This is a genomic window from Sphingomonas kyeonggiensis (assembly GCF_030812785.1).
Lineage (GTDB): Bacteria > Pseudomonadota > Alphaproteobacteria > Sphingomonadales > Sphingomonadaceae > Sphingomonas > Sphingomonas kyeonggiensis_B.
On the sequence record NZ_JAUSTJ010000001.1, the window covers coordinates 1,775,296 to 1,830,993 of the forward strand.

Consider the following 55,698-nt stretch of genomic DNA (forward strand, 5'->3'; position numbering starts at 1 on the left):
CGCCTGAGATCCCGACTTTCGTCGGGATGACGGTTTGAGGCGCGGGTGACGATTTTGTGGGCGGTGCCGAATGACAGTTGAAGTTGAGCCCGGCCCCCTCCGCCGCTAGCCTCTCCCACGCGCCAGCGGAGACCGCTCCATGAAGCTAGACGACACCGCCGCCAGCCGCATCCGCGACCGAGTGCTGGAGATCGTCGATCTCGCCGCGACCTTCGTGCTCGCCGTCGAATGCGCGCTGACCGCTGTGCAGGCGGATTTCGACCTGTTCGGCATCCTGGTGCTCGCCTTTGTCGGCTCGGTCGGCGGCGCGGTGCTGCGCGATCTGCTGCTCGGCGAGCATCCGCCCGCGCCGTTCCGCGACTGGCGCTATGCCGCGCTGGCGCTGACCGCCACGCTGGTCGTGTTGCTGGCCTCGCTCGCGACCGGCGATGTCGGCAGCTACACCCCGCCGCTGGCGATCGACATCTTCGAGGGTGGTGGCCTCGCGCTCGCCGCGATCGCCGGTGCGCGCAAATGTCTCGACTATCGGCTCAACAGCGCCTCGGTGGTGATCATCGCCACCGTCAATGGCTGTGGCGGCGGCATGCTGCGGGACGTGCTGCTGGCCCGGGTGCCGAAGGTGCTGCACGAGGATTTCTACGCCACCGCCGCGATCGCCGGCGCGACGCTGATCGTCCTGCTGGTCCGCCGCTTCCAGGTCCGTCAGGACGTGGCGGGCGCGGCCGGCGGCGTGGCGATCTTCGCGCTACGTGCCGCGGCGCTCCTCGGCGCATGGCGGCTGCCGCATCTGCACTAGCCTCGCACCACCTGCCATTCGCCGCTCGGCAGGCCGTCGAGCGTCCAGTCCCCGATGCTCCACCGCACCAGCCGCAGGGTCGGGTGGCCCACCGCCGCGGTCATCCGGCGCACCTGGCGGTTGCGCCCTTCGCGGATGGTCAGCCGGATCCAGCAATCGGGGATGTTCGCGCGGTAGCGGATCGGCGGATCGCGCGGCCACAACGCGGGTGCCTCGATCCGCTCGGCCAGCGCCGGCAGCGTCGGGCCGTCCTTCAGCATCACCCCGGTGCGCAGCCGGTGCAGCGCCGCGTCGCCGGCCTCGCCCTCGACCTGGACGAGATAGGTCTTGGGCAGCTTGAACTTCGGGTCGGCGATCCGCGCCTGCAGCCTGCCGTCATCGGTGAGCAGCAGCAGCCCCTCGCTGTCCCGGTCGAGCCGGCCGGCGGGATAGACGCCGGGCAGGTCGATCAGGCCGGACAGGGTGGCGCGCGCCGTTTCCGTGCCGCGATCGGTGAACTGGCTGAGCACGCCGAACGGCTTGTTGAGCCGGACGAGCGTCACGCCGCGCCTGCCGCGGAAGAGGTGCGCAAGATGCCGGCATCGATCATGACCGCCCGCCTAGCGCGGAACCGCCAGGGTCGCCAAGCTCGGTGGGCCCGGCTCAGACGTTTTGCCTTCTGCCGTCACCCCGGCCTTGTGCCGGGGTCCACGGTGCCGCCCGCATTGAACTGGAGCCTCGAAACCTGTCCTCGCCGCCCGGTGGACCCCGGCACAAGGCCGGGGTGACGCGCTATTTACCGGCAACCCGAACCTGAAACCGCAACCTAAAGCGCCCGGAAGCGGAAGTCCCTGAACTTCGCCGCGCCCGCACCCGCCGAATACAGCCCCGGCCGCAGCATCAGGAAGCCGCCGCGGACATTATGGTGGTAGCCCGACACTTCCATCCCCCGGTCGAACCGCTTCCACGTCTTCCCGCCGTCACCCGACAGGTGGAACGCCACGATATGCTCCCGGTTCGACACCCGCATCCGCAGCCGCCGGCCATAGGGATTGGCCGGCCGCCCGCGCTCCATGCCGTACTGGTGGGTGACGAACTTCTTCTCGTCGAAGCCGAGCCCGCAATAGAGCTTCTCGTCATAGAAGAGCACCAGCCCCGCGGTGCCGCCCGGCGCGATCTCGATGTCGCATTCGAATTCATATCCCGTGTCGCCGGCGATCAGCAGCAGCGGCGACGAGTCCACCGGCGCCTTGCCCGAGGCTTTCAGCACCAGCGTGCCAGCTTCCACGGACACTCTGTCCGCTTCGTCCGGACCCGGCTTGAAGAAGTTCCACTTCCGCCCGAGCGCGAGCGGCCCCGAGAAGTCGTCCGACAGCGCCTGGCCATGCGGCACCCGCGCGCCGCCCTTCGGCTTGCGGATCGGCTTGGACAGGTCGCCGCCGGTCATCCGGAACCAGCCGTCCGCCGTCCATTCGATCGGATCGAGCAGCGCCTGACGGCCCAGTGTCCAATAGCCGTTCTCGAAGCCGTGATAGACCGACCACCAGCTCCCGTCGGGCGCCTCGACCAGCGAGGCGTGCCCCCGTGACCACCAGGCCTCGTCGTTGCGGACGGTGCGGACCAGTGGGTTGGCGGGGCATTGCTCCCAGGGCCCGTGGATCGAGCGCGCGCGCGCCGCGATCACCATGTGCCCGGTCGGCGGGCCCGCCGTGCCGCCCACCGCGGTGATCATGTAGAACCAGCCGCCATGACGGTGGATCTTCGGTCCCTCCGGGGAAAAGCCCTCGACGTCCCAATCCTCGGGATAGTGCCAGGGATCGTAGACATGCTCGACCGGGCCCGCAGTGGACAGTCCGTCCTCGGAAAGTCGCACCCGGTCTCCGCCGGAGAGGAACAGCCAGCGCGAGCCGTCCTCGCCCACCGCGTGGCAGGGGTCGATATGGGCATGCAGCCCCAGGTCGATCGGCTCGCTCCACGGCCCGTCGATATGGTCCGCCCAGATCACGAAGATCGAGTTCGGGCTGGCCTTGACCGGTATGTAGAGGAAATAGCGCCCGTTGTGCTTCTCCAGGCTGACGGCCCAGACCGCGCCGATATTCTTGGTCAGCGCCGCCCCCCGCGGCTGCCAGTTCACCAGGTCGCGGCTGTGCCAGATCGTCAGCCCCGGATAGGAATCGAAGCTGGAGAAGGTTATGTAATAGTCCGCGCCGTCCTTCAGGATGGCCGGATCGGGGTGGTCGCCGGCGAGCAGCGGGTTGAGGAACCGCCCGTCGCCCAGGTCGCAGATCCGCTGGTTGTCGAAGCCGCGCTTCCAGTCGGGGACCGGAGCGTCCGCAGCGGCTCCGCCCGGGGAGGCGGCGGCCTCGCCCGGCGGGAGCAGCGTGGCGCCCCCTGCCAACAAAAACGCTCCGAACGTTCCGCGCCGACTGATGTCCATTCCGGATCCTCTCCTGTTTGGACCTTTATGCCACCGGTGTCATTTCAAGGGAAGGGATGTTCGCCGTCGCCAACTTAGGACCTTTCTGTGTCCGTTGCGTCCACTTCGGCGCGATGTCGAATATTTGCTATTAATGTAGGGAATCCCGTGCCTAAAACGCTCCGACGTTTGAGGGGGCGTATGGGGATGCGGCAAACCACACTGTCGGTTGCACTCGAGGTGAAGCCCGAGAGCTTCGACCATTTGTCGGGCCTGCTGGACGCCCTGCGCGACCGGCGCAGCCAGAACCCGTCGGGGGGCACCGGCCCCTTCGCCGACTTCCTGACCACGGTGCCGGCGGTGCACTTCATGTCGCTCACCGCCTTTCCGGGGTTCGACTATGATCCGCTCTTCGTGATCGAGGCGAATTTCGACGGCGCGCCCGGCCCCTTCTGGGCGCAGCTCGAAGCCGCCATCGGCCCGGACCTGCGCGCCTTCCTGCGCTGCTGCAAGCGCCCGCTCGATCATACGGGCCCGCTGTTCGACGCCGTCACCGCGCCCGACAGCCGTGCCCCGATCGCCCCCTATCTCGAGGCGCGGACGCTCACCCCGACCGTCTATCACCACGGTAATCGCGGCATGACTCGCGACCGCATCCTCGACGAATCCAAGCTGTTCCTCGGCACCCGCACCGAGCTGGCGCAGAGCAATGACGGCGGGCCCAGCCCCTATCGCAAGCTCACGCCCGTAGAGATCCACGCCAAGCTCCGCGCGGCCCTGCTCCCGCAGTTCGGCTGGCTCGACCAGAAGGCGCCGGCGCGCATCCCCTTCACCCAGAGCGTCGGCGACTATCTCCGCCTCGCCTGGTTCGTGCTGCTGGTGGTATTCGCGCTGTCGATCCCCGGGCTGGTGCTCAAGAGCCAGCTCAGCTGGCAATGGTATGTCGCGCTCTGCGTCGGCCTGTTCGCGCTGTTCACCGGCATCCTCTACCGGATGGGCAAGCCGCTGCCCGGCACGGCGACGCCGACACGGTTCAGCTTCCTCACCTTCTTCCTCCGGCATCTGCTCGTCCCCGTCGCGATCGCAGTCGCCGCCTATGTCGCGATCGCCGCCACGCTCAGCGCGCCGGTCTGGTCGTGGATCGGGCACAAGGCCTTCTGGCCGGCATGGAAGGACATGGCGATCTGGGCCGCCTGGAGCGGCGCCAGCATCGCGGTGACGGTCGCCGGCATCCTCGTCTGGCTGCGCTGGCTCGAGCGGCGCGATGCTTCGCAGGACGCGCCGCCGGTCGATCCCAAGATGCTGCGCGAGATGGCGCGGCGCGAGGACTGGATTCCGCAGAACCACATGGGCTCGGTCGTGCTGATCAAGCCGGGCGTGCTGCGCGCGATCCTGATCCGCGTCGGCCATCACGGCCTGCACCTGCTGCTCCGCGCCCAGAAGGCGGCGCGCAACGGCTATCTCGGCTCGATGCGCACGATCCATTTCGCGCATTGGGCCCGGGTCAACAACGACAGCCGGCTGATGTTCTTCTCGAATTTCGACCAGACTTGGGAGAGCTATCTCGATGACTTCATCGAGAAGGCGCATGCCGGCCTCACCCTCGCCTGGAGCAGCGGGGTGGGCTTCCCGCCGACGCGCTTCCTGGTGAAGGACGGCGCCAGCCATGGCCGCCAGTTCAAGGAATGGGCGCGCCATTCGATGGCGGTCAGCCGCTTCTGGTACTCGGCCTACAAGGATCTCACCGCGGAGCAGGTCGAACGGAATTACCGCATCGCCTGCGGCCTCAGGAAAAAACAGCTCAGCGAGAAGGAGGCTGCGGCGTGGATCAACGACCTGTGAGCGAGGGCGGCGGCACGCCGAACTGGCATCTTTCCGCGCCGACCAACACCAAGGCCCAGGGCCTGGTGGTAAGCGGCTTCGCCAACCTGCCCACGGGCCGCGCGCTGTTCCTCGAATTCAGCTGGAAGGGCGTGAAGAAGAAGGGCGGCGGCGCCTGGGTGGAGGCGCTGCGCAAGGTGGCGCAGGTGACCGACGCCGATGGCCGCGATCCGCGCGCCGTGGCGATGGGCTTCACCTGGTCCGGGCTCCAGAAGATGGGGCTCAACCAGAACGCGCTCGCCTCGTTCGACCGGCCCTTCAAGGAAGGCATGTTCCAGGAGGACCGCCTCCGCCGCCTGGGCGACCGGCGCGGCGAGGAATGGCAGGGCACAGTGATCCCCGGCGGGCCGAAGTGGAGCGGCAACACCCCGCTCGACGATGCCGCGGTGGACGACGAGGCACGTGCCTTCGACGACCGCGAGGAAATCCGCGAGCAGCGGATCAAGACGCCGGTGACGGTCCATGCCCTCGTCCTGCTCTATTGCGAGCATGACGAGGCGGCCGAGGCCTGGTGCGCCGAGGTCAGCGCGGCGCTCGCGCCCTTCGAGGTGACCGTCTCGCACCACCTCCCGCTCGACCTGCGCCTCGACAAGCAGGGCATCGCCCGCGAGCATTTCGGCTTTGCCGACGGCATCTCGCAACCGATCCCGTTCGAAGAGGGCACCGTCGTCTACAAGGACGGCACCGAGGTGCCCAAGGACTATTGGAACGGCGTGCCGCTCGGCGAGATCCTGATGGGCCATATGAACGGCCATAACGAGATCGCGCAGGGCCCGGTGGTCGCCGACGGCATCGGCGATACCAGCGGCCTGCCCGAGCACCCCAGGGGCGTCGGCTTCAAGGACCTGGGCCTCAACGGCAGCTACATGGTCGTCCGTGAGCTCAAGCAGGACGTCTATGCCTTCTGGCAGTCGATGCGGGCAGGCGCGGCCTATATCCGCGAGCGTGACCCCGAGGGCTCGGCCCATGTCACCACCACCTGGCTCGCCGAGCGCGTGGTCGGACGCGACACGCATGGCAATCTGCTCTGCCCGCTCGGTGGTACGATCCCGGTCGAGAACAATGATTTCGGCTTCTGGGACCGCGATCGTCACGGTCATGGCTGCCCGATGGGCAGTCACGTTCGCCGCGCGAATCCCCGGGATGGTCTGGCGCCAACGCCGGCGGACAAGCAGACCCTGCTCGATGCGGCGAATAACCACCGCATCCTCCGCCGCGGGCGGAAGTACGGCAAGACGATCAGCGTGCCGCCGACGCCCGACGACGTCGATCGCGGGCTGCTGTTCATCTGCCTCAACACCGACATCACGCGCCAGTTCGAGTTCGTCCAGCAGACCTGGATCCTCAACCCGAACTTCGCCTTCCTCTATGACGAGACCGATCCGCTGATCGGCCCCAAGGGCACGATGACGATCCCCGAGAATCCGCTGCGCCGGATCATCGACGTCGAGACCTTCGTGCAGATGGCGGGCGGCGAATATTTCTTCCTGCCGAGCATGCCGGCGCTCGATTATCTGGGGTCGCTATGAACGCGCTCACCTCGCGCGACGTGCTGCGCCCCGGCAAGAAGGGGATCGCCCGCTGGATCGGGGGGCGGGTGTTCGCGCTGATGCCCTATGCCTTCGCCTTTTTCCGGCGCTGGAAGCCGGTGGTGAAGTTCGGCGGCATGACGCTCACCTCGCGCTATGACGACGTCAAGGAAGTGTTCGGCACCGATCCGGTGTTCGGCACGCCCTACAAGGCCAAGCTCGACGTGATCATGGGCGGCGAGCCCTTCTTCCTCGGTATGGGCGACACGCCGCTCTACCACCGCGACACCGATGCAATGCGCATGGTCGTGCTGCCGAAGGACCTGCCCGAACTGGGCCGGAAGGTCGAGGCGATGGCTGAGGCGATCGTTGCCGCCGCGCCCGGGCGGGTCGAGGTGGTGGATACGCTGGTGCGCCGCGTGACCTTCTCGGTGCTCGCCGATTACTTTGGCGTGCCCGAGCCCAAGGGCGGCGACCTGCGCGTATGGGGCACGCGGCTGTTCGAGTTCCAGTTCGCCGATCCCAAGGGCGATCCCGCGCTGCGCGCCGATGTCGACCAGATCGCGCCGGCACTCCGCGCGCATATCGATGCGGAGATCGCCGCGCGGAAGGCCACGCCCGGCCGCGACGACGTCCTGACGCGCTGTCTCGCCCTGCAGAAGAAGGGCGTGCCCGGCTTCTCGGATGTCGAGATCCGCACCAATCTGATGGGCTTCATCGTCGGCGGGCCGCCCCAGCCGCCGATGGTCGTGCCCCAGGCGATGGAGCAGCTGCTCCGCCGGCCGAAGGAACTGGCTGCGGCCCAGGCGGCGGCGCGGGCAGGGGATGACGATCTGCTCTGGGGCTATGTGGTCGAGGCGATGCGCTTCGACCCGTTGGCGCCGGGCCTGCCGCGCAACGTGCTGGTCGATGGCGTGATCGCGCGCGGCACCGCGCACCAGGCCGAGGTCAAGGCCGGCGACACGGTGCTGGCCGCCTTCGCCTCGGCGATGATGGACCCGCGCCGGGTGACCGATCCCGCCCGCTTCGATCCGCACCGCCCGGCGAGCGATTACATCCATTTCGGATATAGTTTGCACCAGTGCTTCGGCCGCCACATCAACCGCGCGACGCTGCACCTGATGCTCAAGCCCTTGTTAAAGCGCGTAAATCTCCGCCGCGCGCCGGGTGGAGCCGGGCGGCTGGTCAAGAACGGCCCCTTCGCGGAGTCGCTGACAGTGGTGTTCGACTGATCCGCAGTCCCTCTCCCGCTTTCGCGGGAGAGGGAGGGAGCCGCCAAAGGCGGCGGAAGGGTGAGGGCGCTTACCGGCGCTCGCTCGGCCCGCCGCGATAGCCGTTCTGGCGCTCGATCATCCAGCCGGGATATTCGGCCGGCAGCTTGCTGACTTCGTCGAGCCGGGCCAGCTCCTCGGGGGTGAACGCTACGTCCACCGCACCCAGATTGTCCGCCAGCTGGTCGGGGCGCTTGGCGCCCAGGATCACCGTGGAGACGCTCTTCTGATGCAGCAGCCAGGCCAGCGCGAGCTGCGCGACCGAGCGGCCCTTGGCCTCGGCCAGCGCGCGCAGCACGTCGATCACGGCATAGCCGCGGTCCTTGTTGACCGGCGGGAAGTCGAACGCGGCGCGGCGGCCCTCGCCTTCGCCCTCGCGGGTGTACTTGCCCGACAGGAAGCCGCCGGCGAGCGGGCTCCATACCATCAGGCCCACGCCTTCGCTGTCGAGCATCGGGATCACCTCCCGCTCCAGGTCGCGCCCGGCGAGGGTGTAATAGGCCTGGAGCGAGGCGATCGGGGCATAGTCCTTCGCGGCGGCGATGCCGACCGCCTTCATCACCTGCCACGCCGCCCAGTTGGACAGGCCGACATAGCGCACCACGCCCTTCCGGACGAGGCTGTCGAGCGCGTAGAGCGTCTCCTCGAACGGCGTCGCACTGTCGAAGCCGTGGATCTGGTACAGGTCGATAAAGTCGGTGCCGAGCCGCTCCAGGCTCTTCTCCACCTGCGCCAGGATATGCCCGCGCGATGCGCCGGCGCCGTTCGGGCCGGCGTGCATCCGGCCGAGCACCTTGGTCGCCACCACCACTTCGTCACGCGCCACGCCCAGATTCTTGAGCGACTGGCCGATGATCTGTTCCGACCGGCCCTCCGAATACATGTTCGCGGTGTCGAAGAAATTGATCCCGGCATCGAGCGCGGCCTTCACGAGTGCATCGGCCTCTTCCTGCTGGAGCTGGCCGATCTTTCCCCAAAGCTCGCCTTCGCCGCCAAAGGTCATGGTGCCGAGGCAAAGTTCGGAGACGATCAGGCCGGTGCGGCCGAGCTGGTTGTAGCGCATGGGTACCTCTGGGAAGGGAGGGAGGAGAGGCCCGGCAAATGTGGTCCCCAGTGCGCCGCCGCAATGGCAACGGAGCGCGAAATTTGCGCGGCGGTCGCCTGAGTCGAGCACCGGCAACGGTGTCAGCAAACTCATACAATAAGTTGCGGAGCCGCAATGTTCTAACACCGCGTGGTTAAGGCATTGCAATCACGTCGAACTTATTGAGTGCAAATGTATGAGTTGACAGCCGCGCCTGTCAGGCATAGCCAAATGTGACCGCTAACATCGTGCTGTGCGATGCGAGCTATGGCCCGGAAGAGGCCCTTACAGGAGGGGATTTATGCACGCCCGAGTTGCATCTCGTTCGGCTGCGCGCCGCATGGCAATCATGGGGGCAGCGCTGCTTGCCGGCTCGGCCTGGCCCGCGCTTGCCCAGACGTCGACCACCGCTTCGGACACGCCCGCCCCGCAGGCGCAGAATGTGCCCGAGGAAGAGCAGTCGATCGTTGTCACCGGCTATCGCGCCTCGCTCGCCAGCTCGACCAATGCGAAGAAGAACTCGGTCGGCTTCACCGACTCGATCTTCGCCGAGGACATCGGCAAGTTCCCGGACACCAACATCGCGGAGAGCTTCAACCGCATTCCGGGCGTGACCATCGCCCGCGAAGTGACCGGCGAGGGCCTCAACGTCACCATCCGCGGCCTCGGCACCAACTTCACCCGCGTGCTGCTGAACGGCGCACCGGTGGCGGTCGCCTCGACCGGCCGTACCGACTCGCAGAACACCAACCGCGAAGTCGATCTCGACATGTTCCCGACCGAGCTGTTCACCTCGCTGGTGGTGAACAAGAGCGGCATCGCCGACCAGGTCGAGGGCGGCGCCGCCGGCACGGTCAACATGCGCAGCGCCCGGCCGTTCGATCGCGCGGGCACGCGCCTCACCTATGGCGCGCAACTGACCAAGAACACCAATTCGAAGGACTGGGGCTATCGCGGCTCGCTGCTCGGCAGCACCACGATGGGCGATTTCGGCATCCTGCTCGGCGTCGCCGGCGTCCACAACAAGGTGCGCAGCACCGGCTTCGAGACGATCGGCTGGACCAACCCGAACCTGTCCGCGGCGCAGTGCGGCGCCGCCAGCGGCTGCAACCCCACCGGGGGCGGCAACTGGACGATCCCGGGCACCGTGCCGGCCAATGCCGGCAACGGCCTCGTCACCGGCACGACGATCGACCAGGCCTTTCTGCTCGCCCGCAATCCGGGTGCCTCGATCTCGCAGCTCGACAATGGCATCATCCCGCGTCTCGGCCGCCCGATGTTCGAGCAGGGCACCAAGGACCGCATCAACGCGATCGCCAGCCTCGAATACAAGGGCGACAGCTTCCACGCCTATGTCGACGGCATGTTCGGGTGGAAGGACAACCAGCTCGAGCGTGTCGACATGAACTGGGTCGGCCGCAACGGCGCGGCGATTCCGCTCAACACCCAATATGACCGCTCGGACTGCACCGCCGGCTGCGTGGTGACCAAGGGCACCTATGCCAACGCCCAGTGGTTCCTCGAATATCGCCCGTTCATCGAGAAGACCAAGTTCTGGGGCGTCAATCCCGGCTTCGACTGGCAGCTTGCCGACAAGCTGAAGGTCGATGTCGCGGCCAACTACACCTGGTCGAGCTTCCACCGCGAATCGCCGAGCGTCGTGGTGCTGACCGCGCCCAATTCGGGCGTGACGGTGAACTATGACAACACCGGCGGCGACGTCCCGTCGATCACCACCAATATCGACCTCAACAACCCCGCCAACTTCGCCTGGCCGGGTGGGCGCGTGAACATCCAGGACGAGAAGCGCGAGACCGAGACCAAGGGCATCCGCGGCAACCTGACCTGGGGCGACAACAGCTTCAACATCAAGGTCGGCGCTGCCTGGGACGACACGTCGCGGCGGATCAACGCGTACGACAATAGCCAGGCCTGGCAGAATGCGGTTTGCGGCAACGCGCCGAGCGTGTTCCTGCCTTCGCCGAACACCCAGCCGCCGTGCAACGGCCTGGTCCAGCCCGGCGCGGCACCGGCAGGCTATCCGAGCTACCCGGCCTATGGCACCGGCTATTCGAGCGGTGCGACCGGCCCCGTCACCTATGGCGGCTCGCTGATCTCCAACGCCCAGCTCGCCAGCCTGCTGCGCCCGACCTCGGCCGGCTTCGTCACGGTCGACTGGAACGCGTTCAAGGCGGCCTCTAACTATGACGCGTTCCACAACGCCGCGCCCGAGGCCGGCTCGTCGAACACCGGCGCCAGCGGCGGCTATGTCCGCGAGAAGGTGATCGGCGCCTATGCCGAGGTGAATGGCGACCTGCAGATCGGCGACAACAACCACCTGAACTACAATGCCGGCGTCCGCTATGTCCGCACCGACCAGACGATCGGCGGTCGCGTCTCGATCAGCGACCCGCGCAATTCGCAGGATCCGGACGGCGCGGGCCCGCTGCCCAATGCCTGCCCGGGCACCGGCAATCCGCGCGACGGCAGCTGCTATCCGAACATCACCAACTTCGTTTACACCGACTCGCGCTACGAGAACTGGCTGCCGTCGGTGAGCGGCGCCTTCCATATCGGGGATGCGGCGGTGGTCCGCGCCGCGGTCTCGCGGACGATGACCCGGCCCAATCCGAACACGATGCTGCCGGGCCTCAACTTCTCGACGCCCTCGGCCGATGTCGGCTCGGTCGGCAACCCGTCGCTCGATCCCTATCTGTCGACCAATATCGACCTTGGCTTCGAATATTATACCGGCAAGGAAGGCTATGTCGGCTTCACTGCCTTCCGCAAGGCGGTGACCGGCTTCACCACCACCGGTACGGTGACGGTGCCATTTACGGCACTGGCCGCCTACGGCGTCACCTATGATACGCTGACGCCCACCCAGCAGATCGCGATCAATTCGCGTGGCGGCCCGAACAGCGCCACTGTCGTGCTCAACCAGCAAGTCAACGCGACTGGCACGCTCAAGGTCAACGGCCTCGAAGTGAACTGGGTGCAGCCGCTCGACTTCCTGCTCGGCAAGATCGGCCTCAACGGCTTCGGCTTCAACGCCAACCTGACGCTGATCGACCAGACCGGTTCGGGCGCTGCCCCGGCGGTCGCCGTGGGCGTGTCGCCGGTGACTTACAACATCAGCGGCTATTACGAGAAGGGTGGCATCAATGTCCGCCTGTCGACCACCTTCCAGCGTGGCTCGGTCTCGTCGGATGCGAACCAGAACGGCATCGCACTCGCCCGGCTCTATTCGAACGACTATCAGCAGTTCGACATGTCGGCGAGCGTCGACTTCGCCGAGGTGTTCGACCTGAAATGGGCGCCGGAACTCACCCTCGACGTGATCAACCTCACCAAGGAAAAGCAGCGCAGCTACTTCCAGTTCGATAATGCCGCCTTCACGCTCTACGATCCGGGCCGCCAGGTCATGATCGGGCTGCGGGGCCGCTTCTGATCGGGTCGCAAAGGGGGAGTGGCGGCCGGGCCTTTCAACCGGCCGCCGCTGCCCAACCCATCCTCCATGGTGATCTGGCCGCCTTCGGGCGGCCTCTTTTTTCTCCGGCGCTTTCTTGCCGGCCTTAACCACGCTAGCGAAACCGCATGACGCAGGAAAAACTGATCGCCGGGCTCGAACTCGGTGGCACGAAATGCGTGGCGCTCCTTGCCACAGGACCCGATGATGTGCGCGATCGGGTGACGGTGCCGACCACGGACCCGGGCGCCACGCTGGCGGGGATCGAGGCGGTGCTCGATCGCTGGGGATTCGACGCGATCGGCGTGGCGAGCTTCGGTCCGGTCGGCCTCGATCCTGCGCGCAGCGACTATGGTTCGATCACCGCGACGACCAAGCCGGGCTGGACCGGCACCGATCTCGTCCATCGGCTCGAGGTGCGCTACGGCAAGCCGATCGGCTTCCAGACCGACGTCAATGGCGCTGCGCTTGCCGAAGGGCGCTGGGGCGCCGCGCAGGGCATGTCGTCGCATGCCTATATCACGATCGGCACTGGCGTCGGCGTCGGGTTGGTCACCGGTGGCAGGCCGGTGATGGGCTGGGCGCATGGCGAGGCGGGGCATATGCGCCTGCCGCGTGCGCCGGGCGACAGCTATGCCGGCTGGTGCCGCTTCCACGGCGATTGCCTGGAAGGGCTGATCTCCGGCCCCGCGCTCGCCCAGCGCTTCGGCGTGCCGGGCGACCAGTTGCCCGATGACGGGCCCGAATGGGACCTGTTCGTCCATGATCTCGTGGGCATGCTCCACAATCTCGTCGTCACCGCGGCGCCTGAACGCATCGCCATCGGCGGCGGCGTGGTGGCGGCCCGCGACACGCTCTTCCCGCGCATCCGCACCCGGCTGGTTAAGAGCCTGGGCGGCTATGGTGCGCTTGCCGAATGGGCGGAGGCCATCGACATGCGGGTCGGCGCGCCCGGGCTGGGGACGATGGCCGGGCCACTCGGCGGGATCGCGGTGGGGCTGGGGGCGTAACCCCCCAATATAATCCGTCATCCCCGCGCAGGCGGGGATCCAGGGTTTCTCTGCCGCATCGCTTCTTGGCTCTGGATCCCCGCCTGCGCGGGGATGACGATGATTTGAATCAGCGTGGCTGGCCTCAAATCACGTCCATCTCGGAATTATAGTGGTGCCACGCGAACACCGCCGCCGCGCCGCGGTGGGGGCGCCAGGCCTCGGCGATCTCGCGGGTCAGCTTCTCGCTGGGCCGCTCGGCATGGCCCATGATCCGGCCAACCTCGATCTGCACCGCCAGGTCGCCCGCCGGCCAGATATCGGGGCGCCCCTCGGCGAACAGCAGATAGACCTCGGCGGACCAGCGGCCGATGCCCTTGATCCGCACCAGCTGGGCGATCGCTGCCTCGTCGTCCTGGGGCAGGGCAGCCAGGTCGAGCCTGCCGCTGGTCACTTCCTCGGCCAGGCTATGGGCATAGGCGGCCTTCTGGCGCGACAGCCCGGCGGCGCGCAGCTCGTCTAGAGTGGCCCGCGCGACATTGCCCGGATCGGTCAGCGCGCCCAGTTGCGCGGCCATCTTGTTCCAGATCGACTGCGCCGCGGCGACGCTCACCTGCTGCCCGACGATGGTGCGCAGCAGCGTCTCATAGCCGCGGTCGCGGATGCGGGGCGGGGGATAGCCGACGCGCCCGATCGCTGCCGCGATCAGCGGCTCGCGCGCTGCGAGTGCGTCGAGCGACGCCCGGAGCTGCTCCGCGCTCAGGCCCATGGGGCACCGCCTTGCGAAGCGCCGCGTTCGGCGGCATGGACGGGGCCATAGAAGGAGAACGTCATGCCCAAGCTTATCGTCGTGACCAGGAGTGGTGAAGAGCGCGAGGTCATGGGCGAGGCGGGCCTTAGCGTGATGGAAGTGATCCGCGAGAGCGGCTTCGACGAGCTGCTCGCGCTGTGTGGCGGCTGCTGCTCGTGCGCGACCTGCCACGTCCATGTCGATCCGGAATTTGCGGCCAAACTGCCGAAGATGAGCATGGACGAGGACGATCTGCTCGACAGCGCCGGAGACCGCGACGAATATTCGCGCCTGTCGTGCCAGATCCCGTTCGGCCCGGACCTCGACGGCCTGCGGGTAAGGATCGCGGAAGAGGATTGATTGAATAACCCTCTCCCGCTTTTGCGGGAGAGGGTGGCCGCGCGAAGCGCAGGCCGGGTGAGGGGCTGAGCGAGAGGCAAGCGCTCCGGTCGCCTTGCGTGCCCTCACCCTTCCGCCGCTTCGCGGCTCCCTCCCTCACCCTTCCGCCGCTTCGCGGCTCCCTCCCTCTCCCGCAAAAGCGGGAGAGGGATAGAAGTTACTGCACCGCCCGCACCCGGATCGAGGCCATCGGCGCATCGTCGGTGTTGGTGTCGGTCTTCCAGGTGACGACCTTATCCTTGCCAACGGTCACCGCGCCGGCCTCGTTGTTCTGGCTCACCAGCTCGGCATCGGTGGTCAGCACGAAGGTGCCTTCCAGCCGGGAAAAGGCCTGGCCCATGTCGCCCAGGCCCGCGCCCAGCGCGCTCATGTCGCCCATGCCATTGCCCTTGCCGCCTTCGCGGACATAGCCCGGCGCCTTGATGCGGATCAGGTCCTTGCCGCGCAGCTCCACCGCGATCCACGGCATCACCATCTGGTTGTCGAGATTGTACGGATAGACGAAGCCGTGATCGAGCGTGCCGGAGATCTGGTAGTCGACCCAGAACAGCCCGTCGCCGCGATATTCGACGCTGCGATAGCCGGCCTCCTTGGCGATCTCGACCGCGAGCTTGCGGAAATTCTCGTCCTGCTTGGCCTTTTCCTCGGGCGTCAGGGTGAAGTCCGGCTCCTTCTCGGGCGTCTTGCCCTTCTTGCCGGACTTCTCCTTGGCCGCGTCCGCCATGCCCTCCTGCATCGCCTTGCCCATGAAGCCCTGCAGGTCGACTGCCATCACCTCGCCCTTGTAGGAGAAGGTGAAGGTGCGGTCGGCATGGATGGTCAGCGCCGATTCGAACTTGCCCGGCACGAACAGGCAGCTGGCCAGCACCAGCGGTGCGGCCAGCGCGAACAGGGCGGCCTTCAGACGATGCAGCATGGAATCCCCCTTGGCGTTCAGCTGCGGGTGGTCACCGCATAGAGGGCGATCGCCGCGGCATTGGACACGTTCAGGCTCTCGACCTTATCCGAGATCGGAAGCTTCGCAAGTTCGTCGCAATGCGCCTCGGTGTTCTGGCGCATGCCCTCGCCCTCGGCGCCGAGCACCAGCGCGACCTTGCGCTGCTCGCCCATCACCTCGGCCAGCGTGCCCTTGGCATGGCCGGTCAGGCCGATCCGCCAGAAGCCCGCCTCGGCGATCTCCTCCAGCGCGCGGGCCAGGTTGACCACGCGGCACCACGGCACCTGCTCCAGCGTCCCCGCCGCGGCGCGGGCGAGCGTGCCCGTCTCGCTCGGCGCGTGCCGGTCCTGGGTGACGATGCCGAGCGCGTCGAACGCCGCCGCCGAGCGCAGGATCGCGCCGACATTGTGCGGATCGGTCACCTGGTCGAGCACGATGAGCGGGCGATTGTCGCCCGCCCCCTGTGCCAGCAGGTCGCCCAGCCACATCTCCTCGAGCGGATCGACTTCGGCGACCAGCCCCTGGTGCGGCGCGTCGCTGGGCACCAGCCGGCCTAGATCGGCGGCATTGGCGAAGGTGATCGGGATCGTCGCCGGGATGTCGAGATTGGCGAGCGCGTCGTGCGTCCCCCAGATCTTGCGCACCACCCGCTCGGGATTGTCCAGCGCCGCCAGCACCGCGTGCCGCCCGTAGAAACGCGGGCGGTTCGACGATGCCTGGCTCGGCCGATGTCCACGCTTTGCCATCAATGCGCTCCCGGTGCGGCGTAGAATTCGTCCGATGCCTTGGGCTCGCTCGCCAGCGGCAGGCGCGGCAGCGGCTCGGGGGCATTGGCGGCGTTGACCAGGAAGGCGGCGAGGATGATCGCGCCCTGGCGCATGTCGTCGGCCTTCAGGTGGTCGAAGGTATCGACATCGGTGTGGTGGACGTTCGAGCCATAGTCGAGCGGATCCTGGATGAACTGGAAGGCCGGGATGCCGACGGCGTCGAAGAAGACGTGGTCGGTGCTGCCGGTGCGGCCGGTCGCCACCTTGGTCGCGCCCATCGAGTTGAACGGCGCCATCCACTCGCGGAAGATCGGCACCACCGCGGTGTTGCCCTGGGTGTAGATGCCGCGGATCTTGCCCGAGCCATTGTCGAGGTTGAAATAGGCGGCGAGCTTGCCGTGATCGGCGCCCGGCTTGATCGGGAAGGCCTTGCTCCAGTTCATGTATCGCGCGGTGCCGGTCAGCGCCGGATCGACCGGGCGGCTGGCGACATGGTTCTCGACATAGGCCATCGAGCCAAGCAGGCCCTGCTCCTCGCCCGACCACAGCGCGAAGCGGATCGCGCGCTTCGTCTTGATGCCCGAAGCCTTGATGATGCGCGCGGCTTCCATGACCATCGAGACGCCGGCGGCATTGTCCGCCGCGCCATCGCCCATCGCCCAGCTGTCCATATGGGCGCCGGCCATCACATAGCCGGCCTTGGCGTCGGTGCCGGGGATGTCGGCCAGGATGTTGTAGGCCTTGGTGTCGCTGTCGTCATAGCTGACGTCGCTGCTGAGCTCGAGGCTTGGCGCCGCGCCCATCTTGGCGAGGCGGGCGAGGCGGCGATAATCTTCGGCGGCGATCTCGAAGCCCGGCAGGGGCGGGGTGGCGCCGACCTGGAACTGGCTGTTCTGGCCGTGCACCAGCTTGCCGTTGCGCGACGACATCGTCGCGTACGCAATCGCGCCCTCGGCCTTCAGGAAGGCGTCGCGTTTGGCCGCGAAGGCCATGCGGCTGGCGCTGCTCGGGCGGCGATTCGCGCTGCCGCCGCCATTCTGCAGCTGGAAGGTGTCGGCCTTGTCGAGATCGGCGTCCTCATAGCGGCGGAAATCGGGGGTGGTCGCGTCGGTGATGTCGGCCGGCTCGGTGAGCAGCACGATCTTGCCCTTGAGCTTGCCCTTGTACTGGTCGAGCGCGGCCTCGTCGGCCATCGGCGCGAGCACGATCTGGCCGGTGATCGAGCCGTTGGTTCCCGGCGTCCAGGCGAGCGGCGCGGCGATCAGGGTGAGCGGACGCGGCGCGACCATCTTCACGCTGGCGTTCTTCGCCGACCAGCCCCTGCCGAACTCGAAGCCTTCCTTGTGGACGTTGACCAGGCCCCATTCGCGGAACTTGGCCTGGGTCCACTCCTCGGCCTGGCGCATGCCCGGCGAATTGGTGAGTCGCGCGCCGATCACGTCGGTCAGATACTGGGCGACGCGCATCACTTCGCTGCGGTTGGTGCCTTCGTCGACGATCTTGTCGACGGGTGCGCTCGACGCGGCGGGGCCGTCCGGGCCCTTGGCGATGGCGAGCGGCGCCATGGCAGTGGCTGCGAGCAGCGTGGCGATGGCGAAGGAAAGTCGGCGCATTGGGCCCCCGGGGAGTATAGTATCAGGAAGCGGCGGACGCTATGCCGCGCAAAGACTGCGCGCAAGGCGTTGACAGGGGGCTTCTGCTTCGGCAATGGCCCCCCTCTCGCCGAACGGCGCCATGGACAGGTGGCCGAGTGGTTAAAGGCAGCAGACTGTAAATCTGCCCGTGCAAGCGTACGCTGGTTCGAATCCAGCCCTGTCCACCACCTTCCCGCCAGCGCGAATCGGGAAGGTCACTCGCCCGGGGCGAGCGGAACCGGCAGGTCCTTCACGAAATTGATGTTCCGCAGACCCAGATGCGCATCGTCGATAAGCCGCGCTTCGCTCGCCTGCAGCCAGCTGCGGATCGACAGCGCACCGCTCGCCAGGTGCAGGTCGAGTGCCGGGCCCAGCGCGGCAGGCCAATGCCCGACGGCCCATTGCGTCCGCAGCACCGCGGGCGATTCGCCTAACAGGAGCGCTAGCGCGCCAGGCAAGGGATATACGTCGATCGGCGCGCACAGCACCATGTCGAAGCCGTTCTCCGCCGCGTGACGTAGCGCGGCATTCAGGCCGGCCAGGGGGCCGTGGCCGCCGGCGGGATTGTCGGGAAGCGAAGCGAGGCCCGGCCAGTCGCGCCCGCAGCTGACGACCGTATTGGCATGCGCGGCGAGCGCCTCGATCGCGTGCGCGATCAGCGGCCTGCCCTCCAGCACCGCCAGCACCTTGTCGCTGCCGAAGCGGCGCGACCGGCCGCCGGCAAGGACCGCGCCGAGGATCCGCATCAGAAGCGCAGCGTCTCGGCGCGCGTGCCGGCGGACAGCGTGCCGGCACCGGCGGGAAGGCGGACCAGCGTGTCGGCCAGGGCGAGCATGCACTGCGCCGATGCCGACTGGCGGGCGAGAACACGAGCGCCTTCGTCCAGCCGCTCGGCACAGAGGAACGCCTCGCGGTCGCCCGCGGTGACGTTCTCGAGAAGCGGGATGCGCTCCCAGCGCAGCGCCGGGCCCACGCCGCGCCCACCCAGCGCCGTCAACAGCGGCGCGAGGAATAGCCGGGCGACCGTCATCGCCGCGGTGGGATTGCCCGGCAGGCCGAGCACCAGCTTCGGGCCGACCCGGCCGAGCCAGATCGGCTTGCCTGGCTTGATCGCGATATCGGCGAAAACCAGCTCCAGGCCGAGCGGCACCAGCGCGACCTTGGCGAAGTCGCGATCCCCGCGCGAGGCACCGCCGCACAGGACCAGCACGTCGCTGTCTGCCAGCGCCGCCTCGGCCGCTGCAGTGAGTAGCGCCGGGTCGTCGCGCACCTGCGCGGCACCAAGCGGTCTGGCGCCCCATTGCCTGGCCATCAGCAGCACCGCTTCGGACAGGCTGTCGGGCACGCCGCCGCTCGCCTGTGCCTCGCCGGCCCGCACCAACTCGTCACCGGTCGCGATCACGCGGACCCGCGGCGTGCGCCACACGGTCAGCACTGCTGCGTCGGCGGCTGCGGCGACGACGACGAGCGCGCGCGGATCGAGGAGTCTCCCCGCCGGCAGTACGATCGTTCCGGCCGCCGTGTCCGATCCTCGCATCCGTACATGCGGCTTGGCGGGGACCGGACTGTCGAGCGTGATGGTAGAATCCGCAGCGGTGACCAGCTCGCGCATCAACACCCGGTCGGCGCCTGCGGGCATCGGCGCGCCGGTCATGATCCTCGCTGCCTCGCCTTGCCCGACCGTCCCATCGAACGGCGCGCCCGGATAGGCGGTGCCGACCACCGCGAACCGGCGCAGCCCAGCGGCAAGATCGGCCTCGCGCACTGCAAAGCCGTCCATCGCCGCCAGATCGCGTGACGGAATGTCCATCGCCGCGCAGACCGGCTCCGCCAGCACGCGCCTGCCTGCCTTGGCGAGCGGCACGCGCTCCGTCCCAAGCGGCTGGGCAAGCGCGGCGAGGATCGCCTGGGCGGCATCGAACCGCAGCGAAGCACCGCAGGGCACGCGCTCCTCCTCGGCAATCCGGACATGCTTCATGCGCAGCGCTCCGCCAGTTCCGCGGCGATTCCCGCGCCACCGCTCGCCACCGCCTCGCCGACCAGCAGGAGCGTGGGCTTGTCCCCGGCGATCGCACTGGTCGCGATCGGCAGCAGGTCGAGCCTTGTATGGAGCAGCCGCTCGCCCCGCAGGCTGATGTCGCAGGCGACCAGCACCGGGGTGGCGCCGTCCAGCCCGGCGGCGATCAACTGGCGGCTGATCTCGCCGGCGGCGCCCCGGCCCATATAGAAAGCGGTGGTGCTGTGCGGATCGGCGAGCGCCGCCCAATCGAGTGCCAGCGGCTCGCCCGCCCGCACATGCGCGGTGACGAACTGGACACGGCGCGCAAGGCCCCGCAACGACAGCGAGATGCCGGCCGAAGCCGCCGCCGCGCTCGCCGCGGTGATGCCTGGGCAGATGCGTGCCTTGATCCCGACCGCGGCCAGTGCAGCGATCTCCTCGGTCGAGCGGCCGAACACCGAGGGGTCGCCGCCCTTCAGCCGGACCACGCGTTCGCCATCGAGCGCAGCCTCGACCAGCAGCGCGTCGATCGTGCCCTGGTCCTTCGAATGCCGGCCCGATCGCTTGCCGACCGGCACCAGCCGCACATGCTCGGGGATCAGCGCCAGCACGCCAAGACCGACCAGCGCGTCGTAGAACACCACGCTCGCCGTGCGCAGCAGCCGTTCGGCCTTGCGGGTGAGCAGGTCGGGATCGCCCGGTCCGGCGCCGACCAGCCAGACTTCGCCCGGAAGCATCTCATCCATTGGCGGCACTCCTGTTCTCTTCGAGGATCCGGCGGATCGACGGGCGGCACGAGCCGCAATTGGTTCCCGCGGACAGTGCCGCGCCCACCGCCTCGACCGTGGTGAGCTGCTGGCTGCCGATCGCCGCGACGATGGTCTTCAGGCCGATATCGAAGCACAGGCAGATGATCGGCCCGCGATCCTCGCGCGCGCCCGGCGGGGCGCCGGCGAGCAGCGCGGCGGTAGCGGCCTGGCCCAGCTGCTCGACCAGCCATTCGCGCTTGGGCAATATCCCGCGCTCGGTGCGGAACAGCGCCGCGACCAGCCGGCCCTCACGCATCACGGCGATGCGGTGCGATCCGCGCGCGCGGTCGAAGCTCTCGATCCGCTCTCCGCGCGGCAGCTTCGCTTCGATCGCCTGCGCATCGCCGTCGCCGGCGAGCTCGAACAGCGTGCCGCCCGGCACGGTGACGCGGGTTGCCCACAGGCAATCGGGCCGCTCCATCGCCTCGGTGGTGATCAGGAAGCCACGCCAGGCGGGGGTCACCGCTTCGATCCTGGCTGGGGTCGACTTGAAGCCGGGCTGGCCCGAATGGGGATCGACCAGCGGGCGGGGGAGCAACCCGGTGCGCCCGCCGGTAGATTGCCGGTCGGTCCAGTGGATCGGAGTGAATATCTCGCTGCGGCGCTGGCCGGTGCTGAACTGGACGCGGAACAGGCTCTCGCCCTGCGGGGTCGAGACGCGGGCGAGGCCACCATCCTCCAGACCCTGGGCGGCCGCGTCCTCGGGATGGACCTCGACCAGGGGCTCCTCGCGATGGCGCGAGAGCTTGGGGCTGAGGCCCGTGCGCGTCATCGTATGCCACTGGTCGCGGTAACGACCGGTGTTGAGCGTCAGCGGCCAGTTGGCGAGCGGCGCAGGCAAGGGCATCTGGCTGACCGGCACCAGCCGGGCGCGGCCATCGGGGGTCGGGAAGCGGCCATCGGCAAAGGCGTCGCCACCCCAGCGGAACGGCGCCATCGTCTCGTAATCGGCATTGCCGATCGCGACCTTGTCGCACAGGTCGAACAGCCGGGCCCCGTCATTCTGATAGGCGGACAGGCGCGCATGCTCGCGGAAGATGTCGGCGGGGCGCGAATAGGCGAAGTCGCCGGGCCAGCCCATGCGGCGGCCGACTTCCTTGATGATCCACCAGTCGGGCTTTGCATCGCCCGGTGCCTCGAACAGCGCACGCTGGCGGCTGACGCGACGCTCCGAATTGGTAACCGTGCCGTCCTTCTCGCCCCAGCCGGTGGCGGGCAGGCGGACATGCGCGAAAGGGGTGCAATCGGTCTCGGCGATCACGTCGGAGATGACGACAAACGGGCAGCGCGCCAGTGCCTCGCGGACGGCGCCAGCGTCGGGCATCGAGACCGCCGGGTTGGTCGCCATGATCCATAACGCCTTGATCCGACCCTCGCCCATCGCGCGGAACAGATCGACTGCCTTGAGACCAGGCTTTGGTGCGATCGTGGGCGAGGCCCAGAAACGCTGGACGCGGGTGCGGTTCTCGGGGGCGAAGTCCATGTGGGAGGCGAGGCTGGATGCCAGCCCGCCCACCTCGCGTCCGCCCATCGCATTGGGCTGGCCGGTGATCGAGAAGGGCGCCGCGCCCGGCTTGCCGATCCGGCCGGTGGCGAGATGGACGTTCGTGATCGCGTTGACCTGATCGGTGCCGCGGATCGACTGGTTGATGCCCTGGCTGAACAGGGTGATCGTGCGCGGATTCGCGGCGAACAGTTCGTAGAAGCGCCTGAGGTCGGCGGCCGGCACTTCGCATGTCCGCGCCACCGACCACAGGTCGCTTCCCTCTCCGACCCCTTCCCAGAACCCTTCCGGCACGCTGACGCTACGCGCCAGATAGTCCTGATCGACCAGCCCCGCCTCGCGGCAATGCGCGAGCAGCCCGTTCATCAGTGCCACGTCGCTGCCGGGGCGGATGGCGAGATGCAGATCGGCGCCCTCGCAGGTCTCGGTGCGGCGCGGATCGATCACCACCAGCTTCGCCCCGGCATCGCAGCGCGCGCGGATGCGCTGGTAGACGATCGGGTGGCACCAGGCGGTGTTCGAGCCGACCAGTATGATCAGGTCGGCCGCGTCGAGATCGTCATAGCTCGCCGGCACCACGTCCTCGCCGAACGCGCGGACATGGCCGACCACCGCGCTCGACATGCAGAGCCGCGAATTGGTGTCGATGTTGCCCGAGCCGATGAACCCCTTCATCAGCTTGTTGGCGACATAATAATCCTCGGTCAGCAGCTGGCCCGAGACATAGAAGGCGACGCTGTCCGGCCCATGCTCGGCGATCGCCTGCTTGAAGCGCTTCGCGACCAGGTCCAGCGCCTTGTCCCAGCTCGCCCGGCGCTTGCCGGTCATCGGGTGGAGCAGCCGGCCCTCGAGGCCCACCGTTTCGCCGAGATGCGTGCCCTTGGAGCAGAGCCGGCCGCGATTGGCGGGATGCTCGGGGTCGCCCTTGATCGCGACCGCGCGCGCGCCGGTTCGCGTCGCGACGATCCCGCAGCCGACTCCGCAATAGGCGCAGGTGGTGCGGGTCACTTCTCCCTCTCCCCGCTCGCGGGGAGAGGGCCGGGGAGAGGGGCGTATCGATGGCGCGTGGCGCTTTCCCCTCTCCCCGACCCTCTCCCCAGGAGGGGAGAGGGAGAAGAGAAATTCTCCCTCACGCAGCAGCCCTTAGCGCACCCGCGCGGCAGATCAGCACGCGGCCGCCGCTGACCTTCACCGGGATCACCGGTGTGCAGCCCTTGTCCTCGCCCTGTGCCTGGCCGGTCGCCAGCGCGATGTTCCAGTTGTGCAGCGGGCAGGCGACGCTGTGGCCATGGACGATACCCTGGCTGAGCGGGCCGCCCTTGTGCGGGCAGCGATTGACCAGCGCGAACACCTTGTCGTCGCCGGTGCGGAACACTGCGATCTCCTCGCCGCCCTCGACCGGCACGGTGCGGCTGCCGCGCACCGGGATCTCCTGCAGCCAGCCGATGTCGAGCCACTCGCCGATCATGCGATTTCCTCCTGGAGCATGGGTTTGAAGGCAGCCATGTGCGCGTGCTGTTCGCGTTCCTGGCCGGCGGCGCGCTCGGCCCAGGGGTCGTCCTGGCTGAAGGTCTGGGAGTGCCAGAAGCGCGCGGCGAGGGCGTCGCGCGCCTCCGCGTCCTCGACGATCCGGTCCTTGACGTACTGCAGCCCGACGCGCTCGATCCACGGCGCGGTGCGCTCGAGATAGCGCGCCTCCTCGCGGTAGAGTTGGACGAAGGCGGCGGCATAATGGAGCGACTCCTCCTCGGTCGCGACTTTCACCAGCAGGTCGGTCGCGCGGACATGGATGCCGCCATTGCCGCCGACATGGAGCTCGTAGCCCGAGTCCACGCAGACCACCCCGAAATCCTTGATCGTCGCCTCGGCGCAGTTCCGGGGGCAGCCCGAGACCGCCATCTTGAACTTATGCGGCATCCAGCTGCCCCAGAAGCCGCGCTCCAGCTTCACGCCCAGGCCCGTCGAATCCTGCGTGCCGAAGCGGCACCATTCGGAACCGACACAGGTCTTCACCGTGCGCAGCGCCTTGCCGTATGCATGGCCCGAGACCATCCCGGCGGCATTCAGATCGGCCCAGACGGCGGGCAAATCCTCCTTCCTGATCCCGAAGATATCGAGCCGCTGGCCGCCGGTGACCTTGACCATCGGCGCGTCGTATTTCTCGACGACATCGGCGATCGCGCGCAGCTCCTGCGGGGTGGTGATCCCGCCCCACATGCGCGGGACGACCGAATAGGTGCCGTCCTTCTGGATGTTGGCGTGCATCCGCTCGTTGACGAAGCGGCTCTGCTGGTCGTCCTGATATTCGCCGGGCAGCGCGCAGAGCAGGTAATAGTTGAGCGCTGGGCGGCAGCTCGAACAGCCATCGGGCGTCGACCAATGAAGCTTCTGCATCACCTCGGGGATCGAGCGCATGCCCTGCGCGACGATCTCGCGGCGAACATCGTCATGGCCGAAGCTGGTGCACTTGCACATCGTCTTCGGGCCGGACTGGACCGCGTCGCCCAGCGTCACCGCGAGCAACGTCTCGACCAGCCCGGTGCACGATCCGCAGCTCGCCGATGCCTTGCACCCCGCGCGCACCGCATCGAGGCTGCACGCGCCCTTCTCGATGCAGGCGACGACCTGGCCCTTGGACACGCCGTTGCAGCCGCAGATCTCGGCATCGTCCGAGAGCGCCGCAACGGCCGCTTTAGGGTCCGCCTGCCCCCCTCCCTGGGCGAAGGCCTGGCCGAAGATCAACAGGTCGCGCAGCTCGGAGATGTCCTCCTGCTTCTTGAGCAGGTCGAAATACCAGCTGCCATCGGCGGTATCGCCGTAGAGCACCGCGCCGACGATGCGGTCGTCCTTCACCACCACGCGCTTGTAGATGCCGCGGCTGGCGTCGCGCAGCACGATGTCCTCGGCGCCGTCGCCGCCCGAAAAGTCGCCGGCGGAGAACAGGTCGATGCCCGAGACCTTGAGCTTGGTCGAGGTGACCGAGCCGCGATAGCCGGTGGGCGCCTCGACCAGCCCGTCGGCGAGCGCGCGGCACATCTCCCAGAGCGGCGCGACCAGGCCATAGACATTGCCGTCATGCTCGACGCATTCGCCGACCGCGAGCACATCGGGGTCGCTGGTGACCATGTGATCGTCGACCTGGATGCCGCGGCCCACCGCCAGCCCGGCCTCGCGGGCGAGCGCGGTCGAGGGACGGATGCCGACCGCCATCACCACCAGGCTGGCCGGGATCACCCGCCCGTCCTTGAGCTTCACGCCCTCGACATGGGTATTGCCCAGGATCTCGGCGGTGTCGGCGCCGGTCAGGATGGTCTGGCCGCGCGATTCCAGTTCGGACTTGAGCAGCCAGCCGGCCGCCTCGTCGAGCTGGCGCTCCATCAGCGTCGGCATCAGGTGGAGCACGGTGACCTTCATGCCGCGCAACGTCAGGCCATGCGCCGCCTCGAGCCCGAGCAGGCCGCCGCCGATCACCACCGCGTCGCCGCCGCGCTCTGCCGCGGCGAGCATCGCGTCGACATCCTTCATGTCGCGGAAGCTGATCACGCCGGGCAGGTCCTTGCCCGGCACCGGGATGATGAAGGGATCGGAGCCGGTGGCGATCAGCAGCTTGTCGTAGCTGACGCTGCGCCCACTGGCCGCGGTGACGGTGCGTGCCTCCCTGTCGATCCCGGTGACGCTGTCGCCGGCGACCAGCTCGATGCCGTTGCCGTCATACCAGTCGCGCGGGTTGATCACGATCTCGTCGAACGTCTTTTCGCCGGCGAGAACAGGCGAGAGCATGATCCGGTTATAGTTCACATGCGGCTCGGCGCCGAAGATCGTCACGCGGTAGCGGTTCGGATCGCGGGCGAGCAGCTCCTCCACGGCGCGGCAACCGGCCATGCCGTTGCCGATCACCACAAGGTGCGGGCGTTCGATGTGATGCGTCATGATTGGTCACTCACAGGCTGAAATCGAGCTGGAGCCACAGCTTGCGCGTGTCGGTCGCGAAGCTGGTGGCGCGGTAATCGGCATATTTGATCAGGGCGGCGAGGTGCTTGGCCGGCTTGAAGCCGAGCTGCAGGTCCCATTCCTCGCCGTAAAGGCGGGCGTTCCGGTCGCTGTCGAAGCGGTGGTAGATCGCCTGGAGCGTCACCGTCGGCGCCTTGCCGAGCGCCAACGCGTAGCTACCGCCGGCATAGAGGTCGCGGATGCCCTCAGCCGGGGTGACGAGGAATTTGTCCGCCCAGCCCTGGAACTTGTGGAGCGTCGCGAGCGGGGTCTGGAAGCTGGTGTTCGCCAGCCCCTTGTCGGCACCGAGTACCTCATAGCCGCCGCTCAGCCCGAGGGCCTTCACCTGCAGCTGCCCCTCGGCTAGCCAGTAATCGGCGGCATAGCGATTGGGATTGTCCCGCCAGTCCGACTGGCGGGCATAGCTCGCGACCAGCGACAGCTTGGCCGGGCCGAGGGGGAGGGTGGTCGTTGCCCGTCCGCCATAGGTCTGGCTTGAGAATTGCCGCCGCCCGGTCGCGTCCTGGTCAACCAGATAGGCGAAGCCCTTGGCCGTTACCGGGCCCAGCTTCGCCGTCGCGCCCGCGAAGACATTGTCGCCGCCGATCCCGGCGATAGGGCTTTCCACGCCGTAGATAGTCCGCGCCGCCCAGGCATAGGTGACGTCGATCGCCACTGGCCCCAGCGCCTTGCTCTCGACCCGGACGGCATCGAAGGTCTGCTCGTTCTGCCGCCAGGCGACATTGCCGACGAAGCGCTGATCGTCGAGCGCGATGCGCTGGCGGCCGGCAGTGAAGACCGTATCCTTGATCCCGCGATACTGGAGCTGGATCCGGTTGACCTCGACATTCTCGGGATCGGCCACGGTCGGGTAGGCGATGCGCCCGTTGACGCTGCTGTTGTAGCGCTCGACCAGCGCCAGCGTGCCTTCGCCCTCGGCGAGCAGTGCGAAATCGCCCTGCTTGAGCTCGAACCCGGCACGGACCCGCAGCGTAAGGGCATCGGCGTCGCGGGCGATCCCTGCCTGATCGACGCCCTCATAGCGAAGCCGGGCGTCGACCAGCGGCTTCATCTCCTGCGCCGCCGCCGGGGTGGCGATGAGCGCGAAGGGAAGGAGCGCCAGTGCGCGCATCAGATCCGCACCCCCGCGGCTGCCGCCCAGCGCATCCGCCACTTGCCCTTGACGAAGGTCAGCGCGGCAAGCGCGCCCAGCGCCAGCATCGCGAAGATCAGGAAGCCGGGGCCGAAGCTGCCCGTCGCCTGGCGCGCGAAGCCGAGCGAGGAAGCGAGGTAGAAGCCGCCCACGCCGCCGGCCATGCCGACCAGCCCGGTCAGGATGCCGATCTCCTTGCCGAAGCGCTGCGGCACCAGCTGGAACACCGCGCCATTGCCGGTGCCGAGCGCCAGCATCGCGATGACGAACAGGGTGAGCGCGACGCCGAGGCTGGCGGGTGAGGTGCTGACCCCGAGCAACGCGATCGCCGCGACGATATAGACGGCGGTCAGCGCCGCGACGCCGCCGACCCGGTCGGCCAGCGCGCCGCCGAGCGGGCGGACCAGCGATCCGGCGAACACGCAGGCCGCGGTGCAATAGCCGGCGGTGATCGTGCTGAGCGCGAACTGGTCGCTGAAATAGATGGTCAGCGAGGAGGCGAGACCCGAGAAGCCGCCGAATGTGACGCCGTAGAACAGCATGAACCACCAGGCATCGGCGGTCTTGAGCGGCTCGAGATAGGCGGCGAGCGGCTTGGGCGCGGGCTGATTCGGCGCATCCTTGGCCAGCACGACATAGACGACCAGCACGATCGCCAGCGGGATGCAGACCAGCCCCAGCACCGCGTTCCAGCCGAACGCCTTGGCGAGCATCGGCGCGAACAGCGCGGCGAGCACCGTGCCCGAATTGCCCATGCCGGCAATGCCCATCGCCTTGCCCTGATGCTCGGGCGGATACCAGCGGCTGGCGAGCGGCAGCGCCACCGCGAAGCTGGCGCCGGCAAAGCCGAGCACGCCGCCCAGCGCCAGCGTGCCGGCGAAGCTGTGCACGCCCAGCCGCCAGGCGGTGAGCAGGCCGGCGATCACGATCACCTGGCCGATCACGCCGGTGCGCTTCGGCCCGATCCGGTCGGCGAGCAGCCCGACGAGCAGGCGCAGCATCGCGCCGGCGAGGGTGGGGGTTGCCACCATCAGGCCCTTCTGCGCCGGGCTCAGCCCGATATCCCGGGCAATCTCCGGCGCGAGCGGGCCGAGCAGCACCCAGACCATGAAGGCCAGGTCGAAATAGAGGAAGGCGGCGATCAGCGTCGGCGTGTGGCCGCTGCTCCAGAATGCCGACTTCGCCTTGCGCTGCGGGAAGCTGTCGATGTCGGCACCCCCGCCGATCGCCTCGAAGCCTTCGCGCGCCAGTTCCGCGATCTTCATCCGCTCTGCCTTCCTGTGCCGCAGGCACGAAAAAAGCCGCTGTCGATCTCCCGCGAGGCGGGGATCGGACAGCGGCTTTGCTGAATTCCGGTGGATGCTCGCGCCTACTTCGCCGCGAAGATCCGATATGCGTCACCCGGCCATTCGGGCGACTCGCTTAAGCTGACGCGAAGTCGGTTTCTTCGCAAGTGCAAAAATTTCAGCTTTGTTTCAGTCCGCGCAAATAGGCCTCGAGGTCCTGCGGATCGAAGGCGCGGCCGTCGAAGAACCGGTCGGGCGCCAGGGTCAGGCTGCCCTCATGCGAGGCGGCGGCGAGGGGGCTGGTAAGCGCGCCCTCCACCTTCATGCTCGCCCCCGGCATGGCGACGCCGCGCCCGGCCAATGCGCTGCGGTAGAGATCGGAGCGGAACACGCCCGCCGCGGCACGCTCCGCCTCGGCGCTGGGCTCGACCATGTTCCAGCGGACGAACTGCGAATAGATCCACAGCGCCTGGCTACGCCACGGGAAGTTCGCTGCACCGCGGTGGAAAACGGTAAAGTTGGGCAGGTCGACCACGTCGCCGCCCTGCATCAGCGGCATCCGCCCGGCGAGTGCCTGGACGATCAGGTCGGCAGGCTGGCCGACATGGTCGGGCCGGGAGAGCAGGGTCGCCAGCTCCTGGCGGTTGGCCGGATCGTCGCACCAGGCGGCGGCACGGTCGAGCGCGCGGAGCAGGCGGCCGAGCGTCTCGCCATTGGCCTCGGCCCAGTCGGCGCGGGTGGCGAGCACCTTCTCCACGCCGCGCTGCCAGATGTTGACGCCGGCGGCGGCGATCTCGCCGATCCCCTCGGCCACCGCCACGCTGCTCCACGGCTCGCCGGCGATGAAGCCGTCGATCTCGCCGAGGCGCAGCGCCTGGACCATCAGCGAGGGGGGCAGCACGCGCAGGGTGACGTCGCGGTCGGGGTTCACGCCGGCATAGGCCAGCCAGTAGCGCAGCATCAGCGCATGGCTCGAATAGCGGTGGACGATGCCGATCACCGGCTTGCGGCGGTGCAGCCCGATCGCCGCGGCGAAGTCGTGCGCGGTGGCGATCGGATCCTCGACCCGGTTGCGCGGATCGGGATCGAGCGCGGCGGCCAGCTCGGCGGAGAGGGTCAGGGCATTGCCATTGTCGTTGAGCTTGAACGGAGCGGCGATCGCGCAGGGCGCCTGGCTCAGCCCCAGGGTCACCGCCACGGCGAGCGGGGCGAGCATGTGTGCGCATTGCACCTGGCCATAGACCAGCCGGTCGCGCACCGTCGCCCAGCTGGTGTCGCGCACCAGCGTCAGCGCGATCCCCTCGGCTTCGGCAAAGCCGCGTTCGCGCGCGACGATCAGCGGGGCGCTGTCGGTCAGCGGCAGGAAGGCGATCGAAAGCGGCGTCATCGCCCGTCTCCAAACAGGTCGGCGGCTGTGATCAGGGCTTCGGCGACCTCGACGATCCGCCGTCCCTGCTTCATCGCGGTGGTGCGCAGCAGCGCATAGGCCTCGGGCTCGCTGAGGCCGCGGCTCTGCATCAGGATCGCCTTGGCGCGGTCGAGTGTCTTGCGCTCGGCCAGTTCGGTGCGCGCGGCGTCCAGCTCGGTCTGCAGCCGGGAGAAGGCATTGAACCGTCGGATCGCCAACTCGAGCACCGGCTTCACCCGGTCCTTGCGCAGCCCGTCGACGACATAGGCGGAGACGCCGGCGTCGATCGCCGCGCCGATCATGCCGTCGTCGGACTGGTCGACGAACATCGCGATCGGCCGCGCCAGCGCGCGGCTCACCGCGAGCATCTCTTCCAGCGAATCGCGATTGGCGTTGCCGAGGTTCATCAGCACGACATCGGGCGCCATCCGCTCGAGCCGCGCCACAAAGGCGCCGTGCGGGGGCACGACTTCGATCTCCTCGAAGCCGGCATCGCGCAGACCCTCCTCGAGGATCGTGGCGCGCAGCCCGCTGTCGTCGATGATGGCAATACGCAACGTCAGGTCCCCAAGCCTACGCGCGCGAGGCTAGGCCGGTCGCTTCACAGGTCAACGTCGCGGCGGTGCGTCACAGCGGGCAGGTTTCGCAGCCGCTCGCAGGCTTGTCATGCTCGGCGCGTTCGCGCGGGGCCTTCGGCGCATCCAGCGCGAGAAGCTCTTCCCCCATATTATCTTCCTCGATCCCGGTTTCGGTATGCGTCTTGTGGACGTGTCGTATCATCGTCGCCCATTGGCGGAATGAACCCATCTGCGACCCCTCGCTGAAGTTCTGGTAAGCGAGGGGTCATAACTTAAGTTTCGATGGGAAGTTGCGGGAAATAAATCCTTAACGCGCCGCGAATCACGTTTCTCAGTCGAGCACCGCCGCAACCAGCTGGCGGAAGGCATCCGCCCGGTGGCTCATCGCGTGCTTGGCGCCCGGCGCCATCTCGCCGAACGTCTCCTGATGGCCGTTGGGCAGGAACATCGGGTCATAGCCGAAGCCCTGATCGCCGCGCGGCGGCCAGACCAGCGTCCCGTCCACGCGCCCCTCGAACCATTCGACATGCCCGTCGGGCCAGGCGAGCGCGAGCGCGCAGACGAAATGCGCGTCGCGGCTGGCTTCGGGCGGCAGCTTGGCGAGATTGTCCTCGACCAGCTGCATTGCGAGCCCGAAGTCCTTGCTGGGGCCCGCCCAGCGTGCCGAGAAGATGCCCGGATCGTTGTTCAGCGCTTCGACGCACAGGCCGGAATCGTCGGCCAGCGCGGGCAGGCCGGACAGGTCGGCCGCCTGCAGCGCCTTCAGCTCGGCATTGGCGACGAAGGTCGTCCCCGTCTCCTCGGGCTCGGGCAGGTCGAGCTCGCCTGCCGAGACCGGCTCGATCCCATAAGGACCGAGCAGCTCGCGGATCTCGCGCACCTTGCCCTGGTTGTGGCTGGCGATAACCAGCTTGCCGGGCTGCAGCTTGCGGATCGCCTGAGGAGTGTCGCCTTCGCCGCTCATCCGATTGCCTTCAACTGTGCTTCGAAGATCTGGTTGCAGCCGATGCGGGCGAGGCGGAGCAGGCGAAGCAGCCCTTCCTCGTCATAGGTCGCGCCCTCGGCGGTCGCCTGCGCCTCGGCGATGTTGCCGTTAGACAGCAGCACGAAATTGGCGTCGGCATCGGCGGCGCTGTCCTCGATATAGTCGAGGTCGAGCACCGGCGTGCCCTGATGGATGCCGCAGGAGACCGCGGCGACCTGCGCGGTGATCGGGTCTTCCTTGATCAGGCCCTGGGCCATCAGCTTGTTCACCGCGATGCGCAGCGCGACGAACGCGCCCGAGATCGCCGCGGTGCGGGTGCCGCCATCGGCCTGGATCACGTCGCAATCGAGCGTGATCTGGCGCTCGCCGAGCTTCTTGAGGTCGGTGACGGCGCGCAGCGAGCGGCCGATCAGGCGCTGGATCTCCTGGGTGCGGCCCGACTGCTTGCCCTTGGCCGCCTCGCGCTGGCCGCGGGTGTGGGTGGCGCGCGGGAGCATGCCGTATTCGGCGGTCACCCAGCCTTCGCCCTTGCCCTTCAGCCAGGGCGGCAGCCGCTCCTCGACGCTGGCGGTGACGAGCACGCGGGTGTCCCCGAAGCTGATCAGCACCGAACCCTCGGCATAGCGGGTGAAATGGGGCTCGATCGTGATCGCACGCATCTCGTCGGGGGCGCGGCCGGAAGGGCGCATCTGCTTCAGTCTCCTGCAAGGTTTCGTGCGCCACGTAGACGTAACGGTCGGAACGCGCCAGTGTCGGCGGGCGATCCGCGTAGAGGGCCGCAGGGAGAACAGGGTATGCGTAGGCTTGCAATCATGGGTTTAGGTCTGTTGGCGCTGGCGGGCTGTGTGCGGCCGAGCGGCGAGCCGGCCGGACCCGGCAAGCCGGTGGCGATCGAGAGCGATTCGATCCGCTACGAGACTGGTCCCTGCTACGGCCGCTGCCCGGTCTATTCTGTCACCGTGCGCCCCGACGGCACCGGCATGTTCGAGGGCAAGCGCTTCACCGCGGTGACTGGCGAGCGGGCGTTCAGGCTCACCCCCGCGCAGTATGATGCCTTCGCCGCGAAGCTCGCGCCCTATCGTCCCGCGAGCGGCCAGGTCCGCTATGCGCCGGGGCAGAAGAATTGCGAGCCGGCGGTCACCGACGCCTCGAGCGTCGACGTCACCTGGACCCGCGCGATCGGCGACAGCCAGGGGCTGTACTTCTATTATGGCTGCCGCTCGGAGAAGAACCGCCCGCTCGGCCAGGCGCTCGGCGACGCGATCGAGGGCCTGCCGATCCACGACCTGATCGGCGAGCGGCCCTGAGGCCAATTTCGTCACCCCGGCCTTGTGCCGGGGTCCACCAAGCCGCGCATTCTGCGCTCTCGCCTCCTGTCCATGACTGGCCTCCCGGTGGACCCCGGCACAAGGCCGGGGTGACGGCAGAGGTTGGCGGGCGAGATGCGCGCGCTACATAGAGCGACATGACCACCCCGCCGATCCGCGAACTGACCGACCGCGCCCGCGACGTCTTCCGCATGGTGGTCGAGTCGTATCTCGACACCGGCACGCCGGTCGGCTCGCGGACGATCGCGCAGATTTCCGGGCTCAATCTCTCGCCCGCCTCGATCCGCAACGTGATGCAGGACCTCGAGGAGCTCGGCCTGCTCGCAGCGCCCCACACCAGCGCCGGCCGCATGCCGACCGAGACCGGGCTGCGCCTGTTCGTCGACGGCATGATGCAGGCCAACGAGCCCTCGGCCGAGGAGCGCGCCGCGATCGAGCGCAACGCCGCCGAGCGCGGTCCGGTCGAGGAGGCGCTGGCCAACACCACCGCCGCGCTGTCGGGCCTCTCGGCCTGTGCCGGGCTGGTGCTGGTGCCCAAGGTCGAGCCGGTGCTGCGCCAGTTCGGCTTCGTGCCCTTGAGCCATGACCGTGCGCTCGCCGTGCTGGTCGGCGAGGACGGCTCGGTCGAGAATCGCGTGGTCGAAGTGCCCGGCGGCATGGACCCCACCGCCCTCCAGCGCGCCGCCAACTATCTCTCCGCCACCTTTGGCGGGCTGACGCTCAGCCAGGCCTTTGCCCGGGCGGAGCGCGAGCTGGGCGCGCAGCGCGCGGCGCTCGACAGCGCGGCCGCGGCACTCGTCGAGCGCGGCCTCGCGGTATGGAGTGAGGATGGCGGCCGCCGCCCGGTGCTGATCGTGCGCGGCCAGGCCCGGCTGATCGACACTGCCGCGGCCGAGGATCTCGACAAGGTCAGCCAGCTGCTCGACCAGCTCGAAGGGCAGGAGGAGATCGCCCGCCTGCTCGATTCGGCGCGCGAGGGCGAGGCGACGCGCATCTTCATTGGATCGGAAAACAAGCTATTCGCGTTGTCGGGGTCGTCGGTGATCGCCAAGCCGGTGCGGTCGCTCGACGGGCGCGTGGTCGGCGTGGTGGGCGTGATCGGCCCGACTCGGTTGAACTATGCGCGCGTCGTCCCCATGGTGGATTTCACGGCGGCCACTTTGGCCCGACTACTGGCCTGAACAGGGAAATATGACGGAAGAATCGAAGGTGACGGACTCGGAAGACACGACGCTGCGTGCGGAAACCGCGGAGGGCGCGCCCGAAGTGGCGGAGCATGACCGCGCGGCCGAGCTGGAGGCGCAGATCGCCGAGCTCAAGTCCGCGGTGCTCTATGCCCAGGCGGAGACGCAGAATGTCCGCCGCCGCGCCGAGAAGGAAGCGCAGGACGCCAAGACCTATGCCGCGACCGCGTTCGCGCGCGACGTGCTGTCGGTGGCGGACAATCTCAGCCGCGCGCTCGCCGCGATCCCGGCCGAGCTCAAGGACGACGAGAAGTTCAAGGGCCTGGTCACCGGCCTCGAGGCGACCGGCCGCGAGCTAGACTCGGTATTTGCCCGCCACGGCATCTCGAAGATCGTCGCGCTGGGCGAGGCGCTCGATCCCAACCGCCACCAGGCGATGATGGAGATGCCGAGCGCCGATGCCGAGCCCGGCACGATCGTCGCCGAGATCCAGGCCGGCTACATGATCCGCGACCGCCTGCTGCGCCCGGCGCTGGTCGGCGTGGCGAAGAAGCCGGACTGAGGTTCGCGCGTTCGCTGAACGAAGAGGCCGGGGTAATTCCCCGGCTTTTTCTTGCACCTTTCCCTTCTTCTTTCCCCGGCGAAGGCCGGGGCCCAGACTAGGCAGTGCGCGGCGAAGACGCGCCAAGGCGCGTGACTTTCAAGTCTGGGCTCCGGCCTTCGCCGGGGAAAAGCCTGTTCGCGACGAAGGTCTAAACCCGCATCCCCGCGATCAGGATATCCACCAGCCGCCGCGCGGTATCCTGCCAGCCCGGCCCCGCGCTGGCGACGCCGGCGATTGCGCGCAGCAGGTCGATCGGGTCCATGTCGAGCCGGACCTCGCCGCTCGCCACCGCACGGCCGGTGAGCAGCGCGATCGCCTCGGGCGTGCCGCTGTTGCAGGCGGCATAGAGCGCCGCGGTGCCGCCGGTGACCGATCCGAACACCGCCGCCATGCCATATTTGGTGCCGAGATAGTCGATGAACAGCAGCAGCCATTGGCGCAGCGCCTCGACCGGCGGATGCGCCTCGCTGAGGCGCGTCGCCGCGGCGGCAAGTTGCCCGGTCTCGTTGCGATAGACCGCTTCGATCAGTGCGTCGCGCGTCGGATAGTGGCGATAGAGCGTGCCGATGCCCACCCCGGCCTCGCGCGCGATCTCCTCCAGGCTCGCGCTCGGGCCCTTCTCGCCGAACACCGCCTTGGCCGTGTCGAGCAGCCGCAGCCGGTTGCGCTCGGCATCGGCGCGCGGCTTGCGGGAAGGGGAATCGACGGTTTCGGCCACGCGCGTGCAAGGGTCCCTTGAAAAACGGAGGACGCCTCCGTATTTATTTCCGGAGACGCCCTCCACTTAGTGTTTCCAAGGCCGCCGGGCAAGGGGCTCGCGGCCGGTGGAGCCGTGCGTCCGCGTGACGGAGACAGGCAATGACCCAGGTTTTCAATGCAGCTTCCACCACCGACGAAGTGCTCGCCGGCGTCGATCTGAGCGGCAAGCGCGTGCTCGTCACCGGCGTGTCCGCCGGTCTCGGCGTCGAGACCGCGCGGGTGCTGGCGGCGCATGGCGCGCAGGTGGTCGGTGCCGCGCGCGACCTCGCCAAGGCCGAGCGCGCGACCCAAATCGTCCGCGATCAGGCAGCGAACGGCGGCAGCCTCGAACTGATCGAGCTCGACCTCGCCTCGCTCGCAAGCGTGCGCGCCGCCTCGGACAGGCTCGTCGCGGATGGCCGCCAATTCGACGTGGTGATCGCCAATGCCGGCGTGATGGCCACCCCGCTCGGCCATACCGCCGACGGCTTCGAGACCCAGTTCGGCACCAACCATCTCGGCCATTTCGTCTTCGTCAATCGCATCGCGTCGCTGATCAAGGACGGCGGCCGGCTGGTGAACCTCGCTTCCTCAGGCCACCGCTATTCGAACGTCGATCTCGAGGATCCGAATTTCGAGCACACCGCCTATGAGCCGATGGTCGCCTATGGCCGCTCCAAGACCGCGAACATCCTGTTCGCCGTCGAGTTCGATCGCCGCCACAAGGACCGCGGCGTCCGCGCCACCGCGCTCCACCCCGGCGGCATCCAGACCGAGCTCGGCCGCCATATCGGCGAGGAGACGCTCGAGCAGGTGATCGCGCGGATCAATGCCGAGCTCGCCGAGCAGGGCCAGCCGCCCTTCCAGTGGAAGACCATCCCCCAGGGCGCCGCCACCAGCGTCTGGGCCGGCTTCGTCGCCCCTGCTGAGGACGTCGCCGCGCGCTATTGCGAGAACTGCCACGTCTCGCAGGTGACCGACGGGCTGATCAATCCGGTGAGCGAGGGCGTGCGCTCCTATGCGCTCGATCCGGAGAACGCCAAGGCGCTCTGGGCGAAGAGCGAGGAGATGGTCGGCGAGCGCTTCTGAGCCTCGCCGGGGCCGTTATTGCGAACATGACGGCTTTTTCATTTGTAATCCGGGGGCGAGGGGACCATCTCGCCCTCGGATGCACAACCGTGCAGCCACAACCGCCAGCTCCGAGAATGGGGTCATGTCCAGCAACGACCATAGTCGATCGACCGTGCCGTCCAGGGCCGCCGCGCTGAGCTGATCCGCTCACCTCCTGCGCAGCCGCCCCGGGCGGCCGGTCGGCAGTGAGGTGTATTATGAACGCAGCCATCCGTTTCCTCGCGGATCTTCGCTTCTTCAGCGTGGGTCGCGATCCCAACGCGCTGTTCGACGAGCGGCTGACCTTTGGCGAGAAGCTCGCCGACCGGGTCGCCGCGGTCGGCGGCTCCTGGGGTTTCATCATCGGCTTCGGCCTGTTCCTCGGCGCCTGGGCGCTGCTGAACACGGTCGTCCTTGCCGCGCATGCCTTCGATCCCTTCCCCTTCATCTTTCTCAACCTGATGCTGTCGATGCTCGCCGCGCTGCAGGCACCGATCATCATGATGAGCCAGAACCGCCAGGCGGCGAAGGACCGGTTCGAGGCGCGGCTCGACTACGAGACCAATCTGCGCGCCGAGGCGCAGATCGACAGCCTGCACCACAAGATCGACCTGCTCACCGCCGAGATCGCGCGGCTTTCGCGGGTCGATTGAAACTACGCTATTGCTAATCATTCGCAAATAACTCTATGGCGATCCCGGCCCGTGGATACCCCGCGGGCAGGGGATCGCCATTGTACCAGTTCCTCGATCGCTTCGCCGGCCAGCTCTCCTATACGGACCAGCTGCTGCTCACCTCGATGCGGCAATGGGTGGCGACGATGCGCGCCGGGCGCTGCCCGTGCAGCGTGCTCGCGCCTGCCCTGCGCGGGCGCGGGCTCGTCGAGTTGCTCCCCGATCTCAACATGGCGATGCTGCTGATCGAGCGCGAGGCGCTGTCCCAACTTTGCTTCAAACCGCCCTTCGCGGCGGAAATAGGCGATGACGAGGCCTTGCTCCTTTCGCTGCATGCGCTAGCACGCGCGGGCGCGCAGCCGCGCGTCGACGCGGTCATCGAGCAGATCGTGAAACCCGAAGCGCGCCTTCCGCTTTCCGTGGCGGTGGCGCGTATCGCCGTTGCTTTCGCGCGTTGAAGGAAAAGTACGTTGCAGCGCACCGTGGAATTGGAAAGAGCCGACCTCGTGAATATGCATGCCCGCCCGCCCATCATCCTGCCCGAGCACCCCGCCTTCCAGACGGGCGCGGTACGCTGGGTGAAGCATTGGAACGAGCATCTGTTCAGCTTCGCGATCGAGCGGCCGGCCAGCTTCCGCTTTCGCGCCGGCGAGTTCGTGATGATCGGCCTGGAAGGCGAAGGCAAGCCGCTGATGCGCGCCTATTCGATCGCCAGCCCGACCTGGTCGGACGAAATCGAGTTCCTGTCGATCAAGGTCGAGAACGGCCCGCTCACCTCGCGCCTCCAGCTGATCCAGCCGGGCGACCAGGTCTACCTCGGCAAGAAGCCCACCGGCACGCTGGTCGCCGACGCGCTGCTGCCCGGCAAGCGCCTCTTCATGTTGTCGACCGGCACCGGCTTGGCGCCCTTCCTCAGCATCGCCCGCGATCCGGATACCTATGACCGGTTCGAGCAGGTGGTGATCGTCCACTCGACCCGCCGGGTGAGCGACCTCGCCTATCATGACGAGCTGACCGCGCAGCTCGCCAACGATCCGCTGGTGGCGGATCAGGCGCTGCTCCAGTTCCACTATATCCCCACCGTGACGCGCGAGCCGTTCCGCACCTCGGGGCGCATCGGCCAGCTGATCGAGAATGGCTGGCTGTTCAAGGCGCCGGTCCAGGGCCATCCCGAGTTCAACCCGGAAACCGACCGCGTCATGCTCTGCGGCTCGAACGCGATGATCAAGGACTTCGCGCAGATGCTCGAAGGGCATGGCTTCTCGGAAGGCTCGAACGCCAACCCCGGCAGCTTCGTCCTGGAACGCGCCTTCGTCGGCTGACAATTGATGCCTCCCCCAGCTTGCTGGGGGAGGGGGACCGCTCGCGAAGCGAGTGGTGGTGGGGCCGTCGCGATAGCGACGGTCTTCTCGTATCTGCCCCTCCACCACCGGCCTGCGGCCGGCGGTCCCCCTCCCCGAGACGAGCTCGGGGAGGAATTGAGCACGTGACGTATACGCCTCCGCGCCCTATCTCCCCCACATGTCCAGCCGCTTCGACAATGTCCCGAACCGCCGCGCGCTGACCGACCGGCGCGGCGTTGCCGAGCGGCTGCATGCACTGCACGCCAAGGATGGCGCCAAGCTGCGCGCGGCCGGCACGAAGGAGCTCCGCGCCGCGCTCGACGCCGGCCGGGCCGAGATCGCCCGCCGCCTCGCCGAGCATCCCTCTCGCGGGCACGAGATCGCCGCCTCGGGCGCCTTCCTGATCGACCAGCTGCTCCGCCTGCTCTGGGACTTCACCGTCGAGCGTCTCCATCCCAACCCCAATCCCAGCGCCGCCGAGCGCATGGTGCTGATCGCGGTCGGCGGATATGGCCGCGGCGAGATGGCGCCGCATTCCGATATCGATATCGGCTTCATCACCCCGTGGAAGGTCACCGGCTGGTGCGAGCAGGTGATCGAGTCGATGCTCTATTCGCTGTGGGACATGCAGCTGAAGGTCGGCCATTCGTCGCGCTCGCTCGACGAGATGGTGCGCCAGTCCAAGGCAGATGTCACCGTGCGTACCGCGCTGCTCGAGGCGCGCTATGTCTGGGGCGACACCAGCCTCTATGACGAGGCCGCCGCGCGCTTCAAGAACGAGGTCCAGGCCGATACCGCCCGCGCCTTCATCGCCGACAAGCTCGCCGAGCGCGAGGCGCGGCACAAGCGGATGGGCGACAGCCGTTATGTCGTCGAGCCCAATATCAAGGAGGGCAAGGGCGGGTTGCGCGATCTGCACACGCTCTTCTGGATCGGCAAATACGCCTATAACGTCCGCGAGACCGCCGAGCTGGTCGAGAAGGGGCTGCTGACCAAGCTCGAATATCGCCAGTTCCGCCGCGCCGAGAATTTCCTCTGGGCGGTGCGCTGCCACCTCCATCTGATCACCGGCCGCGCCGAGGACCGGCTGACCTTCGACGTCCAGCGCGAGATCGCCGAGCGGATGCGCTATGCCGACCGCCCCGGCATGTCGAAGGTCGAGCGCTTCATGCGCTTCTACTTCCTCCAGGCGAAGGGCGTGGGCGACCTGACCGGCGTGTTCCTCGCCCATCTCGACGAGAAGTTCGCCGCCCGCGGTTCGCGCTTCGGCTTCCCGCAGCTGTGGAGAAGGCCGAGGAAACTCAAGGGCTTCACCCTCGATCGCGGCCGGCTGGCGATCCCCCGCGACGATTATTTCCGCGAGGATCCGGTCCGCCTGATCGAGCTGTTCCAGCTCGCCGACCTGCACAAGCTGGAAGTCCATCCGCTGGCGATGCGCGTCGCCGCCCGCGACGCCAAGCTAGTGGACGATGTTCGCGATGATCCGCGCGCCAACGCGCTGTTCCTCGACGTGCTGACGTCCCCGCGCGATCCCGAGACGGTGCTGCGCTGGATGAACGAGGCCGGCGTGTTCGGCCGCTTCGTGCCGGACTTCGGCCGCGTCGTCGCGCAGATGCAGTTCGACATGTATCATCATTACACGGTCGACGAGCATTCGATCCGGGCGATCGGCCTGCTGAGCCAGATCGAGAAGGGCGAGCTGCGCGACGATCATCCGCTCGGCACCAGCATCTTCAAGCAGATCGCCCAGCGCCGCGCGCTCTATGTCGCGGTGCTGCTCCACGACATCGCCAAGGGCCGCGGCGGCGATCACTCGATCCTGGGCGCCGAAGTCGCCGAGCGACTCTGCCCGCGCCTCGGCATGAGCCCGGCCGAGACCGAGGCGGTGGCCTGGCTGGTGCGCTGGCACCTGATCATGTCCGCCACCGCCTTCAAGCGCGACCTGTCGGACTTCAAGACGATCCTCGACTTCGCCGGCCAGGTGCAGAGCCCCGAGCGGCTGCGCATGCTGCTGCTGCTGACCATCGTCGACATCCGCGCGGTGGGGCCGGGCGTGTGGAACGGCTGGAAGCGCCAGCTGCTCGCCGACCTCTATGACGGCACCGAGGAGGTGCTCCGCCTCGGCCACAAGCAGCGCGGGCGGACCGAGCGGATCGCCGCCAAGCAGCAGGAACTGGCCGATATGCTGCGCTGGGACGAGGCCCGCATGGCCGCGTTCAAGAAGCGGATGACCGAGAGCTACTGGATCGCCGAGCCGGCCGATGTGCTCGAGCGCAACGCGAAGCAGATCGACGCGGCGGGCGATGCCCAGCTCTCGGTGGAGGCGCAGGTCTATCCCGAGCGCGGCGCGACGCTGGTGACGGTCTATGCCGCCGACCATCCCGGCCTGTTCTACCGCATCGCCGGCGCGATCCATGTCGCGGGCGGCAACATCATCGACGCGCGCATCCACACCACCCGCGACGGCATGGCGCTCGATAATTTCCTTATCCAGGATCCCCTGGGGCGGCCTTTTGACGAGGAAGCAAGGCTCAACCGGATCAAGACGACGATCGCCGATGCGCTGGCCAACCGGGCGAAGCTGCAGGACCGTCTCAAGGCCAAGCCGCTGGTCCGTCCGCGCGCCGAGGCTTTCGCGATCGAGCCGAACGTGCTGATCGACAACAATGCCTCGAACCGCTTCACCGTGGTCGAGATCAACGCGCGCGATCGTCCGGCGCTGCTGTTCCATCTCGCCTATGCGCTGTTCCAGTCGAAGGTGACGATCCACTCCGCGCATGTCGCCACCTATGGCGAGCGGGCGGTCGATACCTTCTACCTGACCGATCTGATCGGCGATAAGATCGAGGCGGGGTCGCGATTGAAGACGATCGAACGCCGCTTGCTCGAAGCTGCGACGGGTGACGGGACGGTGGCCGAAGCCGCCTGACGAAAGGGGATCGATGATGCCGGTTGTGGGATTTGGAGGCTATTTCTTCCGGGCGCAGGACCCCGAGGGGCTCAAGGCATGGTATGGCGAGGTGCTCGGCGTCGGCGGCGGCTTCGGCGCGGACGAGAGCGGCCAGACCAGCCCCTGGTTCTGGCACCCCGAGCCGGGCCCGATCGTGTTCGAGCCCTTCAAGGCGACCACCGACTATTTTGCGCCGGACAAGAGCTGCATGCTCAATTTCCGGGTGCGCGACCTCGACAGCCTGCTCGAGCAGCTCAATGCGCGCGGCATCGAGATCGTGACGAAGGACGAATGGGACACGCCGGAAACCGGCCGCTTCGCCCGCATCCACGATCCTGAGGGCAATCCGATCGAACTGTGGGAGCCGCCGGTGGCATGAGCCTGTTCCGGAGGATTGCCCTGCTCGGCCTCGCGCTCGGCTCGGAGGTGGCGTGCGCACCGCAATCAGCCGCGGTCGCGGCGCCGGGCGAGCAGATCGTGCTGGTACATCTCAAGCTTTCGGACGGCGACATGGGCGCCAGCGGCGAGGCCGGCCAGCTATTCGATGTCGAGGACGCGGTAGAGGCCGCCCTTGGCGATAAAGGCGAGTTGGACGGCAATGAAGTCGGCGGCGGGTTCTTCACCCTCTACATTTACGGCCCGGATTCGGAGGCGATTCTGAAGGCGATCGTTCCGGCGCTGAAGAGCCCACTGGTCCGTAAGGGCTCCTATATCGAGGCGGGACCCGAGGCCGACCCAGCGAAGCGCCGCAAGCTGAGCCTGCCGCTGGCCGGATCGTGATGCTGGCTTGCAATGTAGGATTTCGCCTGCTTGGCTTGCGCGGCCGGCCCTGGTGCCGGCTGCTCTTTGACCCTGTTGGAGAAATAGGATCGCGCTCGCGTAAGAATGTTGCGGAACGCCGCATATGGCGCGCCGCGAAACGCTCCATTGGTGTGACTTTAGTGAACTTCCGGCGTCGCGGCCGAGTCGCGTTGTAGGAAGCCGCTCAGCGCTTCTGCCACACCCGTACATAGTCGACGTCCATCCGCGCCGGGAACGCCGCGTCGTCGATGCCATTCTGTCCGCCCCAGCCGCCCACGGCGACGTTGAGGATCAGATATTGCGGCTTGTCGAACGGCCAGGTGGCGGGGTCGCCCTTATGATCGTTGTCGAAGCGCATGAAGGCGCGGCCGTCCATGCCGATCAGGATGCGGTCGCCGTTCCAGTCGAGCTGGTAGGTGTGGAAGGCGGTGCAGGCGTCCGCCACCAGCGTGTTGGCGCCGCGCTGGGTGTGGATGGCGTGGTTGTACGCCTTGGTGTGGATCGTGCCATGGACGCGGCCCTGGTCCCAGCCGACATGCTCCATGATGTCGATCTCGCCGAGTGCCGGCCAGCCGGCCTTGCCGTCGGTGCCGAGCATCCAGATCGCCGGCCAGATGCCGCGCCCGCAGGGAAGCTTGGCGCGGACCTCGATAAAGCCATAGGTCCAGGAGGCGGGGCTGACGAGCTTGCCCGAGGCATAATCCTGCCCGCCGAAATCGGGACGGTCGGCCAGCCGCTCCTTGCGTGCTTCGATGACGAGATGGCCGTTCTCGACGCGGACATTCTCGCGGCGGTCGGCGGCGTAATATTGGAGTTCGTTGTTGTACCAGCCCGCCTTGTTGCGGCTGGTGTCGTAGCGCCACTTTCTGGAGTTCGGGGCACCGGGCCGGTCGAACTCGTCGCCCCAGACCTTCGCGTAGCCGGCGGGCACCGCCATCGGCTCGCTGGTCTCGGAGGTGGTGGAGGAGGCGGCAGTGGTTTCCTGCGCCGCCACAGGCAGGGGAAGGGCGGCGAGGGCCGCGATCAGCAGCCCTCGCGCCTCGTGCATCACTTGGGCGCCAGCACCATCAGCATCTGGCGGCCTTCCATGCGCGGATAGCTCTCGACCTTGGCATCCTCGGCGCAGTCCTCCTGGACGCGCTTGAGCAGGTTCATGCCGAGCTGGCCGTGCGAAAGCTCGCGGCCACGGAAGCGCAGGGTGATCTTCACCTTGTCGCCTTCGCCGATGAACTTGTGAACGGCCTTCATCTTCGTATCATAGTCATGATCGTCGATGTTCGGACGCATCTTGATCTCCTTGATCTCCTGCGTCTTCTGGCTCTTGCGGGCGAGGTTGGCCTTCTTCTGCGCCTCGTACTTGAACTTGCCGACATCGAGGAACTTGGCGACGGGCGGGTCCGCATTCGGGGACACTTCGACCAGGTCGAGCCCATGCTCCTGCGCCTGCTCGATCGCCTCGCGCGTGTACATCACGCCGAGATTCTCGCCCTCATGGTCGATCACACGGACCTTGGGCGACTGAATGAATTCGTTAAACCGCGGACCGTTCATCGGCGGTGCCACCATCGAGCGGCGATTCATGGGCGGACGTATACGACTTGCTCCTGTTGTTGCAGACTCGGCGTTTGGGCGGCTCAATAACGCAGGAAGCGGGACTCCGGTAGCCCGGTGCCTGCATTTCCGCCGAAATTCCGCGCAGTGTGGCGCGGACGCACCGCAGATATCGGGACTCAGCCCGGATAACGCAAGTGGATGATCGGATAAGGCCGGCCCTGGGGATCCCTTTCCGAGCGGCCGGTCACCTCGAAGCCGCGGGCCAGATAGAAGGGCAGGGCGTTGTCCGCCTGCGCATTGGCATCGACCCGGGCATCGGGCGACAGGCTGAGCGCATGGGCGACCAGGGCACTGCCGAAGCCGCGGCCATGGGCGGCGGGATCGACGAACAGCGCGTCGATCATGTCGCCGTCGAGCGCCAGGAAGCCCTGCACCGTGCCGGCCTCGTCCTCGACCAGCCAGAGCGGGACATGCGGCAGGAATTGCTCGGCGACGATGGCGTCGATCTCGGCGCGGTGCTCCGGGCTGAGGAAGCCATGCGTGGCATCGACAGCGGCACGCCAGATCGCCAGCGCCCGCGGCACATCGGCTTCGGTGCCCAGGCGGATGCGGGCCATCAGCGGCGTCCCCAGAGGATGACGATGCAGCCCAGCACCGCCAGCGCGGCGCCGGCCAGGTCCCAGCGTGTGGGCGTCACCCGCTCGACCAGCACCAGCCAGCCGAGCGAGGCGAGGATGTAGATCCCGCCATAGGCGGCATAGGCCCGCCCGGCCGCATCGGCACTGCTCAGCGTGAGCAGCCAGGCGAACAGGGCAAGCGACACGCCGCCGGGGACGAGCCACCAGCCGCTCTTGCCCAGCCGCAGCACCGCCCAGAAGGCGAAGCAGCCCGCGATCTCCGCCAGCGCGGCGGCGGCGTAGATCGCGAGCGTCGCCGGGTTCACGCCAGGTCGGGCGGAGTCGCCTCGGCCACCAGCTTGGCGACGACCTCATCGAGGCTGAGCATCTGCTGGCCCTGCGAGCCGAGCACGCGCAGCGCCACGGTGCCTTCCTCGGCCTCGCGCTTGCCGACGACGAGCAGGTTGGGGACCTTGGCCACCGAATGCTCGCGGACCTTGTAGTTGATCTTCTCGTTGCGAAGATCGGTCTCGACGCGGATGCCCGCGGCCTGGAGACGCTTGGTCACCTGTACCGCATAGTCATCGGCGTCCGAGACGATCGTCGCGACGACAGCCTGGGTCGGTGCGAGCCAGGTCGGCAGCTTGCCGGCAAAATGCTCGATCAGGATGCCGATGAAGCGCTCGTACGAACCGAAGATCGCGCGGTGGAGCATCACCGGCCGGTGACGCTCGCCATCCTCGGCGACGTACGACGCATCGAGGCGCTCGGGCAGCACGCGGTCCGACTGGATCGTGCCGACCTGCCAGGTGCGGCCGATCGCGTCGGTCAGGTGCCACTCCAGCTTCGGCGCATAGAAGGCGCCTTCGCCGGGCAGCTCTTCCCAGCCATATTCTTCCGTAGCCATGCCGGCACGGACCACGGCGTCGCGCAGTTCGGTCTCGGCCTGGTCCCACATCTCTTCGGTGCCGAAGCGATTGTCGGGGCGCAGCGCCAGCTTGATCGAATAGTTGAAGCCGAAGTCCTTGTAGACCCGGTCGGCCAGGCGGCAGAAATCCTGCACCTCGTCGACGATCTGGTCCTCACGGCAGAAGATGTGGCCGTCGTCCTGGGTGAACTGGCGGACGCGCATCAGCCCGTGCAGTGCGCCATGCGGCTCGTTGCGGTGGCAGCAGCCATTCTCGACGAGGCGCAGCGGCAGGTCGCGATACGACTTGATGCCCTGCTTGAAGATCAGGATGTGCGCCGGGCAGTTCATCGGCTTGAGCGCCATCCACTGCACGTCTTCCGACACCATCGGACCTTCGTCCTCGATGTTCGGCGTCTCGTCGGGGATGACGAACATGTTCTCGCGGTACTTGCCCCAGTGGCCGGACTGCTCCCACTGGCGCGCGTCCATCACCTGCGGCGTCTTCACTTCCTTGCTGCCCGCGCCATTCACCGCGCGGCGCATGTAATCCTCGAGCGCGCGGTAGATGACATAGCCGTTCGGGTGCCAGAACACGCTGCCATGCGCTTCCTGCTGGAGGTGGAACAGGTCCATCTCCTGGCCGAGCTTGCGGTGGTCGCGCTTGGCGGCCTCCTCGAGGCGCATCATGTGCTCGTCGAGCTGCTTCTTGTTGAGCCAGCCCGTGCCGTAGATGCGCGAGAGCATCGCGTTCTTCTGGTCGCCGCGCCAATAGGCGCCCGAGACGCGCGTCAGCTTGAAGGCGTTGGGATCGACCTTGCCGGTGGAGGCGAGGTGCGGGCCGCGGCACATGTCGAGCCAGGCGTCCTCGCCCTTGCCGGCGCGGTACACGGTCAGCTCTTCGCCTTCGGGCAGTTCCTGCGCCCACTCGGCCTTGAAGCTCTCGCCCTGCTTGGTCCAGCGATCGATCAGCTGCTGGCGCGACCAGACCTCGCGGATCAGCGGCTCGTCCTTGCCGATAATCTTGCGCATCTCGGCCTCGATCGCCGGCAGGTCCTCGTCGGTGAAGGGGCGGTCCTTCGGCGCGAAGTCGTAGTAGAAGCCGTCGTCGGTCGCCGGCCCGAAGGTGATCTGTGTGCCGGGGAAGAGGTTCTGCACGGCTTCGGCAAGGATATGCGCGAAGTCGTGGCGCGCGAGCTCGAGCGCGTCCTTCTCGTCCTTCGACGTGACCAGCGCGAGCTGGGCGTCCCCTTCGAACGGGCGGCCGATGTCGCGCAGCTCGCCATCGACGCGCGCGGCGAGCGCCGCCTTAGCCAGACCCGGACCGATCGCCGCGGCGATGTCCGCCGGGGTAGTCCCCGGGGCTACCTCGCGGACGGAACCGTCGGGCAGCGTAATGCGGAACATCTCGGACACGGGTTTGACTTTCGTGAGGGGTTGGTCGGAGCGCGGCTTATGCCTTCGCGGGCGCGATATAAGCAAGCGCTCGCGAAATTGCTTGTCGGAAGCGCGCAAAGTGAACGGAGTCGCGTCCTATCATTTCACTTTGGCCCGCGGCCCCGATCGCTATCCCGGCGATCGATTCTGCAGCTCCTTTGCGCATGCGTCGGCGGTGACAGACAAAATCCTACATTGGAAGCCCGTTTCGAGATGGCATAGAGCAGCCGGAGAAACGGAGAGGGCGAGATGGAAGAGCAGCGCGCGACAACGATCCTGCCTTGCAACGACCTGACGGCGAGTCTGGCCTTTTACGAGCGGCTCGGGTTCCGGCTGGTCAGCGACTATGGCGACTACAAGATCCTCGAGGACGGCAAGGGTTGGCATTTGCACCTCAACAAGGCAGTGCTCGGCTGGTTGGTACCGGGTCACAATCCGTTCGGCATCTATCTCTACACCGACGATGTCGACGGCGTGGCGGAGCGGGTGCGCGAGCTGATCATCGAGAAGGAAGGGCCGAGCCTCAAGGCCTGGGGCTGCTACGAGTTCGCGGTGAGCGACCCGGACGGTACGCTGGTACGGATCGGCCGCGTTGCATCCTGAAGCCGGGCAATTGCTGCGCATGGCGGCCGATGCCGCCAACCGGGGCGACTTCGCGCAGGCGCTGCCGATGCTGAGCCATGCGCTGGCGATAGATTCCGAGGCGACCGCCCCGGCCTATGCCGAGCTGTTGTCTCACTTGTCTCTCACCAGCTGGCCGCGCCAGCTCGAAGCCGACCTGGTGACGTGCCTTAATGCAGGCGCTGTTGATCCGCAGACACTGGCGCGTGCCGCGGCGCGGATGCTGCTGGTCAAATATCCCGAGCCGGTGGTGGCGGGGGATGCACTGTGGGAGGCCTTCCTCACCCGCTGCATCAATGTCGATCCGGCGATGGAGGTCCGGCTGATATGGCTGGCGGGGCAGGATCTCCCGGACGGGCTGCGCGATGCGTTGGCGGTGCAGGCGTTCGCGAGCGAGTATGTGTGGGGCGGGGAGCGACTGGGGGTTCCTGCCGACGCCATGGTTGAGCTTGCCGAGGAGCTTGTGCTGGCGGTGGAAATGCCGTCGCTGGAATCGAGTTTTCCCCGGCGAAGGCCGGGGCCCAGACTTGAAAGCTGCGACGCTGAGTCTGGGCCCCGGCCTTCGCCGGGGAAAGAAGAGGAGGAAGATGCGGGGCGGCGTATCTCGGGCGCCGTGCGTGCGCAGTACGAGACCAATCCCTATCCCCGCTGGCGCGCTCCGGCGGCGCGGCAGCACGTGTCTGTGTCGGCGCATCTCGCCGCGCTGGGAGCGCCCCAAGAGCAGCCGCTCGCGGTCCTCGTCGCCGGCTGCGGCACCGGGTTCGAGCCGATCGACCTGGCGGGGATGGACAAGTCGCTGGCGATCACCGCGCTTGATCTCAGCGCCGCCAGCCTCGCCTATGGCAAGCGTATGGCCGGGGTGCTGGGCGTGGAGCGGGTCCGCTTCGTGCAGGGGGATATCCTCGACGTCGAAGCGCTCGGCCAGCGCTTCGGACTGGTGAACTGCACGGGCGTGCTCCATCATATGGAGCGACCCGAGGATGGGCTTGCTGCGCTGGTGGAGGTGCTGGAGCCGGGCGGGGTGCTGCGCCTCGCGCTCTACAGCGAGCGGGCGCGGGCCTGGGTGGCTGAGGCGCGCCGGGTGATCGGCGAGCAGGGCTGGGACGCGAACCCGGCGGGAATCCGTGCCTTCCGTGCCTATGTGTTTGCGCTGCCGCCCGAGCAGCCACTGGCGCGGCTGCGCGAGAGCGACGATTTCTATTCGCTGAGCGGCTGCCGCGACTTGTGCTTCCACGTCCGCGAGCATTGGTACCGCCTGCCGGCCGTCCAGGAGATGCTCGCCGGGGCAGGGCTCGAGCTGCTGATGCTCGATGCACCGCCCGAGGCGCAGCATTGTTTCACCCAGCTCTTCGGCACGGCCGGCGACCGGCGCGATCTGGGGCTATGGGACCGGGTGGAGGGAACATACCCGCATCTGTTCGCGGGCATGTTCCACCTCTGGGCGCGCAAGCCCGGCTAAGGGCTCAGCCGTCGATCGGCAGCGGTGCTTCCGGCGAGACCAGGCCTGCCTCGCGCAGCTCGCGCCAGAAATCGGCCGGAATAACTTCGTTGAGCGCGGCATGATCCTCGGCGAGGCGGCTCGGCTTGCTGGCGCCCGGGATCACCGCGGCGACCGCGGGGTTGGCGAGCGAGAATTGCAGGCCGGCGGCCTTCATGCTGATCCCGTGGCGATCGGCGATCGCCTTGATCCGCGCGACCTTGTCGAGCATCGCCTGCGGCGCCGGGGCATATTCGAAATGCGCGCCGCCGACGAGCACGCCTGAGCTGTACGGACCGCCCACGACGATGCCGAGCCCGCGCTCGGCGACCTTGGGCATCAGCCGCTGCAGCGCGCGCTCGTGATCGAGCAGGGTGTAGCGCCCGGCGAGCAGGAAGCCGTCGGGGCGCGGTTCCTCAAGGTCGAGCAGCAGCTCGCACGCCTCGACCTTGTTCACGCCGAGGCCCCAGGCCTTGATCACGCCTTCGTCGCGCAAGCGGTCGAGCGTGCGGAAGGCGCCCTTGCGCGCCTCGGCGAAGCGGTCGACCCATTCGTCGCGGTAAAAATCCTGGGCGAGGTCGTGGACGAAGACGATCTCGATGCGGTCGGTCTTGAGCCGCTTCAGGCTGTCCTCGATCGAGCGCATCGTCGCGTCGGCCGAATAGTCGTTGATCACCTTGTTGGCGCGGCCATGGGCGAAGACGCCGGCCTTCTCGCCCTGGTCGCGTGCGCTGACATCCTCCAGCTCGTCGAGGATGACGCGGCCGACCTTGGTGCTGATCACATATTCGTCGCGGGGCCGGTTCGCGAGCACGTCGCCCATCCGGATCTCGGCCAGGCCGGCGCCGTAAAAGGGGGCGGTGTCGTAATAGCGGATGCCCTGGTCCCAGGCGGCATCGACGGTGGCGAGCGCTTCCGCCTCGGGAATGTCGCGGAACATGTTGCCGAGCGGCGCGGCGCCGAAGCCCAGCTTGCCGGGAAGGATGTCCTTGATCGCCATGTCGCGCCGTCCTTTGTCCTAGCCTTGTCGAGCCCGGCAGATAGGAGGCCGTGATGACAGGCGAAAGACCCGGACGGGGTGGCTCAGATCAGCCCGAACGGCACCACGCGGTTCAGCTCGACATGGCCTATCTCTGCGCGGCCGAGATAGGGGACGCCCATCTCCCCGCACCAGCGCAGGATCATCTGGTCAATCGTCTCGCCGAAGCTGTAATTGCCCTCGGCCTCGCCATTGTCCTTGACTGCGGTCACTGCGCCCAGGCGGACGCCGGCAATGCCCTTGAGCTGGGTGGCGTGCGCCATCTGGAACAGCATCCGGTCGATCCGGTAGAGCGGTTCGTCGACCTCCTCGATATAGAGGACATGGTCGGTCAGGTCGGGCAGGTATTTGGTGCCGATCAGCGACGCCAGGATCGCCAGGTTGAACGCGGCGGCGGGGCGGCCGTCGGCCAGGCCGGGCTCGAGTCCGCGCTTGTCGCCGTCGATCAGCCAGCCGAGCACCCAGCCGGCGGCGGTGCCGTCGTCATTCTTGCCGATGCTCGATGCCATCGCGCCGTGCGCGACCCGGCCGATCCGCCGGGCATAGAGCGCGCCGAGCAGGAAGCCCATGTCGGAGAAGCCGATATAGGTCTTGTGGTTCGCCGCCGGGCCGAGCTTCGGCATCACCGCTTCGAGGATACGGTTCGAGCCATAGCCGCCGCGCGCGAACCAGATCGCGTCGAACGCCGGATCATTGGCGAATTCGAGGAAGGCGGCGGCGCGCTGTTCGTCGGTGCCGGCGAAATGGCCGGCCTCCAGATAGCATTGCGGGTGGAAGATGATCTCGTGCTGGGGGTAGGTCAGCGCCATGAACGCGGCCATGCGCAGCGATCCCTCGCGGCTGACCGGTCTTGCTGGTGCGACGACTCCGATGCGCATGCCTTGCCCCTTTGCTTCGAATTGCCGATAGCGCGGGGTCATGGAGCATCGCAAACCTTACTTCTTCGTGGGCATCGGCGGTTCGGGGATGATGCCCCTCGCGATGATCCTGGCCGGGCAGGGCGCCAAGGTGGCGGGATCGGACCGCAGTCTCGATTCGGGGCGGCTGCCCGCCAAGTTCGATTTTCTCAAGACGAGCGGCATCGGCCTGTTCGCGCAGGACGGCAGCGGCATCACCTCAAGCGAGCAGATTGTCGTCGCCTCCGCGGCGATCGAGGAGACGGTGCCCGATGCCCGCCGCGCGGCCGAGCTGGGCAACCCGCGGATGACGCGGGCGGAGCTCAACGCGGCGCTGTTCAACGCCTCGCCGCTGTCGATCGGCGTGGCGGGGACCAGCGGCAAATCGACCGTGACCGGGATGATCGGCTGGATTCTCCATGCGCTGGGCCGCGATCCGACGGTGATGAACGGCGCGGTGATGAAGAATTTCGTCACGCCCGAGGCGCCCTTCGCGACTGCGCTGGTCGGCGGGGGCGGCACCTATGTGAGCGAGGTCGACGAGAGCGACGGCTCGATCGCGCTCTATCGCCCGAAGGTGGCGGTGCTCAACAATGTCAGCCTCGATCACCTGCCGATGGAGAAGCTGATCGAGCTGTTCGGCGCGTTCATCGCGCGTGCGGGCAAGGCAGTGATCAACCTCGACAATGGCGAGGGCGCGTTGCTCGCCGCGACCATGCCGCGCGACCGGCTGCTGACCTTCGCGATCGGCAGCCCGGCCGACCTGACCGCAATCAACCTGCGCGAGCAGCGCTACGGCATCGCCTTCGAGCTGGCCCGGGAAGGCGAGCCGTCGATCCCGGTGACCTTGCAGGTGCCGGGGCGGCACAATGTCTCCAATGCGCTGGCGGCGATCGGCGCGGCGGTGGCGGCGGGGCTCCATATCCGTGATGCAGCCCAGGCGATCCAGGGCTTCCAGGGCCTCAAGCGCCGCTTCGAGCTGGTCGGCGAGGCCAGTGACATCGCGGTGATCGACGATTTCGGGCACAACCCGGACAAGATCGCCGCGACGCTGGACACGCTCCATGCGTTCGAGGGGCGGCTGCTGCTGTTGTTCCAGCCGCATGGCTATGGCCCGCTCAAGGTGATGCGCGCCGAGCTGGTGGGGATGTTCGCCGCGAAGCTGGGCGCGGAGGACGTGCTCGTCCTGCCCGATCCGGTCTATCATGGCGGCACCACCAGCCGCGAGGTGACCAGCGCCGACATCGTCGCCGATGTCGCGGCGACGGGGCGGAACGCAGTCCATATCCCCGACCGCGCGGCGGCGGCGGCGCATCTCGTCGCGATCGCGAAGCCGGGCGACCGCATCGTGGTGATGGGTGCACGCGACGACACGCTGAGCCAGCTTGCCGCGGACATGCTGGGCAAGCTGGCGGGCTGAAAACCGCACATTTCAGGGGTTTCTGAGCGGGTCGCTAGAAAGCGACCTTGGCATATAGTCATGCCTGCTTTCCGATATGGAAAGCATCATTGACATTACGCGACTCGTTGCGTAAAGCTCGCTTTACAAGCTGTAAAGGGAGCCAGTCATGGCGATGAATCGTGCGCAGAAGCGCTATTCGGTTTCGGTGATGCTGCTCATGGCCAGCTATGTGCTGACGCTGATGGGTGTGGTCCTCTATCATGACAACCACCCGCTGCACGGTCCGCTGGGTTATGTCGTCGGCCTGATGCCCGCCTTTCCGGTGATCGGCGTGTTCTTCGTGCTCGGCCGCTATCTGGTCGAGGAGCGGGACGAGTATCTGCGCATGCAGGTCACCCGCCAGGCGCTGATCGCCACCGGCTTCGCGATGAGCATCGCCACGGCCTGGGGCTTCCTTGAGAATTTCGATCTCGTGCCGCACGTCTATGCCTATTACGCAGCGATCCTGTGGTTTGCCGGGCTGGGCCTGGGCGCCTGCATCAACAAGGTCGCGGCGATGCGGGGAGGCGGGGAATGATCAACCGCCTCCGCGTGCTGCGCGCCGAGCGCGCCTGGAGCCAGCAGGACTTGGCCGAGCGGCTCGAGGTTTCCCGCCAGAGCGTCAACGCGATCGAGACGGGCCGCTACGATCCCTCGCTGCCGCTCGCCTTCAAGATCGCCGACCTGTTCGGCCTGACCATCGAAGAGATCTTCACCAATCCCGCCAAGGAGCCCAAGCAATGATCCGTCGTATCGCTTTCGCCATGCTCGCCACTGCCAGCATTCCCGCCATCCTCGGCGCGCCGCAGGCCCATGCCGCGGTCGCGCCCGCCCAGGCCGGGCTGATCCAGATGGACCACATCTCGGTGCAGGTGATCGGCAAGGGCAGCCCGGTGATCCTGATCCCCGGCCTCTCCAGCCCGCGCGCGGTGTGGGACGGCGTGGCGCCCGAGCTGGCCAAGACGCACGCCGTCTATCTCGTCCAGGTCAACGGCTTTGGCGGGGATGCCCCGGGCGCCAATCTCGGCACGGGAATGCTGCCCGGCATCGTCGCCGACCTGCACAAGCTGATCGCCGACAAGAAGCTCGGCGGCGCGGCGGTGGTCGGCCATTCGATGGGCGGGCTGGTGGCGCTGATGCTCGCCAAAGCGCATCCGGGCGATGTCGGCAAGGCGCTGATCGTCGATGCGCTGCCGTTCGTCGGCTCGGCCTTCTTCCCGGGATCGACCGTCGACAGCGTGAAGCCCCAGGCCGGGGCGATGCGCGCCCAGATGGCAGGGCTGTACGGCAAGCCCTTCCCGGCGGCGGTGGGTCAGGCGATCGGGCGCCAGAACGCGCTGAAGCCGGAATCGCAGACGCAGGTCGCGGCCTGGTCCGCCGCGGCGGACATGCGCGTCTCGGCGCAGGCGCTCTACGAGGACCTGCAGACCGACATGCGGCCCGATCTGGCGGGCATCGCCGCGCCGGTCACGGTGCTGGTGCCCTGGACGGCGGCGCGCGGCGGCGAAGGGGCGGTGCTCGATCTCTACAAGCGCGAATATGCCGGCGCGCCCAAGGCCAGCGTGAAGGGGGTGGCGGAGAGCGGGCACTTCATCATGCTCGACCAGCCCGAGGCCTTCCGGGCGGCGCTGACTGCCTTCCTCGCCGGCTGAGCGGACAAAGAAGGGCCCGGGAACATCCCGGGCCCAGTTCTGCTCACTTCTGTTATCTGGGGATCAATAGGTGCCGGAGAAGCTCCGGTTGAGGTTCCTGTCGCGGCTCCAGTCCTGATCGTCGCGTCCGCCGAACAGCGCGCCGGAGCGCTCCTCGTCCTTCCACGCCGCCTGCGCCTCGTCGGCGGTCTTGCGCAGCGTCACCTTGTCGTCGACCGACTGCACCCAGCGCGACGGGATCGAGTGATGATGGCCGCCGGCATCGGTGTCGTTCTTCGTCAGGATGATCCGGTCGCCACGCACCTTGTCGACCTTGCCGACATGGCTGCCGTCCGACCCGACCACTTCCATATGCTCGCTGACCCGGCGCACGGCGTCGCGCTGGCCCTGGCGATCGGTGCGCCAGGTATTGAACTCGTTCTGGAAGCGCTGAGCGTTCTCGCGGCGATATTCGTCATAATCGCTGTCGAGCTCAGCGATGCGCTCGCGGCGCCAGCTGCCATAATGGTCGTCCGGGCCGTGCGCCCAGCGCTCGGCCCGATCCTGGCGGGCATCGTAGCGCATGTCCTCCTCGCGGCGCTGCTCCGCCTCGCGGTCGCCGAACCAGGAGCGGACCTCGTCGCCGGCACGGTCGAGAAAGCCGCGATCCGCATCGTAGCCGGTGCTGCGCGCCCCGCGATCGTAGCGGCTCTGGCTGCCGTAGGCGCGATCCTGGCCGCGGGTGTCTTCCCAGCCGCCGCGATAGTCGCGGCCGCCGCGGTCCCAGTCATTGCCATAGCCGCTCCGGCCATAGCTGGACTGACTGCCATAGCCGCGCGGGCTGCGCCCGAGTTCGCCGGCCGCGGCATATTCGCGCGCGCTCGAATAATGCTCGCCGCCGGCGCGCCGCGCGCCGCTGACCTGATATTGATCCTCGGGGCCGAAATAACGGGGCTCGGTGTAGCGGTCGTTCATGGAATCCTCTCCATTGCCGGTTGGGCGAATTAGTGCGGATTCAGCGGACAAGGACCGCGAATGGTTCCTGGAAAAGCCCGGCTTTTCAATGTCATTCGCCGCGCGAACGAAGCGTTTTGCCGCGCATGCCGCAAGCCGGTTGCATTGGCTGAGAAGCGCCGCTAATGCAGCGCCTCCCGGGCAACCGGGACAGGCGGCGGGGCTGTAGCTCAGATGGGAGAGCGCTGCAATCGCACTGCAGAGGTCAGGGGTTCGATTCCCCTCAGCTCCACCAGCCGCCCTTTGCTTTTCAACGACTTGATGCAAATGTGGCCAAGCGGGCGAAATGGCATGCTTGCGCCGATGCTTGGCGCGACCCGGCGCCAACTGGAAATCGGGTGTTGGCGGCGGCGGTCATTCAAATCACGCCGCCGTGCCCGGTTTGATTCGCAAGATATCATGGGGCCGGCGTCCAGCGCGGTGGCTGACTTCTAGTTTTGGAATTCAGCCAAGCCCGAGACCCGATCAGGCATGCTCTTCGAGGAAGAGCCGCGCGAACCGCTCGCGCAGTTCCTTCTTCTGTATCTTGCCCATGGTGTTGCGGGGGAGCTCGGGCAGGAACAGGATCCGGCGAGGCTGCTTGAACCGGGCCAGTTGCCCGGCGAGCGCTGCGACGATCCGGCCCTCGCTCAGCGCGGGGTCCTTCGCCTGCACCACGGCCACCACGCCTTCGCCCATG

The 55,698-nt window shown here is 67.6% G+C and carries 53 protein-coding genes and 2 tRNA genes (1 of these 55 only partly in view); 25 read left to right on the plus strand and 30 right to left on the minus strand.

Features of this window, described 5'->3' with window-relative positions:
* Positions 1-139 precede the first annotated feature (139 nt).
* Positions 140-796, plus strand: coding sequence for a trimeric intracellular cation channel family protein (locus tag J2W22_RS08700; RefSeq protein WP_307117827.1), 657 nt, complete (start codon positions 140-142; stop codon positions 794-796).
* Here the strand turns inward: J2W22_RS08700 and J2W22_RS08705 are convergent.
* Both J2W22_RS08705 and J2W22_RS08710 read right to left on the minus strand, forming a co-directional pair.
* Positions 793-1,338 (minus strand): pseudouridine synthase, encoded by a 546-nt coding sequence (locus tag J2W22_RS08705; protein WP_307117828.1) that lies wholly within the window; start codon positions 1,336-1,338, stop codon positions 793-795. The two genes, J2W22_RS08700 and J2W22_RS08705, sit on opposite strands and share 4 nt — an antisense overlap.
* Before the next feature lie 263 nt (positions 1,339-1,601).
* A complete protein-coding gene (locus tag J2W22_RS08710; RefSeq protein WP_307117829.1) occupies positions 1,602-3,212 on the minus strand; it encodes a family 43 glycosylhydrolase in 1,611 nt (536 codons plus the stop codon).
* A gap of 186 nt (positions 3,213-3,398) precedes the next feature.
* Between J2W22_RS08710 and J2W22_RS08715 the strand changes: the two genes are divergently transcribed.
* From J2W22_RS08715 to J2W22_RS08725, 3 genes are read left to right on the plus strand one after another with little or no spacing between them, the layout of a single operon-like run.
* On the plus strand, positions 3,399-5,033 hold the full coding sequence (locus J2W22_RS08715; protein ID WP_307117830.1) for a hypothetical protein: 1,635 nt from the start codon (positions 3,399-3,401) through the stop codon (positions 5,031-5,033).
* Positions 5,015-6,601, plus strand: a complete 1,587-nt coding sequence (locus tag J2W22_RS08720) for a Dyp-type peroxidase (RefSeq protein WP_307117831.1) — start codon at positions 5,015-5,017, stop codon at positions 6,599-6,601. Before J2W22_RS08715 ends, J2W22_RS08720 begins: the two co-directional genes overlap by 19 nt.
* The gene (locus tag J2W22_RS08725; protein ID WP_307117832.1) at positions 6,598-7,833 is read left to right on the plus strand and encodes a cytochrome P450; all 1,236 of its coding nucleotides are present in this window, start codon (positions 6,598-6,600) and stop codon (positions 7,831-7,833) included. The genes J2W22_RS08720 and J2W22_RS08725 overlap by 4 nt, the downstream gene beginning before the upstream one ends.
* 70 nt (positions 7,834-7,903) lie before the next feature.
* On the opposite strand, the gene J2W22_RS08730 is transcribed toward J2W22_RS08725, so the two are convergent.
* Positions 7,904-8,935, minus strand: coding sequence for an aldo/keto reductase (locus tag J2W22_RS08730; RefSeq protein ID WP_307117833.1), 1,032 nt, complete (start codon positions 8,933-8,935; stop codon positions 7,904-7,906).
* Positions 8,936-9,296: 361 nt separating this feature from the next.
* Here J2W22_RS08730 and J2W22_RS08735 point away from each other — a divergent pair, with 361 nt between their 5' ends.
* Together J2W22_RS08735 and J2W22_RS08740 are read left to right on the plus strand one after the other, a co-directional pair.
* Positions 9,297-12,407 (plus strand): TonB-dependent receptor, encoded by a 3,111-nt coding sequence (locus J2W22_RS08735; RefSeq protein WP_307117834.1) that lies wholly within the window; start codon positions 9,297-9,299, stop codon positions 12,405-12,407.
* Positions 12,408-12,553: 146 nt separating this feature from the next.
* On the plus strand, positions 12,554-13,435 hold the full coding sequence (locus tag J2W22_RS08740; protein WP_307117835.1) for an ROK family protein: 882 nt from the start codon (positions 12,554-12,556) through the stop codon (positions 13,433-13,435).
* Positions 13,436-13,559: 124 nt separating this feature from the next.
* Here the strand turns inward: J2W22_RS08740 and J2W22_RS08745 are convergent, their stop codons facing one another.
* Positions 13,560-14,183 carry a DNA-3-methyladenine glycosylase family protein gene (locus J2W22_RS08745; RefSeq protein ID WP_307117836.1) on the minus strand — a complete coding sequence of 208 codons (624 nt, stop codon included), beginning with the start codon at positions 14,181-14,183 and terminating at the stop codon, positions 13,560-13,562.
* Positions 14,184-14,246: 63 nt separating this feature from the next.
* Between J2W22_RS08745 and J2W22_RS08750 the strand changes: the two genes are divergently transcribed.
* Complete coding sequence (locus J2W22_RS08750; protein WP_184000760.1) at positions 14,247-14,564, plus strand: 2Fe-2S iron-sulfur cluster-binding protein; 318 nt, start codon at positions 14,247-14,249, stop codon at positions 14,562-14,564.
* A gap of 196 nt (positions 14,565-14,760) precedes the next feature.
* Here the strand turns inward: J2W22_RS08750 and J2W22_RS08755 are convergent, their stop codons facing one another.
* Genes J2W22_RS08755 through J2W22_RS08765 form a run of 3 tightly spaced genes read right to left on the minus strand, consistent with a single transcriptional unit; the run spans position 14,761 to position 17,920 of the window.
* Positions 14,761-15,519 carry a hypothetical protein gene (locus J2W22_RS08755; protein WP_307117837.1) on the minus strand — a complete coding sequence of 253 codons (759 nt, stop codon included), beginning with the start codon at positions 15,517-15,519 and terminating at the stop codon, positions 14,761-14,763.
* 17 nt (positions 15,520-15,536) lie between these two features.
* A complete protein-coding gene (gene rlmB, locus J2W22_RS08760) occupies positions 15,537-16,286 on the minus strand; it encodes a 23S rRNA (guanosine(2251)-2'-O)-methyltransferase RlmB (RefSeq protein WP_307117838.1) in 750 nt (249 codons plus the stop codon).
* Positions 16,286-17,920 carry a M20/M25/M40 family metallo-hydrolase gene (locus tag J2W22_RS08765; RefSeq protein ID WP_307117839.1) on the minus strand — a complete coding sequence of 545 codons (1,635 nt, stop codon included), beginning with the start codon at positions 17,918-17,920 and terminating at the stop codon, positions 16,286-16,288. Before J2W22_RS08765 ends, rlmB begins: the two co-directional genes overlap by 1 nt.
* Positions 17,921-18,043: 123 nt before the next feature.
* On the opposite strand from J2W22_RS08765, the gene J2W22_RS08770 reads away from it, so the two are divergent.
* Positions 18,044-18,129, plus strand: a tRNA-Tyr gene (locus J2W22_RS08770).
* 27 nt (positions 18,130-18,156) lie between these two features.
* On the opposite strand, the gene mobA is transcribed toward J2W22_RS08770, so the two are convergent.
* The 13 genes from mobA to rph form a co-directional block, all read right to left on the minus strand.
* Positions 18,157-18,687 (minus strand): molybdenum cofactor guanylyltransferase, encoded by a 531-nt coding sequence (gene mobA / locus J2W22_RS08775; RefSeq protein ID WP_307117840.1) that lies wholly within the window; start codon positions 18,685-18,687, stop codon positions 18,157-18,159.
* A complete protein-coding gene (locus J2W22_RS08780; protein ID WP_307117841.1) occupies positions 18,687-19,919 on the minus strand; it encodes a molybdopterin molybdotransferase MoeA in 1,233 nt (410 codons plus the stop codon). The genes mobA and J2W22_RS08780 overlap by 1 nt, the downstream gene beginning before the upstream one ends.
* On the minus strand, positions 19,916-20,686 hold the full coding sequence (gene cobA, locus J2W22_RS08785) for a uroporphyrinogen-III C-methyltransferase (protein ID WP_373422952.1): 771 nt from the start codon (positions 20,684-20,686) through the stop codon (positions 19,916-19,918). The genes J2W22_RS08780 and cobA overlap by 4 nt, the downstream gene beginning before the upstream one ends.
* Complete coding sequence (locus J2W22_RS08790; protein WP_307117843.1) at positions 20,679-23,261, minus strand: nitrate reductase; 2,583 nt, start codon at positions 23,259-23,261, stop codon at positions 20,679-20,681. The genes cobA and J2W22_RS08790 overlap by 8 nt, the downstream gene beginning before the upstream one ends.
* Before the next feature lie 121 nt (positions 23,262-23,382).
* A complete protein-coding gene (gene nirD / locus J2W22_RS08795; RefSeq protein ID WP_307117844.1) occupies positions 23,383-23,721 on the minus strand; it encodes a nitrite reductase small subunit NirD in 339 nt (112 codons plus the stop codon).
* The gene (gene nirB, locus J2W22_RS08800) at positions 23,718-26,183 is read right to left on the minus strand and encodes a nitrite reductase large subunit NirB (RefSeq protein WP_307117845.1); all 2,466 of its coding nucleotides are present in this window, start codon (positions 26,181-26,183) and stop codon (positions 23,718-23,720) included. The genes nirD and nirB overlap by 4 nt, the downstream gene beginning before the upstream one ends.
* A gap of 10 nt (positions 26,184-26,193) precedes the next feature.
* A complete protein-coding gene (locus tag J2W22_RS08805; RefSeq protein ID WP_307117846.1) occupies positions 26,194-27,375 on the minus strand; it encodes an alginate export family protein in 1,182 nt (393 codons plus the stop codon).
* Entirely contained in the window at positions 27,375-28,661 is a 1,287-nt protein-coding gene (locus J2W22_RS08810) for a nitrate/nitrite transporter (protein WP_307117847.1), read from the minus strand. The genes J2W22_RS08805 and J2W22_RS08810 overlap by 1 nt, the downstream gene beginning before the upstream one ends.
* 199 nt (positions 28,662-28,860) lie before the next feature.
* Positions 28,861-30,069, minus strand: a complete 1,209-nt coding sequence (locus J2W22_RS08815) for a CmpA/NrtA family ABC transporter substrate-binding protein (RefSeq protein WP_307117848.1) — start codon at positions 30,067-30,069, stop codon at positions 28,861-28,863.
* Positions 30,066-30,647, minus strand: a complete 582-nt coding sequence (locus J2W22_RS08820; protein ID WP_184000787.1) for an ANTAR domain-containing response regulator — start codon at positions 30,645-30,647, stop codon at positions 30,066-30,068. The genes J2W22_RS08815 and J2W22_RS08820 overlap by 4 nt, the downstream gene beginning before the upstream one ends.
* Positions 30,648-30,717: 70 nt before the next feature.
* Positions 30,718-30,897, minus strand: a complete 180-nt coding sequence (locus J2W22_RS08825) for a hypothetical protein (protein WP_307117849.1) — start codon at positions 30,895-30,897, stop codon at positions 30,718-30,720.
* Positions 30,898-30,999: 102 nt separating this feature from the next.
* Positions 31,000-31,632: an RdgB/HAM1 family non-canonical purine NTP pyrophosphatase gene (gene rdgB, locus J2W22_RS08830; protein WP_307117850.1), complete on the minus strand. Its 633-nt coding sequence runs from the start codon at positions 31,630-31,632 to the stop codon at positions 31,000-31,002.
* A complete protein-coding gene (gene rph / locus J2W22_RS08835; protein WP_307117851.1) occupies positions 31,629-32,342 on the minus strand; it encodes a ribonuclease PH in 714 nt (237 codons plus the stop codon). Before rph ends, rdgB begins: the two co-directional genes overlap by 4 nt.
* Positions 32,343-32,465: 123 nt before the next feature.
* On the opposite strand from rph, the gene J2W22_RS08840 reads away from it, so the two are divergent.
* The 3 genes from J2W22_RS08840 (at position 32,466) to grpE (ending at position 34,727) form a co-directional block, all read left to right on the plus strand.
* Entirely contained in the window at positions 32,466-32,960 is a 495-nt protein-coding gene (locus J2W22_RS08840; protein WP_307117852.1) for a DUF6438 domain-containing protein, read from the plus strand.
* 158 nt (positions 32,961-33,118) lie between these two features.
* On the plus strand, positions 33,119-34,162 hold the full coding sequence (hrcA, locus tag J2W22_RS08845) for a heat-inducible transcriptional repressor HrcA (protein WP_307117853.1): 1,044 nt from the start codon (positions 33,119-33,121) through the stop codon (positions 34,160-34,162).
* A 10-nt stretch (positions 34,163-34,172) separates the two neighbouring features.
* The gene (gene grpE, locus J2W22_RS08850) at positions 34,173-34,727 is read left to right on the plus strand and encodes a nucleotide exchange factor GrpE (protein ID WP_307117854.1); all 555 of its coding nucleotides are present in this window, start codon (positions 34,173-34,175) and stop codon (positions 34,725-34,727) included.
* A gap of 190 nt (positions 34,728-34,917) precedes the next feature.
* Here the strand turns inward: grpE and J2W22_RS08855 are convergent, their stop codons facing one another.
* The gene (locus J2W22_RS08855; protein WP_307117855.1) at positions 34,918-35,487 is read right to left on the minus strand and encodes a TetR/AcrR family transcriptional regulator; all 570 of its coding nucleotides are present in this window, start codon (positions 35,485-35,487) and stop codon (positions 34,918-34,920) included.
* A 140-nt stretch (positions 35,488-35,627) separates the two neighbouring features.
* Here J2W22_RS08855 and J2W22_RS08860 point away from each other — a divergent pair, with 140 nt between their 5' ends.
* From J2W22_RS08860 to J2W22_RS08890, 7 genes are all read left to right on the plus strand, one after another.
* The gene (locus J2W22_RS08860; RefSeq protein ID WP_307117856.1) at positions 35,628-36,596 is read left to right on the plus strand and encodes an SDR family NAD(P)-dependent oxidoreductase; all 969 of its coding nucleotides are present in this window, start codon (positions 35,628-35,630) and stop codon (positions 36,594-36,596) included.
* A gap of 239 nt (positions 36,597-36,835) precedes the next feature.
* Entirely contained in the window at positions 36,836-37,270 is a 435-nt protein-coding gene (locus J2W22_RS08865) for a DUF1003 domain-containing protein (RefSeq protein WP_307117857.1), read from the plus strand.
* A gap of 80 nt (positions 37,271-37,350) precedes the next feature.
* Complete coding sequence (locus tag J2W22_RS08870; RefSeq protein WP_307117858.1) at positions 37,351-37,749, plus strand: hypothetical protein; 399 nt, start codon at positions 37,351-37,353, stop codon at positions 37,747-37,749.
* A 54-nt stretch (positions 37,750-37,803) separates the two neighbouring features.
* Complete coding sequence (locus tag J2W22_RS08875) at positions 37,804-38,613, plus strand: ferredoxin--NADP reductase (protein WP_307118012.1); 810 nt, start codon at positions 37,804-37,806, stop codon at positions 38,611-38,613.
* A gap of 199 nt (positions 38,614-38,812) precedes the next feature.
* Positions 38,813-41,563 carry a [protein-PII] uridylyltransferase gene (locus tag J2W22_RS08880; RefSeq protein ID WP_307117859.1) on the plus strand — a complete coding sequence of 917 codons (2,751 nt, stop codon included), beginning with the start codon at positions 38,813-38,815 and terminating at the stop codon, positions 41,561-41,563.
* A gap of 16 nt (positions 41,564-41,579) precedes the next feature.
* Positions 41,580-41,963 (plus strand): VOC family protein, encoded by a 384-nt coding sequence (locus J2W22_RS08885; RefSeq protein ID WP_307118013.1) that lies wholly within the window; start codon positions 41,580-41,582, stop codon positions 41,961-41,963.
* On the plus strand, positions 41,960-42,364 hold the full coding sequence (locus tag J2W22_RS08890; RefSeq protein WP_307117860.1) for a hypothetical protein: 405 nt from the start codon (positions 41,960-41,962) through the stop codon (positions 42,362-42,364). Before J2W22_RS08885 ends, J2W22_RS08890 begins: the two co-directional genes overlap by 4 nt.
* Positions 42,365-42,569: 205 nt before the next feature.
* Here J2W22_RS08890 and J2W22_RS08895 read toward each other — a convergent pair whose 3' ends face one another.
* The 5 genes from J2W22_RS08895 to thrS form a co-directional block, all read right to left on the minus strand.
* Positions 42,570-43,433 carry a glycoside hydrolase family 16 protein gene (locus J2W22_RS08895; RefSeq protein ID WP_307117861.1) on the minus strand — a complete coding sequence of 288 codons (864 nt, stop codon included), beginning with the start codon at positions 43,431-43,433 and terminating at the stop codon, positions 42,570-42,572.
* The gene (gene infC / locus J2W22_RS08900; RefSeq protein ID WP_116838799.1) at positions 43,433-43,966 is read right to left on the minus strand and encodes a translation initiation factor IF-3; all 534 of its coding nucleotides are present in this window, start codon (positions 43,964-43,966) and stop codon (positions 43,433-43,435) included. The genes J2W22_RS08895 and infC overlap by 1 nt, the downstream gene beginning before the upstream one ends.
* A gap of 149 nt (positions 43,967-44,115) precedes the next feature.
* Positions 44,116-44,556 (minus strand): acetyltransferase, encoded by a 441-nt coding sequence (locus J2W22_RS08905; RefSeq protein ID WP_307117862.1) that lies wholly within the window; start codon positions 44,554-44,556, stop codon positions 44,116-44,118.
* Positions 44,556-44,882, minus strand: coding sequence for a YnfA family protein (locus tag J2W22_RS08910; protein WP_307117863.1), 327 nt, complete (start codon positions 44,880-44,882; stop codon positions 44,556-44,558). Before J2W22_RS08910 ends, J2W22_RS08905 begins: the two co-directional genes overlap by 1 nt.
* Entirely contained in the window at positions 44,879-46,879 is a 2,001-nt protein-coding gene (gene thrS / locus J2W22_RS08915) for a threonine--tRNA ligase (RefSeq protein WP_307117864.1), read from the minus strand. The genes J2W22_RS08910 and thrS overlap by 4 nt, the downstream gene beginning before the upstream one ends.
* A 270-nt stretch (positions 46,880-47,149) precedes the next feature.
* On the opposite strand from thrS, the gene J2W22_RS08920 reads away from it, so the two are divergent.
* Entirely contained in the window at positions 47,150-47,503 is a 354-nt protein-coding gene (locus tag J2W22_RS08920) for a VOC family protein (protein WP_307117865.1), read from the plus strand.
* On the plus strand, positions 47,493-48,980 hold the full coding sequence (locus tag J2W22_RS08925) for a class I SAM-dependent methyltransferase (RefSeq protein WP_307117866.1): 1,488 nt from the start codon (positions 47,493-47,495) through the stop codon (positions 48,978-48,980). Before J2W22_RS08920 ends, J2W22_RS08925 begins: the two co-directional genes overlap by 11 nt.
* Before the next feature lie 4 nt (positions 48,981-48,984).
* Here the strand turns inward: J2W22_RS08925 and J2W22_RS08930 are convergent, their stop codons facing one another.
* The gene (locus tag J2W22_RS08930) at positions 48,985-49,998 is read right to left on the minus strand and encodes an aldo/keto reductase (RefSeq protein ID WP_307117867.1); all 1,014 of its coding nucleotides are present in this window, start codon (positions 49,996-49,998) and stop codon (positions 48,985-48,987) included.
* 83 nt (positions 49,999-50,081) lie between these two features.
* Positions 50,082-50,915, minus strand: coding sequence for an LD-carboxypeptidase (locus J2W22_RS08935; RefSeq protein ID WP_307117868.1), 834 nt, complete (start codon positions 50,913-50,915; stop codon positions 50,082-50,084).
* 40 nt (positions 50,916-50,955) lie between these two features.
* Here J2W22_RS08935 and J2W22_RS08940 point away from each other — a divergent pair, with 40 nt between their 5' ends.
* From J2W22_RS08940 to J2W22_RS08955, 4 genes are all read left to right on the plus strand, one after another.
* A complete protein-coding gene (locus tag J2W22_RS08940; protein WP_307117869.1) occupies positions 50,956-52,353 on the plus strand; it encodes a glutamate ligase domain-containing protein in 1,398 nt (465 codons plus the stop codon).
* 148 nt (positions 52,354-52,501) lie between these two features.
* Positions 52,502-52,912, plus strand: a complete 411-nt coding sequence (locus tag J2W22_RS08945; RefSeq protein WP_307117870.1) for a hypothetical protein — start codon at positions 52,502-52,504, stop codon at positions 52,910-52,912.
* Positions 52,909-53,118 carry a helix-turn-helix transcriptional regulator gene (locus tag J2W22_RS08950; protein WP_184000814.1) on the plus strand — a complete coding sequence of 70 codons (210 nt, stop codon included), beginning with the start codon at positions 52,909-52,911 and terminating at the stop codon, positions 53,116-53,118. The genes J2W22_RS08945 and J2W22_RS08950 overlap by 4 nt, the downstream gene beginning before the upstream one ends.
* Positions 53,115-54,026 (plus strand): alpha/beta fold hydrolase, encoded by a 912-nt coding sequence (locus tag J2W22_RS08955; RefSeq protein ID WP_307117871.1) that lies wholly within the window; start codon positions 53,115-53,117, stop codon positions 54,024-54,026. The genes J2W22_RS08950 and J2W22_RS08955 overlap by 4 nt, the downstream gene beginning before the upstream one ends.
* 63 nt (positions 54,027-54,089) lie before the next feature.
* Here the strand turns inward: J2W22_RS08955 and J2W22_RS08960 are convergent, their stop codons facing one another.
* Positions 54,090-54,980 (minus strand): DUF2171 domain-containing protein, encoded by an 891-nt coding sequence (locus J2W22_RS08960; protein ID WP_307117872.1) that lies wholly within the window; start codon positions 54,978-54,980, stop codon positions 54,090-54,092.
* Positions 54,981-55,178: 198 nt separating this feature from the next.
* Here J2W22_RS08960 and J2W22_RS08965 point away from each other — a divergent pair.
* Positions 55,179-55,254, plus strand: a tRNA-Ala gene (locus J2W22_RS08965).
* A 230-nt stretch (positions 55,255-55,484) separates the two neighbouring features.
* Here the strand turns inward: J2W22_RS08965 and J2W22_RS08970 are convergent.
* On the minus strand, positions 55,485-55,698 hold the 3' portion of the coding sequence (locus J2W22_RS08970) for a malonate--CoA ligase (protein ID WP_307117873.1). 1,313 nt of this gene lie beyond the right edge of the window; the window shows 214 of its 1,527 coding nt (coding positions 1,314-1,527); the start codon falls outside the window, past its right edge — the gene reads right to left on this strand; it ends in the stop codon at positions 55,485-55,487.

What these genes read in the sequence shown, in the direction of transcription:
- J2W22_RS08700 (WP_307117827.1), top strand. Translation starts at nt 140, where the DNA reads ATGAAGCTAGACGACACCGCCGCCAGCCGCATCCGCGACCGAGTGCTG.
- J2W22_RS08710 (WP_307117829.1), bottom strand. Translation starts at nt 3,212, where the DNA reads ATGGACATCAGTCGGCGCGGAACGTTCGGAGCGTTTTTGTTGGCAGGG.
- J2W22_RS08715 (WP_307117830.1), top strand. Translation starts at nt 3,399, where the DNA reads ATGCGGCAAACCACACTGTCGGTTGCACTCGAGGTGAAGCCCGAGAGC.
- J2W22_RS08725 (WP_307117832.1), top strand. Translation starts at nt 6,598, where the DNA reads ATGAACGCGCTCACCTCGCGCGACGTGCTGCGCCCCGGCAAGAAGGGG.
- J2W22_RS08730 (WP_307117833.1), bottom strand. Translation starts at nt 8,935, where the DNA reads ATGCGCTACAACCAGCTCGGCCGCACCGGCCTGATCGTCTCCGAACTT.
- J2W22_RS08735 (WP_307117834.1), top strand. Translation starts at nt 9,297, where the DNA reads ATGGCAATCATGGGGGCAGCGCTGCTTGCCGGCTCGGCCTGGCCCGCG.
- J2W22_RS08740 (WP_307117835.1), top strand. Translation starts at nt 12,554, where the DNA reads ATGACGCAGGAAAAACTGATCGCCGGGCTCGAACTCGGTGGCACGAAA.
- J2W22_RS08745 (WP_307117836.1), bottom strand. Translation starts at nt 14,183, where the DNA reads ATGGGCCTGAGCGCGGAGCAGCTCCGGGCGTCGCTCGACGCACTCGCA.
- J2W22_RS08750 (WP_184000760.1), top strand. Translation starts at nt 14,247, where the DNA reads ATGCCCAAGCTTATCGTCGTGACCAGGAGTGGTGAAGAGCGCGAGGTC.
- J2W22_RS08755 (WP_307117837.1), bottom strand. Translation starts at nt 15,519, where the DNA reads ATGCTGCATCGTCTGAAGGCCGCCCTGTTCGCGCTGGCCGCACCGCTG.
- rlmB (WP_307117838.1), bottom strand. Translation starts at nt 16,286, where the DNA reads ATGGCAAAGCGTGGACATCGGCCGAGCCAGGCATCGTCGAACCGCCCG.
- J2W22_RS08765 (WP_307117839.1), bottom strand. Translation starts at nt 17,920, where the DNA reads ATGCGCCGACTTTCCTTCGCCATCGCCACGCTGCTCGCAGCCACTGCC.
- mobA (WP_307117840.1), bottom strand. Translation starts at nt 18,687, where the DNA reads ATGCGGATCCTCGGCGCGGTCCTTGCCGGCGGCCGGTCGCGCCGCTTC.
- J2W22_RS08780 (WP_307117841.1), bottom strand. Translation starts at nt 19,919, where the DNA reads ATGAAGCATGTCCGGATTGCCGAGGAGGAGCGCGTGCCCTGCGGTGCT.
- cobA (WP_373422952.1), bottom strand. Translation starts at nt 20,686, where the DNA reads ATGGATGAGATGCTTCCGGGCGAAGTCTGGCTGGTCGGCGCCGGACCG.
- nirD (WP_307117844.1), bottom strand. Translation starts at nt 23,721, where the DNA reads ATGATCGGCGAGTGGCTCGACATCGGCTGGCTGCAGGAGATCCCGGTG.
- nirB (WP_307117845.1), bottom strand. Translation starts at nt 26,183, where the DNA reads ATGACGCATCACATCGAACGCCCGCACCTTGTGGTGATCGGCAACGGC.
- J2W22_RS08805 (WP_307117846.1), bottom strand. Translation starts at nt 27,375, where the DNA reads ATGCGCGCACTGGCGCTCCTTCCCTTCGCGCTCATCGCCACCCCGGCG.
- J2W22_RS08810 (WP_307117847.1), bottom strand. Translation starts at nt 28,661, where the DNA reads ATGAAGATCGCGGAACTGGCGCGCGAAGGCTTCGAGGCGATCGGCGGG.
- J2W22_RS08815 (WP_307117848.1), bottom strand. Translation starts at nt 30,069, where the DNA reads ATGACGCCGCTTTCGATCGCCTTCCTGCCGCTGACCGACAGCGCCCCG.
- J2W22_RS08825 (WP_307117849.1), bottom strand. Translation starts at nt 30,897, where the DNA reads ATGGGTTCATTCCGCCAATGGGCGACGATGATACGACACGTCCACAAG.
- rdgB (WP_307117850.1), bottom strand. Translation starts at nt 31,632, where the DNA reads ATGAGCGGCGAAGGCGACACTCCTCAGGCGATCCGCAAGCTGCAGCCC.
- rph (WP_307117851.1), bottom strand. Translation starts at nt 32,342, where the DNA reads ATGCGCCCTTCCGGCCGCGCCCCCGACGAGATGCGTGCGATCACGATC.
- J2W22_RS08840 (WP_307117852.1), top strand. Translation starts at nt 32,466, where the DNA reads ATGGGTTTAGGTCTGTTGGCGCTGGCGGGCTGTGTGCGGCCGAGCGGC.
- hrcA (WP_307117853.1), top strand. Translation starts at nt 33,119, where the DNA reads ATGACCACCCCGCCGATCCGCGAACTGACCGACCGCGCCCGCGACGTC.
- grpE (WP_307117854.1), top strand. Translation starts at nt 34,173, where the DNA reads ATGACGGAAGAATCGAAGGTGACGGACTCGGAAGACACGACGCTGCGT.
- J2W22_RS08860 (WP_307117856.1), top strand. Translation starts at nt 35,628, where the DNA reads ATGACCCAGGTTTTCAATGCAGCTTCCACCACCGACGAAGTGCTCGCC.
- J2W22_RS08865 (WP_307117857.1), top strand. Translation starts at nt 36,836, where the DNA reads ATGAACGCAGCCATCCGTTTCCTCGCGGATCTTCGCTTCTTCAGCGTG.
- J2W22_RS08875 (WP_307118012.1), top strand. Translation starts at nt 37,804, where the DNA reads ATGCATGCCCGCCCGCCCATCATCCTGCCCGAGCACCCCGCCTTCCAG.
- J2W22_RS08880 (WP_307117859.1), top strand. Translation starts at nt 38,813, where the DNA reads ATGTCCAGCCGCTTCGACAATGTCCCGAACCGCCGCGCGCTGACCGAC.
- J2W22_RS08885 (WP_307118013.1), top strand. Translation starts at nt 41,580, where the DNA reads ATGCCGGTTGTGGGATTTGGAGGCTATTTCTTCCGGGCGCAGGACCCC.
- J2W22_RS08890 (WP_307117860.1), top strand. Translation starts at nt 41,960, where the DNA reads ATGAGCCTGTTCCGGAGGATTGCCCTGCTCGGCCTCGCGCTCGGCTCG.
- J2W22_RS08895 (WP_307117861.1), bottom strand. Translation starts at nt 43,433, where the DNA reads ATGCACGAGGCGCGAGGGCTGCTGATCGCGGCCCTCGCCGCCCTTCCC.
- infC (WP_116838799.1), bottom strand. Translation starts at nt 43,966, where the DNA reads ATGAATCGCCGCTCGATGGTGGCACCGCCGATGAACGGTCCGCGGTTT.
- J2W22_RS08905 (WP_307117862.1), bottom strand. Translation starts at nt 44,556, where the DNA reads ATGGCCCGCATCCGCCTGGGCACCGAAGCCGATGTGCCGCGGGCGCTG.
- J2W22_RS08920 (WP_307117865.1), top strand. Translation starts at nt 47,150, where the DNA reads ATGGAAGAGCAGCGCGCGACAACGATCCTGCCTTGCAACGACCTGACG.
- J2W22_RS08930 (WP_307117867.1), bottom strand. Translation starts at nt 49,998, where the DNA reads ATGGCGATCAAGGACATCCTTCCCGGCAAGCTGGGCTTCGGCGCCGCG.
- J2W22_RS08935 (WP_307117868.1), bottom strand. Translation starts at nt 50,915, where the DNA reads ATGCGCATCGGAGTCGTCGCACCAGCAAGACCGGTCAGCCGCGAGGGA.
- J2W22_RS08940 (WP_307117869.1), top strand. Translation starts at nt 50,956, where the DNA reads ATGGAGCATCGCAAACCTTACTTCTTCGTGGGCATCGGCGGTTCGGGG.
- J2W22_RS08945 (WP_307117870.1), top strand. Translation starts at nt 52,502, where the DNA reads ATGGCGATGAATCGTGCGCAGAAGCGCTATTCGGTTTCGGTGATGCTG.
- J2W22_RS08950 (WP_184000814.1), top strand. Translation starts at nt 52,909, where the DNA reads ATGATCAACCGCCTCCGCGTGCTGCGCGCCGAGCGCGCCTGGAGCCAG.
- J2W22_RS08955 (WP_307117871.1), top strand. Translation starts at nt 53,115, where the DNA reads ATGATCCGTCGTATCGCTTTCGCCATGCTCGCCACTGCCAGCATTCCC.
- J2W22_RS08960 (WP_307117872.1), bottom strand. Translation starts at nt 54,980, where the DNA reads ATGAACGACCGCTACACCGAGCCCCGTTATTTCGGCCCCGAGGATCAA.